We start from the raw sequence: 57671 nt of genomic DNA, 5'->3' as shown, positions 1-57671 counted from the left end.
TCATTTCCCGGCAATTTTTCAAGGAATGATTTTTTCTTTAAAAATCTGTTTTCCATCTTTTAATTCAACAACTACAACGGGTTTGATTGCATTATGATTTTCATCAATACTAAGCAATCCCGTCGTAATTTGTAATTTTTTTGTCTCTGCTAAGGCCTGACGAATTTTTTCCGGATCATCGCTGCCTGCTCTTTTTATTGCATCGATCACAACCAATGCTGCGTCATAGCCAAGCACCGCTAAGGCACTTGGTTCCTGCTGATACTCCGCTCTGTAACTCTCCACAAATTTGACTACATTAGGATCGGTGTCTTGGGGCGAATAATGATTGCTAAAGTATGCACCTTCTACCGCTTTGACTCCAGCAATTTCAATCAATTTAGGATCATCCCAGCCATCTGTTCCCAGTAACTTTGCCTTAATTCCTAACTCATTGGCTTGCTTCAAGATCTTCCCAACTTCTTCATAATAAGCCGGAATAAAAAGAACATCTGGATTCAACGCCTTAATCTTTGTAAGCGTTGCCTTAAAATCCTGATCTTTCTGTAAAAAAGCTTCCTTAACTAAAACCTTGCCACCTTGCTTCGTAAAGTTCTGCTCAAAAACCGTCGCTAACCCTTTAGAATAATCAGAACTACTATCGACATAAATTGCTGCCGTTTGTGCCTGCAATGTATTCAAAGCAAAATTGGCCATAATTTGCCCTTGAAACGGATCAATGAAACACGTTCTAAAAATATAATTTCTTACTTTACCATCATTGACCGTAATGGTCGGATTCGTAGCAGTTGCTGTAATTAAAGGAACTTTTGTATCCTCAGCAATTTGTACTGCCGCCAATACGTTCGAACTTGCAACTGAACCGAAGACCAATTTAACTCTATCTGTATTGATTAACTTTGTCACAGCATTTGCAGCTTCGGATGGTTCTGATTTATTGTCGGCAACAATAAATTTAATTTGTTTTCCCAGAACTCCGCCATTTGCATTTGCTTGTTTGATCGCTAAATTTATTCCATTTACAGTCTGTTTACCAACTGCCGCTAAACCACCTGTAAGTTCATAATTTCCCCCAAGTAAAATTTCATTCGTCGGTTCACTGCTCTCTTGTGAACCACATCCCAAAACACCCACACTTATTAAAGACAAGCAAATTAATATGTAAATCACTTTACTTATACCCTTTTTCATTTGCTTTCCTCCCACCAATAAATTGCACAAACTTAGATATCATGAGGATTCCATAATTTGTTTCATTCTATCATACTTATGTCAAAAATTCAAAAGGCTGCAAAACAAAAGGCATCGACACATTGATCGATGCCTTAGACTATCAACAAATAAAATTATATTATTTGTTGATAGAAAAAACTACACTCGTTCCACTTATAAACTAGTACGAAGATAGGTTGCCGGTTGACGAGAAGTGCCCAGATGCTAGGCACAGTAAGGGGTTGCAAAGGAGTCGTATTATGTACGTCGACGAGCAACACCTTACTGTAACGACGCAGATGGGTGCTTATCGCCAGCCCGCTACCTATCTGTCATAGATTTAATTAGGATTATTAATCACGAGAAAATTTATCTTTAAGAATAACATCATGTGAACCGCCCTCAACAATACTTGTTGAAGACACCAATGTGATTTTTGCCTTTTCTCTGAATTCAGGAAGACTTAACGCACCACAATTACACATCGTAGAACGCACTTTGCTCAACGTAACGTCAACATTATCTTTTAAACTTCCTGCATATGGAACATAAGAATCTACCCCTTCTTCAAAGGATAATTTCTTATCGCCGCCCATATCATAACGTTGCCAGTTTCTTGCACGATTAGAGCCTTCGCCCCAATACTCTTTTAAGTAATTTCCGTTAATTTTAACTTTGTTTGTAGGACTTTCGTCGAAACGGGAGAAATATCTGCCAAGCATTACAAAATCAGCACCGATTGCAAATGCTAATGTCATATGATAATCATGTACAATACCACCGTCAGAGCAAACTGGAATATATACACCAGTTTCTTTGAAATACTCATCTCGTGCAGCAATCACATCGATAAGCGAAGTTGCTTGTCCACGACCAATTCCCTTTTGTTCTCTCGTAATACAAATAGAACCGCCGCCAATACCAACTTTAATAAAATCAGCGCCTGCTTCTGCTAAGAAACGAAAACCTTCTCTATCGACTACATTGCCAGCACCAACTTTTACTTGCTCACCAAAATTTTTATGAACATATTCTAAAGTGATTTTTTGCCATTCGGAAAAACCTTCCGAAGAATCAATACAAAGTACATCTGCACCCGCTTCAATCAAAGCTGGAACACGTTCTGCATAGTCACGTGTATTAATACCTGCACCCACGATATATCTCTTTTTCGCGTCAATCAGTTCATTTTCATTTTCTTTGTTATCAGAATAATCTTTTCTAAATACCATGTATTTCAGACGTTGATCTTTATCAATCAGTGGAAGCATGTTTAATTTATGTTCCCAAATTAGATCGTTTGCTTCTTTCAATGTCGTATCGGCATCGGCATGAATCAATTTGCTAAATGGCGTCATAAATTCTTCAGCCTTAACATCTTTGCTCATTCTGCTTACACGATAATCACGACTTGTTACGATCCCCACCAATTTACCAGTAGGTGTACCATCATCGGTAACCGCCATCGTTGAATGTCCAGTTTTTTCTTTCAAATCGAGGATTTCACCTAAAGTCGTTGTAGGTTTTATATTAGAATCACTGCCAACAAATCCAGACTTATAATTTTTCACTCTCGAAACCATAGCAGCTTCACTCTCGATGGATTGAGACCCATAGATAAAGGAAACGCCGCCCTCTTTCGCAAGAGCAATCGCCATTTTATCATCAGAAACTGCTTGCATAATAGCCGAGGTCATAGGAATGTTCATTGTGATCGCAGGTTGTTCACCTTTTTTAAATTTTACAAGTGGAGTTTTTAAACTTACGTTATTTGGAAAACACTCTTTAGAAGAATACCCTGGAACTAATAAATACTCCCCAAAAGTATGCGATGGTTCACTAAAATAATATGCCAATTTATACCCCTTCTTTTCTTAAAATTTAAATTTACAGCGCATTTAATATTGTTTTGTATAATACTACTTTTCCATAAGGCTTGTCAACAATTTAAATTAGATTTTGTTCAATTAATACAAAAGTATTTTTATAATGTAATCATAATGTTAGATTTTGTTTTTCTATGTAGTTTTTTGTCGCTACGTTGTATATAAAATTTCACGCAAAAATAAAGACAACTATTTGATTTATTTTCTGCAATCAGCATCGCCTACTAAAAAACCGCCGAATCGGCGGTTTTGATAAACTGATAAATTTTTGACTCAATATGCTTTTAAATAACCAAGTGCTTTTTCTTCGGCAGGAATACGTATATATAGTAGAAGCAGTGCATTGCATATACTGGCTGCTACAGCCGTAATAACTGCACCATATAATAAAGGAACACTGATAAATTCTATCACCACAGCCAAATAATTGGGATGTCTTAAAAATTTATACGGCCCCTTAGCGACGCGTTTTCCTCCTGGCACTACTAAAATTCTTGTATTCCAATAAATTCCTAGGCTCGTAATGCACCAGTAACGAAGAACTTGTGCACCCAACAACAGCATGAACCAAATATACCAATACGGATTTAATGTCCACCCTTTTAAATAAGATTCTAAAATCCATCCAGCCAGCCAACTCACATGGAGCAAAAAAAATAAATAATAATGTTCTGCACCATATTCTTTCGCACCTAATTTTATAACAGCTCTGCGATTACGATTGGCAATATACAATTCAACAACTCTTTGCCCAATAATGAGTATGACCAAAGGAATCATCATTCATTTTTCACCATAAAAACAACACCTGTTCCGCACTAAATCCTGGGCCCAATGCCAGCATAAGTCCATACTTTCCTTTCTTTACAGAATGATGCATAAATGCTTTTAATTCAAATAAGACCGAAACACTCGACATATTGCCATAGTTATATAAGGTCTGCACCGCATATTGCAATATATCATCATTTAATTCTAAACTTTCTTTATAGGCTTGAATCACTTTTGCTCCACCTGGATGTACAATATAGTATGCTATTTTATCTGGTTCTATATACCAACTTCTACAAGAATCGCTCACCACTTGCGGTAGAGACTTCATAATGAGCTGCGGAATACTTTTAGAAAATCGGACTTTTAGACCAGTCTCAACAAGGTCCCATCCCATAATGTCTTCTGATTTAGGGAAAAGATGACTAGAGCTGTTTCTGATCTCTGGCCCATCGCCATTCGTAGAAAGCAAGACCGCCGCTGCACCATCTGCAAACAGACTCGTCCCCACTAAATTGGCTTTTGAAAAATCATTGCATTGAAAAGTTAAACTGCACAATTCTAATCCTACGATTAATACCGATTTTCCCGGCAGCATTTTCGCAAACTCTGCAGCCCTAGCCAAACCAGCGACTCCGCCGGCACACCCCAATCCCCATATAGGTACACGTTTTGTATCTGCCTTTAAGCCTAATTTCTCAATCAGCAATGCATCGAAAGTCGGTGTAGCAATACCGGTTGAAGAAACAAATAGGATCATGCCAATCTCGTCTGTCTTTATTCCTGCCTCTCGTATAGCCGCCAAGCAGGCCCGTTCTGCTAAGTCTAGTCCAACCTCTTTATATATTGCATTCGCCTCTGCAAATGAATGTTCACTTTGATACCATACTTTAGGCATAGCTAAATATCTTCGATGAATATGACTATGGTCAAATATAGTAAGCAAGCGATTTATATCTTTATAAGACTGACCAAATAGTTGACAAGCAAACTCTTTTACATCGTCCTGCGTTATAGAATACTTAGGCACCGCAGTACCTATAGCCTGTATCTTTGCATATACCATTGATTCACCGCACCACCTTGTAAAAAACGATTATGTAACAACTTATTTTATCCTGGTAGAAAAAAGACCATAAAAAAACGACTAAAATTTAGTCGTTTCTATCTTATCAATAAATTTAAATATGTATGTGAATACATTAGAAAAAATCTAAATCCGTTCCACTTATAAACTAATGCGAAGGTAGGTTAACTACAAGCTGCCACTTCAGATTGTAAAACTTGAAAATAACCGATATAATAATTTAAATAAAAAAATAAACGAATCGCTAGGTTAGATGAAATTTAATATATCTTCAATAAATTGAGGTGATGAAATGATCGGTCCAAAAGAATTGGGGTTTTGGAGTAATCTAAAAGCCGTAAACATAGGAACAGAAAGAGGCATTCTTGCAAAAGGCAAAACATATCGCGTCATAAAAGACTTTATAGATGCCGATGGCACAACGCATAAACCAGGTGAAACATGGGTGTTTCTAGCTTACTCATTTCTTTCTTATGATAATGGATTGCAGTGGTTTATCACGATTGATCATAGGCAAGAATGGGCTATTCCATTGTGGCTAGACGACCTACAGCAACAGCAGGTAGATCGCAATCTTGCAAATTATATTGAAATTTGCAACTAAAAATTTCTCACCTTGTATTACGTATCTTGCTGACTTTTTTTATTTAAGCCTATATATAATTAAATTTTAGCCTCGAATAAATTCAATCCGAAGCGAACAAAAATAAGGGAGTGGTTTCTCACCGCTCCCTTATTTTTGTTCACCAAACACTATTTAAATATAAAATTTATTAATTTTTATTAAAAACCAAATTCCAATTCAAATGGTAAGGACTATCGCTTCTTGTTTTAATCTCTTCATAAATGCTTCGGCGTTCATCACTGCTGCTTTCTGCCCAATATTCATATCCCCTGAAATAACTGTCCATCAGCGCATCCCACGATGAAAACTTCGTCTGCATTATTTGTGCCACTTCAAGAGATTTGTTCATCGCTTCACTCTCACTATAGTAACCAGCAACATAATACCAGGAGATCAAAGACATTGCCCGACAGTAGTCCCATGCATCGATTGCCTTTGGTCCATATTTTTTATAATTATAATATGCATTGGCAAGGTAATATCCTTTGGTTTCATCGCCTGTAACTTCTTGCGTGAATGCAAGCAATTCTGCCTGGGTCATTTTGTCTGCGCCGCTTTGTACCATCCTTTGCATCGTCAGAACATAATCCTTACGATGCCCCTCACGCAGAAGCCAATCCAACGTTTCATCCGCACTTGTTCGATCCGTAACGTCCCACCACTCGCTCAGCGCCTGAATCTCCCTTTGTTTATTTTCTTCATTCATTTCCACCGTGCCAAAGATCGTATAATCCGCCCCATTTAACTCCGTCAAAACAGCAAAAGTTCCATTCATCCAGAGAACACTAGGCGATGTTTCTTTCTGTTGTACATATCCAATACCAGATATCAATAAACCAGCAATTACTATAACAAATATCATAAAATATTTTTTCATTTTCAAACTTCATCTCACCTTTCCTGCAAATTCGAACGATTAAATATATCTTGATATTTCTATCAAATATCATTCTTTTTTCACTTTTTATCTTTATTTCATTTGTACGGCTAAAGCCACAGCAATTAGAAGCTGAGACTAGCCACTCCATAGAACTATCCGCTACTAGCCCAATATCTTCTTATGACTGGATAAATAGCTTTCCACATCATCATACAATCCAGCTTGATTGGCATACTTTACATAGTTTTTTATCGTTCTCAGCCACTCGATTGTAGAAGGTCTCGTGCTTTTAATCGCGTCAATCAGATCCTTCATTGAGATAGGGCGTTCTATACCTGATGACAGTATCTCCTGAATCACATTCTCCGTCGCAACTTCGACCACATTATCGATATCAGCACCAGAATATACATCTGTCGCTTTCGCCAACAACGCATAATCTATCGTCTCCACTGGTCTACCATCCAATTTCAGCTTGAATATAGAGACCCGAGCAGCTTCATCTGGTGGCGGAACGAAAACTGTTTTATCAAATCTTCCAGGTCTCTTAAAAGCAGAATCCACATCCCAGGGCATATTGGTCGCCCCAATAATCAATAATTTATCTGTACTAGAGTCAATGCCTTCAATTTCTGCCAATAGATGATCGACGATAGGACGCATATGTTCAGATGATAGTTTGGCTCTGTTATACCCTACTGTATCAATTTCATCAAAAAACAGAATACAGGGTTTTTTAGTCCTTGCATTCTCAAATATATCTTTAATATTCTGCGAGCTCATCCCCAAATAAGGATCAAGAATATCAGTAATATGTACAGGAATAAAATTCGCGTTACATTCTCCTGCAGTAGCCTTTGCAATATATGTTTTTCCACAGCCTGGAGGTCCAAAAAGTAAAATTCCGCCCCCCGTTTTTTTCCTGAATCGATCAAATAAACCAGGATTATTGAAAGGTTTTATGATTTTCATTCTGATAATCTCTTTGAGATTTTCCAATCCACCAACATCACGAAATCGAACAATAGGCGTTTCTTGATCTAGACTAAAGCCACTACGTTTTCCGCCCTCGATAACTTTTAATGATATAAGGTTATCCGCTCTGTCAGTCTCTTCTTGTGCATCATCCGACCTTTCCGTCAGCTCTGAATGCAACGCCTCCGCTTTTTCATTTTCTTGTTCCGGGCTAAGCAGTGGAGCTTCATCCTGCTTTCTATTTGCGATCTTCCCCAGTTCAGTAAAAATCTTATCTTTTAACACTTCATCCCCATATTTAAGTGCCTCTGAGAACGCTTGCAAAGCTTGACTTTCAGTTTCCTGTTCACAATATTCCACACCAAGCAGATACCATGCGTAGGCATTTGTGCAGTCTTGTTCGATCATCTTTTGAATCAGCTCAATTTTATCCATTTCTTCTCTCCGATCTGCAGACATTAGCCATTTTCACTTTCAACATTTCTTACATTTTTCAATGACCTTATACACGAAAGGAATCATCCATGAATAAACACAAATCGCAATATATATTACACTCACAGTTCCAGCTGCTTTTGGAAATCCCAACGCCCGTAAGCTCAGAACAAAAACAATCATCCCGATCCAGACAACGGCAGGTCCACCAATTTTATCAATCATACGTTGCGGAAAATAAAATATACTGGCAGCTTGCTCTAACTCCTTCAAACTGGACAGAATCTCCTCGTTAGTTGGGTCTAGAAGAAATGCCTCCCTAAAATTTTCCTGAGCAGCCTTATAATTGTCGTTGCTATATTCCATTATTCCAATCTGAATTAGCTTTCTCACTTCACTATCAGAAGTTTGCAAATATTTTCTAAGAGCTTCGACCTGATCATTGCGATTGTTTTTAGCAAGATGGTAATAAAAGTGATATTGTAGGACAACTTCATCAGAAGGGTCTATGCTTAGCGCCTCTTCTATCAGTTGACGAGATTTCTTATCATGCCCTGTTTTTATCATCAGATATCCATAGACTGCCATGATATCCGCTCTTTCTGGACTGTTTTTCAGCGCTTCAAGAAAATACGCTTCCGCTTCCACATACTGGTTTGTCTCCATGAAAATTCGCCCCAGCAAATAATAGCAATCTACCACAAAAAAACCATTGGTCAAAGCTTGTCGACAGTAATCAGTCGCCTCATCATATCGGTTAAGACAAAACAAAGAACTTGCTGTCATATACAATATCTCGCTGTCATTTGGATGCATAGACATCAATTGGTCAAGCTTGTCCAGTGACTTCTGATAACGCTCCAAAGCATAATAATGCTGCGCCTCATTCAATAAATTTCGTGTTGCAATATCATAGGGCATAAGCTACAATTTTCACCCCAGCCATGCCGAGAGCAAACTCCATCAAAATACCAACAATTCCCCAAATTATTGCATCCTTCAATATCGGCTGAACCTCTCCGTCGGTCATGATATGTTGTTTAAATTTTGCTTTCATCAGAAAATAATATCCGAAATAAAGCAGGAGACAAGCAATATTATATATCCAACGAATGGTTCTCGCTTCATATTCAACATAATGGGCATTCACCAAGCCAACAAATATTGATTTTATAAATAGAATCACTACACCCAGCGCGATCATTAAGCCAATCATTTTTTTATCAATTTGTAGCCATTTGGCATTTTTACTCCCCAGTACAACCATAGGTATGACACCACCGAAAAACGCTACATATACAAGCCGCGAAATTTCATACGTTTTTATTTCATGATAATTCTCCTTCGTTAGCGACGGCTCGAATAAATTATTTGACAACATCCATCTCCCCTATCCATACTAAACACCTCATCAGAGCATGTGAAATTTATAAAGCTACTAAATCAAAGATTTTAAATATACTAAAAAATATGTTCTTCTACAATTATTTTTTAAGCTCCGAAGAAGTAACTTGAAACAAGAAAGACTTTTCACATATTCTTCCTTTGTGTAAATAATACTTAAATTAATACAATGGTAACATAGTTTTGCTTTTTATGACATCATTTTACATATTATTTTTGTAAAAATAAATCATTTGTCCCATTATTATACTGGGGTTACAACACCATCCCAAGTCATCAGCCCAACTAACAATATAAGAATCGCTATATCTTGTTTATGCAGTTTCCAATCAAACTTTATATCCACCAAAATTTCTCCTTCGGGTCCACTCCTAGATGATTTGATTGCTTACTAGGTTAGTTTTTCCTTATTTTCAAAATAAAAGCTATCCCCATGGCTATCACTGCATATAAAATGCTTTCCATAAGCATTTTATGAGTAAATACACCCTGAAACCAATTCGTTTTATATCGTTCAGCATCAGAAATCTTAACGGAATTTACAATAGCTAAAAAATCTCCCTCATATTTATGACTTACTGATGCTAGTGATGAATAATTCATTTGAATATATCCGTGCTCTGTAGGAATAATCGCAGAAATACCTTGAATATTTTCCCCTTGCACTACAGCTGTGGTTTTGAGCCAAATAATTTGTGATTGCGAATCATATACTTGTTCATTTATGTTTATCTGCGATATCAAATGTTGGGTTTGTTTTTCTATAGTATCATTTGTTTTATTAAAATCGTAGTTTTTAATTTTTTCTAACTGCCTAATTGGAATTTTTCCGTTTTTAGTTATCTGAATAAGTATATTTGGATATTCAAATGGCTCTTTCGCATATTTCAATTTAAAAGCATGCGCATAAGCTTGTTCATGCCCCTTTGCAATCGTTTCATTCAGTGCTTTTTCATAATCTTTCACAACACTGTAAGGTATCTCTTCCCAATTCTCAGGCAGAATGAGGCTGAATCCCTCATTTACATACTGTTGTTCATTTACGCCAGCTAAAGCCCTTCCATGAATCCCCAGCATTATAAGACTGAGCACTAAACTAATGAACAGCATATAGATACTTCTAAACCTTTTATTTTCACTCATTTTTTCCTCTCCCTTTTTAAATCAAAACAATCCTACTCTTTTTTGTCAAAAGACTCAGTGCTTTGACGTTTCATTAATCTCCTCCATAGGAAGGATTTTGGGGAAGTATGACGAATTATACTCAAAATAAAATATGGAAAGAGTGGATTTTTATTGAAATCATTTATTGCCCGAACGCTTAAACTATCTATACCTTTAGCAGTAACGATTGCTATAGTTTTTTTTTCTATTAACAAATACGTTGAACAAAGCGCTCAACAATACATACTTACTGCTGATACGTCTGTAAAAACAGATGCAATCCTTGTTCTCGGTGCATACGTTTATCCAGATGGGCGGGTATCAGATATGCTCAACGATCGACTAAGTATAGCAGAAGAGCTCTATGCATGTAGCAAATCAGATAAAATCATTGTCAGTGGCGATCACGGGCAAGAAGACTACGATGAAGTAAATGCCATGAAGCTTTTCCTTAAAGACAAGAATATACTGCCCTCAAATATCTTTATGGATCATGCTGGATTCAGTACATATGAAAGCATCTATAGAGCACGCGATATCTTTAAAGTAAAAAAGATGATTATTGTAACACAAGGGTATCATCTTTCCAGAGCCATTTTTATTGCTAGAGAATTAGGAATTGAAGCGTATGGGATTGCGTCTGATCCACGCGAATATAACGCTACGCAGATGAGAAATTATAAGATACGAGAAGTTGCCGCTAGAAATAAAGATTTCTTTTTGGCCAAATTCATTCAACCAAAACCAACTTTTTTAGGCGATACAATACCAATTAACGGTGATGGTAACATTACTGATGATCATAACTAGATATAACTGAGGCAATTACATAATTGCCCCAGCATTTAAGGAAAAATTTCAACAGATGTTCCTACATCTAGATAATCCTTCAAAGTAAGTATATCCGCATCACTGACCGCTACACACCCCTTCGTCCAGTCCATCCAATTACCGCCTCCATGAATTCCCACTTCACCGCCCAAAGGAGTATTCCATAAGGGAATGCCTCCCGATTGCGAGACCGCTACAAATTGCTGATATTCCTTCTGCGAAATTAGCCCTTGCTTCAAACCTCGTTCAGCCGCTTTGCTGTCAGGATAGCTAAGACCATAAAAATATACATATGGTGTCTTATCATTGATATAACAAATAACAAAGCTTCCTTCCGGAGTTTTCCCATCTCCTTCTATTTCCTTATCTCCGACGGGGGCAAATCCAAAAGCTGTTTTAAAAATACCAATGATTTCTCCATCGCCATATAAGACGAGCTTCCGCTCAGCTTTATATATTTTCACCTCAATTTGCTTTGGCTTTACTTCCATTGTGTGCAATATCCCAGGAAAATCAGAGGTATGCAGTTTAAATGGTGGAAAGCCTCGCCATACTGCAATACCGAGGATCATAATGACAAATAAAATCATGATTATCGTTAACCAACTATAACGACGCATGTATCCGCTCGCTTTCCTTCTTACAAATTTTTCATACCTTTTAACATCAATCACGCCTTTCTGTGTTCTATACGACTATACTATACGAATGACGGCTGGTGTCGTTTTTTAGACAGTTTATCCGTCTCTAGATATGTTCGATGTAAATTTTACCATAAACTTAAAAGGAAGAATATAGGTACTGAGGATGATATCTGCTGTTAATATAACTACTAAAATAACAAAAACGATATCATGAATTATGATTTTTTAAAAATTCAGGACTATCAACCTATGGCAATCAGGACTTAAGCCTCGCGAAATAACCATAAAAATGGGATATAATAGCTGTAATTGATTTAAAGCAAGCATTACATCTTGCTTTTTTTATATTTTTTGACATTATATATTTAAGTGAGGTACAGAAAGATGAGAAATTTATTTTCAGCGGTAAACCGTTTTACTCTAATGCTGTTGGGGCTTGGCGTCATGCTTATTAGTATGAATTACGATGCATTGATTACTTCTTTTCAGCCACCAGTTAGCTTTGAAGCTTTGCTGGAGGGGCAAGAGGTAAAGTCAGGCAGTCACGTTGCCGGAAATGTAGTGAATGCCTACCCTCCGTTCGCTTCAGAAACCACCTATACAGAGTATAAAAATGGCACGCGAAGTGAAGAAAAAGCTTCAGGTAGTTTTTATGTCATTCCAACTGCCAATGGTTTTATTGGCTTGAAAACCAACGAGGATCAGGTCGCCACTATGGAGCAGTTGGTTAAAGAGACATTACAGCACTCCGAAGAAGGTGCTGCACCACCAACAACAAAGATATTCATAGAAGGACAGGTTATCTCAATGGAGCCGAAACTAGTCAAGTATTATAAAGCATACCTGAAGGATAGCGGTTTTAAGGCATCAGAAATTAAGGCTATGGGAGAACCTCTCGTCATACAATATACGGTATTCCGAAATGTCCAACTTATGGTTGCCGGCGGCGTTATTTTAATTCTGATAGGCATTGGCTTGATAGTTAGAAGATACAAACAGCTTTCCGCCGAGGAGTTTGAGGGAGATAATGTTGTCTCCTAGTTTCAAACTATTGTCGATTAGTTCATTTTTTAAGCAGGGCTTTTTGCCCTGCTTATTTTTTATGGCGCCTAAAAGGCATAAAAGAGAAAGGTCAGCGGGTTTTTACATCCGCTGACCTTTTCTAATCACTTTCTAAACGAGTCACTTGAATCATTCATTAATAATTTAAGAACTATACATTTCCTTTTAATTATCATCTTCTTCATCTTCTATTAACTGAGCAAAATATTCAGTATAACTATTCCATTCATTAGGCTTTGTTATGAATGATTTATCATTTAGTTTTCTAACTTCTACCGCATCACACCAAATTATTGGAGGTATATTTTCAGTATCCATTACAATAACACTTTCAGGCGGTTCTGCTAATACGATATACCTTAATGGCAAATTAATACTATTTCTTAATTTAATAGTTTCTTCGATTATATTAGTGCTACCATCATGATTATTCGAAAAAGAATAATTACTTATTTCACCTAAATATCCTCCACTATAAAATGTTGCAATTTCACAAAAATCATTTGGCAATTTAACATTAAGTATACTTTCAATTTCAGATAATATTGCATCATTCACACCATCACTCGGCTGCAAATTTAAATATCTTTCCTTTAATTCTTTTATTTTTCCCACATAAAACTCCCCCAACACTGCTATTCTTCATAAGTTTGTTGAGTGCCTTTAGGTCTAGTTGCAGTCCACTGTGTTTTTCCTGTTGTGAAAACTTTACTACTATCAACATTACTCGACTCCTTACCATACACCTGCTTCTCATACCCACTCGGATCAGCATACCTCACCGGATTATTCGCGCAATACGCATACAGGTTCAATCCATCTCCACGATAGGTATCTTCTTGCGTAAATCTTGCGATTACCGGGTTGTAGTATCTTGCTCTTAGGTAGTATTGCTGGGTTATTGGGTCGAGTTGCTGGCCTGTGTAGCGGTAGCGGCTTCCTATCTGTTCTTCACAGAGTACTGTCCCCATGCATCGTATTCGTAGCGATTCTTTATTTCTTTTTCTTTCGCTATGCACAGAATACTTCCTGCTCGTCTGCTGCATAGTGATACCAGGTTTTTTCCTGCGTGCATTCGCTTGCCCACAGCTCAAAGCTGCGGATTAAGCGTTTTTGCTGTCTATCTATTTCTTCTACCACGACTTCTTTATTTTCATTGAAGATAAACTGCACCAGTTTGCCGTTTTCTTCGATTTCATAACGTAATCCTTCGGCATCGTAGCGGTTAACTTGGACTTGTCCTTTTTTCGTCTCTACTTTACTGGTACGATTGAATCCGTCATAGGTATATTGATTATCTTCGTCAGTTAGCAGATTCCCTACATGATCATAACTATATTGCGTTGTTTGATCTTGTTTTTCATAACTAGTCAAACGGTTTCTCGGGTCATATGTATATTGTTCTTCTACATTATTTACTATACGCCGATTCCGATTTCCTGCTTTATCGTAGAAGAGTTCTTCGCTATAGTCCGGGTACTCCACTTTTGCCAGTTGATTCAGATTGTCGTAGCTGTATTTTGTTATTCCTCTCAGTTGTTCTTTGATTGTCCGGTTGCCGTTGCTATCGTATTGGTAATGATTTTTCGTGATGGTCTGCCCGTCAAGTTCGATCTGCAATCCTGCGATATTTTTATCTGCATCGTAGCTATAACTTGTCCGCATTCCATTTGTCTGCAAGGCTTCTCTTAGACTGCCATCTTCATTATGGATAAATTGAACAAGACTTCTTCCTTCATCGCGAATTCCATTTAGTAAATCTGTTTCTGTATAACAATACGCCGTTGTTTTCCCCGTTACATCCGTCTGCCTAATTTTATTGCCATTGAGATCATATTCGTAGGCAAGCAATGTTCTGCCGCTGGCGGTTTTGGCTTTGAGTTTTCCGTCGGGGTAGTAGCTATAGCCGTAGCGCATGCCTTGGGCAATGGCGGCTTTTAATGTGCCGTCTTTATGGTATTCGTAGCTTTCTCTGAGTCCGCTGCGATTTTCCAGTTTTTCTGTGAGGGCATCGTAGAGGTTATAGCTATAGCTGATTTGATTGCCGTTTCTGTCGGTGTGAGATTTGATTCTGCCTTCTGCGTCGTAGAGGAAGGTGTCGCTTTCGCCTACCTGATCGGTGATGGTTTTGAGTTTGTTGATGAGGTTGTATTCATAGCGGATGGTATTGCCTTCGCCGTCGGTGGTTTCGGTGAGGTTGCCGGCGTAGTCGTAGGCGTAGAGTTCTCTGGAACCGTCGGCTTTGAGGATTTCAGTGATTCTACCCCATTTATCGAGTTTATATTCTGTTTTATTTTGATTGCCGTCTACGATTCCTGTGATATTTCCTTGGGCATCATATTCGTAGCTTTGCCTAGCACCTCCGGTGGTTTGGAGGTTTTGGGGACATTAAGAGATGCTACCTTTTTTCGTCATGTCTCTTAATTCTATTATTTTGTTGTCAAAAAAGAAGCGTCCCCTTCGTCCCAGTTGTTGTCCGTTGTAGTTGAAACGATTCGAAATTGTTTCTTCTTTCTTGGTTATATTACCCCAGATATCGTATTCATATCGATTTACCACATTTCCTTTTTCATCTGTTATATACGTGATACTTCCCAGTTCATCGCTGGTGTAATGATAATACGTTCTGGCATAGTCTGCGTCTACCGCGACCAGTGCTTGACTGCGAATCAATCGGTTGATGCCTGCTTGATTGGTTTCTACTACGACTTCTTTGTTTTCATTGAAGATAAATTGCACCAGTTTGCTGTTTTCTTCTATTTCATAGCGCAGTCCTTCGGCATCATAACGGTTGATTTGTTTCCGTCTATGGGTTCTGCCTGGATCATCCGATTGAATCCGTCGTATTATATCTGGCTTAAAGAAATTAAGGAACGTGACTTTTTCGTCACGTCCCTTAATTTTATTATTTTATTATCAAAAAACGTCCCCTTTGTCCCCTTGGCAATAGCCTCTTACCATTTCTTTAATTCTATTTATAATTTAGGAATTTTTACCTCATTTCCATTTAATACTTCTAAAAGTATACTTGGTATATCGCTTCTCTTTTTTTTGAGTTTTAATATTTGTATCTTAGTTAACGGTGGATTAAAGGCAATATTCTGCTGGTTAAATTTATTATTTGTTATTTTATCGTATAAATCTATTAAGAATTCTTTCCATTTAGTCGAATTAGACGATATAACCCCCTGCTCATCTTCTAACATGCGATAACCATCAGCACTATAAAATAATAAAAGTGCCGTTCCTAAATCACAAATATCATTATTAATAATGATATTAGGAATATCAAAACCATTATTCCAATTATAATTACCAGCAAAAATATGAAGTAATATAGAATTATTCATTCTTTCAATCTCTTTTTTTACTACATCGATATCCTCCTCATATAAAATATCTTGTAACCATCTATATTCAGCATCATTCATTAAATAAACTCACCATCCTTTTTCTAAAATACGATATCTTCTTTAAAAATATGTCACCGTTATTTTACTACTATAATTTACCTAGTTGCCTTTCCCACAGTTCTACCGTTGCTCCTTGACTTGGATATAACGGCAATCCTTGTTTTTGAAGATGCTTTAGATTTTGCTGTAAATCATAAACCTGTTTTTGTAATACTCCAACGCTTTGACTGGCATCCATCGTACTTAATTGTCTTTCCACTACCTCATTATAAACAGAATGATATCCTTGGTGCCTTGACATTGTACTTATACCCTTATCTGGTATTCTTAGAAAAATACCATTTGAAGCATCATCAAGATTCATCCCTATCTTTTTAATTACAGGATTATTTGCCATCTCAGCTGGCATAACATGCTGCGCTTGATAACCACTCCATTTAGTTGAGCGACTCACTCCCATTGACTCCAGCATATTTTTACCCAGCTTAGTAGAGTTTCCTCCAGTAACCACGCCTTCCTCTCCAGGTATAATCCTAGGATTATCCGACTCCTTACCATACACCTGCTTCTCATACCCACTAGGATCAGCATACTTGACCGGATTATTCGCACAATATGCATACAGATTCAATCCATCTCCACGATAGGTATCTTCCTGTGTAAATCTTGCGATTACCGGGTTGTAGTATCTTGCTCTTAGGTAGTATTGCTGGGTTATCGGGTCAAATTGCTGGCCTGTGTAGTTGAAACGATTCGAAATTGTTTCTTCTTTCTTGGTTATATTACCCCAGACGTCGTATTCATACTGATTTATCACATTTCCTTTTTCATCTGTTATATGCGTGATACTTCCCAGTTCATCGCTGGTGTAATGATAATACGTTCTGGCATAGTCTGCGTCTACCGCGACCAGTGCTTGACTGCGAATCAGTCGGTTGATGCCTGCTTGATTGGTTTCTACTACGACTTCTTTATTTTCATTGAAGATAAACTGCACCAGTTTGCCGTTTTCTTCGATTTCATAGCGCAGTCCTTCGGCATCGTAGCGGTTAACTTGGACTTGTCCTTTTTTCGTCTCTACTTTACTGGTACGATTGAATCCGTCATAGGTATATTGATTATCTTGGTCAGTTAGCAGATTCCCTACATGATCATAACTATATTGCGTTGTTTGATCTTGTTTTTCATAACTGGTCAGATGATTTCTTGTGTCATATGTATATTGTTCTTCTACATTATTTACTATACGCCGATTCCGATTTCCTGCTTTATCGTAGAAGAGTTCTTCGCTATAGTCCGGGTACTCCACTTTTGCCAGTTGATTCAGATTGTCGTAGCTGTACTTTGTTATTCCTCGCAGTTGTTCTTTGATTGTTCGGTTGCCGTTGCTATCATATTGGTAATGATTTTTCGTGATGGTCTGGCCGTCAAGTTCGATCTGCAATCCTGTGATATTTTTATCTGCATCGTAGCTATAGCTTGTCCGCATTCCATTTGTCTGCAAGGCTTCTCTCAGGCTGCCATCTTCATTATGGATAAATTGAACAAGACTTCTTCCTTCATCGCGAATTTCACGTAGCTGATCTGTTTCTGTATAGCAATACTCCGTTGTTTTTCCCGTTACATCCGTCTGCCTAATTTTATTGCCGTTGAGATCATATTCGTAGGCGAGCAAGGTTCTGCCGCTGGCGGTTTTGGCTTTGAGTTTTCCGTCGGGGTAGTAGCTGTAGCCGTAGCGCATGCCTTGGGCAATGGCGGCTTTTAATGTGCCGTCTTGATGGTATTCGTAGCTTTCTCTGAGTCCGCTGCGATTTTCCAGTTTTTCTGTGAGAGCATCGTAGAGGTTATAGCTATAGCTGATTTGATTGCCGTTTCTATCGGTGTGAGATTTGATTCTGCCTTCTGCGTCGTAGAGGAAGGTGTCGATTTCGCCTGCCTGATCGGTGATGGTTTTGAGTTTGTTAATGAGGTTGTATTCATAGCGGATGGTATTGCCTTCGCCGTCGGTGGTTTCGGTGAGGTTGCCGGCGTAGTCGTAGGCGTAGAGTTCTCTGGAACCGTCGGCTTTGAGGATTTCGGTGATTCTACCCCATTTATCGAGTTTATATTCTGTTTTATTTTGATTGCCGTCTACGATTCCTGTGATATTTCCTTGGGCATCATATTCGTAGCTTTGCCTAGCACCTCCGGTGGTTTGGAGGTTTTGGATTCTGCCGGCGAGGTCATAGGTATAATCAATACCGCTTTGGGCTGCATCGAGCCTTTTGAGGAGTCTGCCATCTGCATCGTAGGTATTGGTTTCTATTACTGTGCCGTCCGGCGCAAGGGTAGTGATGATACGTCCTTGCTGATCGTAGGTGTAGCAATAGCCTTCGGCATTTTCGCCTTTTGACTGGTACTGATTTGGCAGGATTTTTTTATAGATGCGTCCGTTTTTGTCGTAGATGGTTCTGGTGATACCGCCGTTTTTGCCGGTGCGTTTGATTTCGCGGTTCATCAGATCGTAGGCATAGGTTTCTTCATTGCCGTTGGTATCTTTGATTTTGATGATGTTGCCGGCCTTATCGTAGGTGATTTGGGTTTTGTTTTCGATATCATTTGTTTTGTCTTTGTGGATTTCTCCAATCAGACGGTCAGCAGCATCGTATTGCCGTTCGATCTGATAACCTGCCGGGGTAGTGATTTTTACTACGTTGCCGGTTTTGTCGAGCTGATAACGGGTTCTGGCGGTGTAGTCACCACTGCCTTCGAGGTCAGCACGCTGCTCGATTTCTATCAGTCTGCCGGCTGCGTCGTAACGATAGCGCAAGCTCTGCTGGGTAGTTTCGTTGATTTTACGTTTTTCATAGATCTTTTGGTTGATACAGTTGTAGCCGTACTCAATCACGGCACCGGTATTATCGGTTACTTTTGTGCGCCGATTTTGTTTGTCATAGGTAAATGCTATACTGAGAACTCTGCCACTGGTGCTGGTTTCATCCTGTTCCTCGAGGTGTCTTCGCTCTTCGATGCAATTGCCGACGTTATCGTATTTGTATTGGGTGAGTTGATAACGAAGCTGACCAGCTTGTTTTCTGATTGGAATCCGTTTTTCCGTGAGCCAGCCGAGATGGTTATATTGATAGAGAATACCGGGATTGCTTGCTCCTGTTTCTTTGATCAGGTTTCCGGTAAGATCATAGGCAAAGTTTTTTTCTGTTTCTCCTTTAGGATTGATGATTTGCGTAAGGCGATGCATCGGGTCATAGGTATAGCTATAGCCCTGGCCATCGTCTGTTTTTGCATTGTAGTCTTCTGGTAAAATTCTTTTGATGAGGTTGCCGGCTGCATCATAGGTTAAGCGTTCTACACCACCATCGGGGTAGATGATTTTAATTTTCCGATTGTCGGTGTCAAAGATATTTTGGATGCCTCTGCCGTCTTTCAATTTTTCGTCGTAGGTGTTGGGGTTAATTTCTTTTCTAATATTTTGTTCGGCATCACGCAAGGTGGCTATGGTGTTGCCGAGAGGGTCGACAGCCGCAATGCGCTTGTCCAGGGCATCGTAGATGTAACACCAGCCGGAGCCGCTGTTACTGCTTTCCTCGAACTGATTGGGTCTGATTTCCTTCACTAGGTTACCGAGTTTGTCATAGTCGTATTTCAAGGTATTGCCAAGGGCATCTATGCTGACGATCTGATAGTCGAGATGATTGTAGCCATATTCTTTCTTGCCTAATTCGTTTTCTACTGTCATGCATCTTCCTGCAAGATCATACTGGTAGGTCGTGATGTCGCCTGTGGCTGTGGTCATCGTTTTAGGTTGTTGTTGGTTTTCAGCGTAATCGAAGGTCGTTGTATTGCCATTTCCATCGGTTTGGCTGGTTTTCCTGCCTTTGGCATCGTAGGTGTAGCGCAGGCTTTGCCAGCGTTGTCCTTCGATACGGCTTTTCGTTTCAATGAGGTTGCCTCTTTCATCGTAGCGATAAAAGACTTGCGCACCGGTATTATCTTGCTGGCTTATATTTCGTCCTACGGCATCATAGTCAAGCGTTTGGATACGACCGTCCGGATATTTTGTTTCTACGAGCTGGCTTGCTTCGTTATAGGTGTAGAACGTTTCATTTCCATTACGATCTTTTTCCCAGATAATATTTTCTTTGTCGTCATATTTCGTTTCTTTTATGCTTTCGTCTGTATAGACAATCTTTTCGACTAGATTTTGTCGGTTGTAGTGGTAACTGGTACGTTCACCATTATGTGTTTGACTCAGCGTGGTCATTCGATCCTGATTTTGGTAAAAGAAGAGCGTCTCGGCTCCGTTTAACAACGTTTGTCTGAGAACACGCCCTTGTCCATCGTATTCATTTGCCACATAGCGCTGACCATTCTGGTCGATGATGGCAGTGATATGACCTTGTTCATTGTATTCGTATTGAACGGTTCCATCATTTGGGTAGGTAACTTCGGTTAAAAGTTCTCCCTGGTAACGATAAGAGATCGTTCTGCCGAGCATATCCTGGATTTGGCTGAGTTTGTTGTTTTCATAGGTAAAGTGCAATATTTGTCCATTAGTGAGGGTCACTTTATCGATCCAGGAACCGATGTAGTCGATCTTAACTCGATTGCCGCAGCGGTCTTTGATGGCAATGAGATTGCCAAATTCGTTATAGTCCCAGATTTTTTGCTGGTCTGTGAACTTTAGACTGTAGCCATGCTTTTCTGTCGTGAGTAAAAGTGATCGATCACCGTCGCGGCGGTTTTGCCAGATTCCATCTTTTTGCTCGAAGGTTTCAATTCTAAGGTCATCCATGAGGATTCTGACCTGCTGTTTTTGGTGATCAAGATGCGTCCCGAGGTTTAAAACCCAGCGGCAACCGAGGTACTGCTGTTTATTTTCATACAGCGATTCGTAGCTGCGAGTGAGCTTGAATTCTTCGCCGATGTCACTTAAGATGAGATCTACCATGTGCAGGCTGAAGGAACCAGTGACGACGTTAACCGGATCTTTAACAGTGGTGGTTTTATTTTCTCGTCTGCCTTGGTCTTTTTTTTCATTATTTGCGTTTGGTTTATTACTTTTATTCGCATTGGGATTGCCTTGGTTCGTTAAGTTATTGGTCTTGGCATTTGGTCGCTTTGCCGCACTGCGTGCACTGGCTGCATTTTGTATTGTGCCAAAAACGAGATTGAGCGATTCCGGGTCGAGAAAGCTGAATTTTCCATCCAGGATTCTTCGTTTGAGATCGTCGATCCCATCTTTGGCTCGCATGAGGGCGTTGAAGCCCATGGCACCCATAATAAGGCGTTGGACGGTTTGGACAGTTTTTGTTGCTTTGGTCAAGGTGTTGGCCATTTTTGCACCGGCTGCTACTGCTTTGAGGCCTTTGCCTGCCACATTGGCTCCCGGGATGCACATCCCCATAACGGAGCAAGCCGCGCCGAAGTAGTCACCGCGTGCAACGGATATGAGTGCATTGAGTCCGTTTGCCACCACATTTGGACCTGGAATACATCCAGCTACATCAAGTAATATCTGTACACCGTTAAGCGCGGATTCTAAAAGGGATGGTGCACTTGCGATCTCATGCTGATTTCTGGTATAGCCTAACTGACGATAGGCCGGGGTACTAATCGCAATGGCTCCGCCGCTGAGTTTAAGTTCACTGGCACCGATGCCCAAACTGCAGTTTTCGAGGGCAAAGAGCATCAAGGATTCTGCGGGGGGTCTTTCGACTTTTTCTCCGGTAGATAACGGCATTCTTTCCATCCCGGTATTACTACCGCCGCCACTAAAAACGGTTTGAATATTTTTGACGAAGGCTGGAATCTCGGTTGTTATGGCTGCTATTCCACCGCTAAGACTGCTAGTGATGTCACTGCCTAGTTGTTTGAGAATTTCTTGCCCGGAGTTATAAGGTTTATTGCCGCCATCAGCCATGTATTTTGCGGCACCGATTTCGTGAAGCTGATCGTATTTTGCTTTGGCCTGAAGAAATTCCGCTTCGTCAACGGGCGTTTTTGCCGCCACGAGGTTGAGGCGTTTGTCCGCCTGAATATGGATGTCTTGGGTGCTTTTTATAACGATACCGCCTGCATCGGTCATCTCAATCAAGGCCTGGTTTCCACCGCCTTGATCATAAGAGCCTCTGGCAGCTACGAGTTCACAGCTACCGGGGGTGAGTTTCAGCATTTTATTGGTGGAGTTGAGCATCTTGCTGGCAGGGTCAACGTAGTCTGTATGTACAGCGCTGTTTGCGCGTCTGCTTCCGAGGGCCACAGCTTTGCCGTTATTTTCATAGTAAACAAAGACTTCGTCTCCTTCGTCGGGCATGGAGTAAAAGTAGTTGTTCATGGTGTTTTCAAAGGGCAGCCACATCGCGGTGCTTTCGTCTTGCTCAGCATCACAGTAGAAATGGACTTTGATTTGTGTCCCTTGTACTCGAATGATTTTACCTTTGATGGAATCGCCTTGATTTAGCGCACCCGCGCTGATCTGACTATCTGGTCTACAACCTTCGGGATGCGCCAGCAGCAGACGATTTTCTGCGGTTTCTCCGATACTTACGATTTCACTTCGCTGGCTAAATCGTACACGTTCTTCCTGACTTTGAATCTGGTAGCCTGCACCAATCGTCAGGTCATAGCTCGTCTTATACTCCGCCTCAAATTCGTAGACTTCGGCTTCTTGGTCAACATTTTGCTTAATTTTCATATATTTTAAAATATCTTTACTACTGTCGGCCGGTTTTTTCTGCGTTTCTGCACCTAGTTCTTTTTGGGCAAACGGGTAGGTTCCTATTGCAATTCGCAGCAACTCTGATTTGCTGTCGGTGAACAGATAGGCACCGTACTGATTTGCGATACGCCGCAGAAACTGCCAGTCCGTTTCTGCATTTTGGTAGAGCATCTGCTTGATTGAAATATCTTTTGCTACTTCAACCTGTATCCCATAGGCTGCCATGACCTGATTGGCTACTTCACTTAGCGTTTTGACTGTACTTTGAAAAGTACGATTGATTTTTTTTCGATCCGTCTGTTCACTTAAACTTTTGGCTTTGAGCACGAGTTCACTATAGTCGGCTTCATTTACAAGACCTACGTTTTGGCAAATGCCGACAAATACATGATCTCCATCCGCATCCGTGACTTTAATCGGTTCGTCTTCAAGTTCAAGGGCTTCGGTTACGGTCAGCATACGGTTGCTGATGAGTTCCAGCTTCATGTACCCGTGTTCATTGGCTTCGTCTAAAATATGAATATGCTTAATTCTTAGGTATTCTTTGGCGAATTCTACTTTCAGCCGCCCCAGTTCTATGAGTTCTTTTCCCATTTGGTGTTCCTCCTCTCGACTTGTTTACAGGTTTCACAGACTCTATTATTTTGCAATGAATATCTTTTAAAGTCATGGCTAATATTCATGTTATCCTTGCATATTCTGCATTACACCTGATACCATTCCTGAGGAATCCGCCTTACTAATTACCTTCTGTTTTGCAGTCTTCACAACAGCCTGACCAAGTTTTTCCATTACCCCTCCACCCGAACCAATAGCGTCAGCGAAATCGCCACTTGCCGGAAATCCGCCTTCTACTTGCACATCATCTACCATGTCAGCCTTTTGACGGATATTCAATGCAAACTCACCTATACCTCTACTGTCAGTATAACGCTCGTTGTAATCAATCACAAAAGCCTTACTCATTACAATTTGCCGAAAACATTTATTTTCACTGATAACCTCAATTGTTACTGTGCGATACGCTTTTTCATCTTCTGCGGGTACTTGTGCCCATTTGAATATTTTCAGTGTTTCACTATTTCCGCCCCCAGATGCATCAGCATGCAGTTTACCAATTATATTTACAGTTATATAATTTTTTGTAGATCTTGCTCTCGAGTCGTTAGGCGAAGTTAGCGACATTTGAGCAACCCTGATAATATCTTCTCCGTAAAACAATTTTTCGTCACCTTCTATCGTTAATGTAAATCCCATAAATATTCCTCCTTTTTCTCTCTTTTAAGTCAAATAATCAACAGTTATCAATAGATAACTATAGTTGCATTAAATTGCAATTATAATTTCAACATTTCAAATTATTGCCCATCATATGTATTTGTATCATTTTCCTTTAAAAAATCACTCCAAGAATCATTTGAACTCGTGGGTGTAAAGTTCGGCATTAAAATGACACCCGCACCAATCATTGCTGTCGCCATATGTATAGTAAGAAAAGCTTGCGCAGGATTGTTGCTAAGACCATAATAATATTGCAATAAAACTCCACAGGAAGTCCAACTTACTTTTGTTGAATCAACAACCCATTTTCTTAAATAATCTATTGTTGGCTTATGCTCTGTATAATAATCTTCTAATGGGCTAAGTTTTGCTTCCAGATCATCAATCATTGCATTTAATTCTTCTATACTTACATATTCACCAGTATATGAACCAAAATACTCATCATAAAAATTACTCATCTCCAGATCTCCTGCTATTTAAATTTTTATCATATACCACCCTCGTTTTCATCATTTTGTCATGCCAAGCTTGACGTTGTTTATTAAAAAAACAAACAAAATACCCCACTCCTAAAAAACTGATACTGATGCCTTTTAACAGATTTCTCATAACAATTCTGCTTATCTTTGGATGTTTTTCATCCATGCTTACTATACAAAGCCTCATTAATTTTTTGCCCGGAGATGCTTGCAAAAAAACTTCTATAATTGAAAATACGCTTATACACAATAGAAGTAATGCAAAATAATATAGAGGTTCCTCTACAACATCTGCTAATTTTGACCCTTTACTTAAAAACTCGTCATAACGAATCCCTATATCCGACAATCTTATCAATATACCTCCCACAAATCCAATGATGGAAAGACTGGAAAAAAGCAATATTATGAATACGACTACAAAAAAGATCATATCCAAAACCCCTGCTATCAACCGTCTTCCAAAACCCGCCAAATTTTTATTCGTTATCTCACATTCTTTATCTGCCATTAAAGACACCTTCTCTCAGCATTTTCCTCATCCATCACCTTTGTCTTTGTAGCTTTGTCATGCCAAGCTTGGCGATGTTCATTCTTAAAACAAACAAAATAACCCACTCCACAAAAACCGATACTGATACATTTTAAAATATTTCTAAAAAAAAGAATGCCGCACCCAATACGGTTTTCTTTTATACCGGTTATCCGTAGTTTAACTAATTTTTTCCCTGGGGAAGTTTGTAAAAAACTCTCAATAACTGAAAAAAAATATATACATAATAAAAAGAAAAGCCAATAATATGCAACAGATTCCACGATAGAATATGAAATCATGGTCAATTTCTCCAAGAAAAATTCCGGGCTAATATCATCATATAGTATTCTTATAAGCAAACCTATCAAAAATCCAATGATTGGCAAACTTATCGAAATCATTGCTATATATAAAAACACGAAAACTACTATATCAAGAATACCTGCAATAACACGTTTCCTTACATAAGCTCTTATATCACTCACCCCACTCATACACACTCCTTTTGCTTTTATGCCTTACTCTTCTTATCAGTATTTTTTAACCTATCATAAATATTTGAAATCACCAGTGGAATCAATATATAAAAACCCCAAAGCACTTCTAGAACTTTACTAGTTTCATCCATAAAATTCTGATTTCCGGAATCGGTCGATGTAATCCATAAGAACAACGATATGAAAGGATAAAAAATATATGCAAACCCAACGGCAATTTCAAAATAACCAAATAAAATTTTAGAGGAAATTACCCCTGCGAAAAACCAAGCAAGTACAATACAATTGAACTTTGTAATAATTGGCTGTTTTCTATGATTCATTTCGTCTCCTATCTATAAACCAAACCGCCCAAAGAAATCTCTGTAATTTAATCCTATTGACCACGAAATTCCTGTCTTAGAAGGTGAAACATATAGCTCATAATCTCCTTTTTTATAGGTGGATACGCGAAACCGTTTATCAGTTTCTTTATTTACATATTTTTCCACTCAACTTTGTCGAGTCAACTCTTGATAGTAATATTGTTCTATTTCTATAGCACTCATATGTTCATGCTCATATTCAGCATGAATCCATCGTTTAACAACTTTACTATTAATCTTAAAATCTAATTGCGTTGCACCTGACGGATGTTCAATTGCTTGAAAATGCGTACGCAAATTTTCCTCCCTTCTTTCTATATCTGCAGGATTCAAAATTCGGTAAACTAATGGAAATATAGCTGCTCCTAGAAGAATAAGCCAGACTACTCCAACAAATACCTTTCTAAAGATATTAAACGCCTTTTTCATTACTTCTCCTCAGCCTCTTTATATTTAACATTAAATAGATACCATGCATAAGAAATTTATAATTATATCAATATTGCTTGATAAACTCTTGCCAATTATCTGGATGAATCTTTTTAATCTGTTGCAACCTATCACTTGGAATCTTAGTATCCCAATAATTCACCCCCTGCCGAGCAAATTCCTCAACAATCTCCATTTTCAATTTATATTTTTGTGATCCTATATCACCAATCCAATCCCTTAATATGTTTACCGGAAAAAACTTTTTATTCGCTTCTTTATCATCATTAGCTTTAATACTACTGTAATAGAATTCCGATACTTCTGCTTTCTTTTCAACAATCAAATAATGAGCATATTTCATAGCTTCCAATGTCGAATTTGGACCTCCTATTCTCAATGCTTGCACTGCAGCTGTTTCCCCACTTTTCGTTTTATGGTTAATATCAGCCCCTGCTTCTACCAAAGCTTTTGTTTTCTCAATTCCACATCCAATAGATTGCATTAATATACTGGTGCCCGGCTCTATTCCATGTTCGTGACCAATATAACTCCAATTAGGGTCAGCACCATATTTCAGCAGCAGTTTTACATATTTCGGATCATCTTTGGCAACGTTGTCCACCCAGGAAAAATTCGCTGCTATTGAAAGGGGCGTTTCTTCTGAATACGTCTCATACCTTACCGATGCAATATTCGGGTCAGCGCCACATTTTAATAAGGCTTCTGCTGCATCATATTTCTCCATTCCGATCGCCCAGAGTAGCAAAGTCAATTTGTACTTAGGTTCCTGATAATTCAATAGCTCCGGTTTATCTTTTGCTAGTTTTTCTATTGTAACAGTTTTTTGTTCCTTTACCGCGACTGCTAATTCCCACACAGGCGTATCCTTGAAAATATTGATATTCGTCATTTTATATTCTCCCTTCGCGTTTTCACGCGCCTCGCTAAAACATCCGGATAATAAAGCAGAACAAAGAATCAGAGGCATGAGTAGTATAGTGAAAAACTTTTTATGCATTGTCAATTTCCTTTCTCCTCTTTTCTTAATCATATCAATTACTACAACCAGCGAAGGATTTTATATCATGACCGAGCTGCTATTTAAATCATGCATAAGAAATTTATAATTATATCAATATTGCTTGATAAACTCTTGCCAATTATCTGGGTGACGCTTTTTAATATGCTTCAGACTATCGCTTGGAATTTTGGTATCCCAATAATTCACACCTTGCCGGGCAAACTCCTCGACAATCTCCATTTTCATTTTATATCTTGGTGATCCTATATCATAAATCCAATCCCTTAATAAATCTACCGGAAAAAACTGTTCATTTGGGTCTTCATTGTCATACGTTTTAAGTCTGTAATAGGGTTCCAATATTTTTGCTTTCTTTTCAACGATCAAATAATGAGCATACACATTTCTTTCTAATGTCGAAGTTGGGCTTCCTGCCAATAAAGCTTTTATAGCAGCTGTTCTCCCGCTTTTCGTTTTATGATTAATATCAGCCCCTGCTTCTACTAAAGCTTTTGTTTTCTCAATTCCACATCCAATAGATTGCATTAATATACTGGTGCCCGGCTCTGTTCCATGTTCATGCCCAATATAACTCCAATTAGGGTCAGCACCATATTTCAGCAGTAACTTTACATATTTGGGATCCTCTTTAGCATCGTTATCAATCCATGAAAAACGTGTTGCTAATGAAAGGGGCGTTTGTTCTGAATATGTCTCATATCTTACCGATGCAATATTCGGGTCAGCACCACATTTTAATAAGGCTTCTGCTGCATCATATTTCTCCATTCCGATCGCCCATAGCAGCAAAGTCAATTTGTACTTAGGTTCCTGATAATTCAATAGCTCCGGTTTATCTTTTGCTAGTTTTTCTATTGTAGCAGTTTTTTGTTCCTTTACCGCGACTGCTAATTCCCACACAGGCGTATCCTTGAAAATATTGATATTCGAAATTTTATATTCTCCCTTCGCGTTTTCACTCTCCTCACTGAGACATCCGGATAATAAAGCAGAAACAAGAATCAATGGCATGAGTAGTATAGTGAAAAACTTTTTATGCATTGTCAATTTCCTTTCTCCCTTTCTTTAAGTGCGCTTTTTACTGCAGGCATTAGATGATCTGCAAAGGAATTTCAAAAATTCTTATTTTGCACACTACCACTATAAACCAAACCTCCCGAAGAAATCTCTGTAATTCAATCCTATTGACCACGAATTTCCTGTCTTAGAAGGTGAAACATATATCTCATAATCTCCTTTTTTATAGGTGGATACGCGAAAACGTTTATCAGTTTCTTGATTTACAGATTTTTTCACCCAACCTTGTTGAGTTAACTCTTGATAGTAATATTGTTCTATTTTTATAGCACTCATATGTTCATGTTTATATTCAGCATTAATCCATCGTTTAACAACTTTACTATGAATCTTGAAATCTAATTGCGTTGCACCTGACGGATGTTCAATTGCTTGAAAATGCGTACGCAAATTTTCTTCCCTTCTTTCTATATCTGCAGGATTCAGAATTCGGTAAACTAATGGAAATATAGCTGCTCCTAGAAGAATAAGCCAAACTACTCCAACAAATCCCTTTCTAAGTATATTAAAAGTTTTTTTCATCATTATCTTTTCATCTCATCATCTTTAACATTAAATAAATATTTAGCAAATCTAAAACCAAAGGTTTTTCCAACACCAGGTGTGGCTAAAACTTCACCGGACACGACTCCACTGGTACCCATAGATACATTTCCCTGTATACCTGCTCCAGTTGTAGTACCATAAGATATTCCTTCCAAAGCTTCTCTATATTTTTCCTCATCACTTTTATCTGCATTACCAAAAACCCCTTCACCTAAAGCTACTGGAATACCTAATCCATATCCGACACTACCATCAACAATTGCATATACATTTCCTGTTTTGTCCATCATTATACCAGCGGCACCACTAACAAATTTCCCGATTCCAAGTCCACCTTCAATAAATTTATAATCACCTTGCATGGTATCTGGATCTGATAATATACCATTTGCAATAGCATCTTTAACAATTTGCTTAAACCCATACGGATTTTCCGCCTCTGCGACGACGACGAGTCCCTCCATTTCAAATTCTACATCTTCATTGCGGTCACCGAGTTCAACACTGTCCGCATTCATGACGATGGAAATTACACCGCCTTTGACACAGGTGAGTTTACTCTGGTCGATCAGGGCGGGGGCGCCGTCTAAGATATGTTTCTTGTTGACGTTGATCCAGGCTAGCGGTGTTACCGGTGAACATAGCGAACAAGTTGCCGAGCAAAAGCCATATTTTAAAATATGTTCTCCTGGTTTATGGTCATTGGCATTGAGCAGGGGTTCTAGTCCGGGTGTATAGGCCATGCCATGATCAAGGGGCAAATTTAAATAATTTTCCGAGCTGCCCTTACTGCATTTTGATTTTGTTCCCCGCGGGATATAGGATGGCCCTGCTGCTGTATCTGACATGTTATTCCCTCACTTTCACTCGCTGCAAACCAACTGCCAGTGGTCTTCTTCTAAGGATGCTTTCGGCGGCGGTAAGCGATACGAGCCAAATTTCTTCGACGATTCCGTCCACTTTGAGAATATGTTGATCACGCACTGCGTTTTCTTTCACTACAAGTTCTTCCACGATTCCGGTATCATAAATTTTTGCCGTGCTATGGAGACATGGGGTTGGCTTTATATATGGTATCCAGTACAAAGGCACCGGCGACGTAATGCCTTCTTCGGCATTAAAATCCTGCGGATAGAGCTGCATTCCTTTAAATTGGAGTTTAGGCTCCAGAAGCAAGAACAAATCCCGCAGCCGGTCGGCAAGCATAAAACAAGGAGACGATAGCAAATCGCAGATCTCTATCCCCATACTCGGTTGATAGTAGGCAACGATCAAGTCTTCCAGCCCTTGAAAGGCAAGTTGATTCATTTTGTAGGGGTATTGTTCTCGTGTGATACCTTCAATGGCAATTGGATTCGACACACATTTGCTTTGAAAGATTCGAAAATATTCTACTGACATCTTATACCTCCCCGCCTTTCGTGATCTGTGCTGTCACAAATTCTTGAAAATCAGAATTGGTAAAGTCACCGCCATCTATTGTGAGTTTTATGAGCTGAGAATCTGTCAACAACGCACCGGGAAATTGACAATTTATCAATCGTACATTTTCCAGCGTACAATCGGAAAATTCCAGACTGCGATATGTATCATTTCTACCGTCATTTCTGCGCAAGTGCTCGGTTACCGTTTCTTGAAAACTTACTTCGCTGCAGCGGGAACCCAAAAATAAAGCACCTGACAGTCGAACCTGCGTGAATTGGCAATGGGAAAATTGACAGTGATCAAAGGTTACATCGCTTAAATCTACGTCGTCAAACGTACAATTTTCAAAAGTGCAATCACGAAATCGACTAAGGCTGAGATCTAATCCAACAAATTTTTTCTTGCTGTAACGACATTTCTCATAAACACGGAAGCGCAGCGCATCATCCGTACTGCAGTTAAATAGATCAATCGGCGGCAAATCAGCAAACACTGCACTTTGCCAGTCCTGATATTCACCAAATAAAATATAGAATGCAGCTTCACGCTGCAGCATCTTGAATGCCGGTGCCGCTGTAAAGTTTTGCAGCCAGTATTTGAGCTTTGCATGCAGGGTATAAGCAAGCAAGCGTACGGATTGCCAGCGCATACTTGCCAGATGCGTTTGCCGTATCCAAGCTCGTTGGTTCTTTCCGGCCTCTTCCATGGCAGCTTCATGTGCATGCCAATACGTGAACAGCCAATCGACATTGATATATGTACTATAAAAAGGTTCAGTCACAGGCCATTCACTGCTGTAAAAATCAAGACGCAGTTTAAATTCGTTAAAATACACTTGAGTATACATCACCGATATGCTCATATATGCGACCAACGGCGCCCCTTCTGCCTGTAGGCTTGCTACCTCTTTCATCGCATCTTCCAGTGATGCGATAAACTGCGCGGCAGTCCCATCTTTTTCAAGGTCAAGGTGTGTATCCGTGATCAACTGACGTGCCAGCACAGCATAGTCTTCTGACTGAAATATGGAGACAAAATCTTTCATCAGGTTCTCCTCCTTATATTACGTGATGACGACATCTTTGGCCGCCAATGTAATCTGGTCGGGCAGCATATTGATAAATGATTCGCCGGTTTTAAGCAGGATCTGTTCTTTGGCTGGTATGCGTTCATCCATTTCCATCTTGAATTCTCCTTATCACTCAAAAACAAAAACCCGCTATGCACGAAAGCAAGACGGGTCTTATTGTATTTATCTTATTCACCAAAATGTATTCAAAACGACATACCTCACTCGGCTTTTACATCCGTCATTTTATCCATACGTTGCCGCAGTATAAGAGAAAAATCGCCAACACCGCTCGTACTATTATATTTTTCACTATAATCCACAACAAAGGCATTTGGAAAATTTATCGTACGAAAAAGTTGGCCTTCATACTTTACTTGTACCGTAACATCACGATATGCATCTGCACTTGTTGCTGGAATCAAGGACCAATCAAAAAGTTTTACTGTATCACTACTTCCCGGTAATCCTTTCTTAGCGAACAATTTTCCAGAAATCCACATAGTCGCTGTTGCTTCTGAAGACTTCGCCCGTGAATTACTTGGCGTGTTGACCTCTGCATGTACATAGTAAATGATTTCCTTTTCAAATTTAATTGTTTCAGATCCCTTTATATTTAACAAATATGACATTATCCCATCCAAACCTCCGCATCATTTATTCTATATCCTTCGTATTCCACTTGCATCATATACGAATAATACGCCATCTCTACCAAACCTTTATTATAAGCCGGCCAATCTTCTATCGGCGTAATTTTTGCAATAAAAGGCTTGTCGATACCAGCCGCATGCATAACATCCCAAGCAAAATCTACACAAGCATTTCCAACGCCCCAGTAAGGTCCGAACGTATTCTTCTCCAATGCAAGCTGACAATAATTGCGTAAATTTTTATACATGCTCTCCCCAAGTGGAAAAGACCTCTGATAGTTAATTTCTTGGTATGCGTGTAGATCACTATCCTTAACCTTTCCAACATCAGTATGCATCTGTCCTGAAATTTTAGGATGAAATCCATAAGACTCCTTTAATCCACTGGGATGATCAACGCTTATCCACATATGACCAACTTCACTTGGATCATCCGGTTCACCATTTTCTTTGATCATAGGGCATCCGCGTACAGCAATATACACCGTAAGATAGTACCCTTCATTTACAATCATGGACATTTTGTTCCTCCTTATCAATTAGAAATATATAAACCAAATAAGCCAACTTTCTAAAATAGCGGGAATTAGTATAATTTTTAGCGGCATCGCTTTTATCGTTTTCCACTTTGATCCATCCCTTATAAATTTCTTTACATGATAAACGATGATTACAGGCGGCATCGCAAAAATTAAATATAAACTTCCACTAATAGCCGCTTCACTGATTGAATAATTTATTATAATTTCAAAAAATTTATCTAAAGAAGTATAAACTTCAGGGTATTCTAAGCCGATCAGAGACACTGTTGAAAAAATAAAATTTGATACTACAATCCATTTCCAGTAATGATTTAACCGGATAAAACATGCCTCTATAAAAACAAAAGTTGTAATCGTCAAGGCTCCCAACACACCCATATCATCTCTTAAATGAAAAATTTGATGATATGCATTATAAATAGGATTTGTAAAAAATATAAATACTGTAATACCAAGCGTCACCATAATTTCTCTTATGCATTTGCATCTTTTCACTATAGAAACCATACCTGCCTCCTTACTTTTTCATATATACTCTGTCTTACTTGGAACCCCTGTTCACTATTCTCACACTACAATATGTATTTTCCTTCTATATCAATCAAAATTTCTAACGCTAAACCCCAAAAATAAACCAAATAAGAAATAGCTCCCAAAGAATAGAAATCAATATGATTTTGTATGGCATAGCTTTTATTTCTTTCCATTTTAAGCTATATTTTATAATTTTCTTCATGTAATACACTACAAACGCAACCGGGATTGTAAATATTAAAAATAAACCTCCATTAATTAAAACCTCTGACAACTTGCTAGAAAAAGCATAGAATTCAGGAAATCCATAACTTATACTCGCCGCCGCTTCAAAAATGAACGTTGATGAGATAATCCATTTCCAGTAATGATCTAATCGAATCAAGCATGCCTCAATGACAATAAAAGCTGTAATAATCAAGCCTCCCATCACGCCCATATCATCTCTTACCGGAAAAATCTTATGATACATTTGATCAATAGGATTGCTCAAAAATATAAATATTGTAAGACCAAGCATCACCATAATTTCTCTTACGTAATTGCATCTTTTCATTATAGAAAACACAGGCTACCTCCATTATCGAATGTGATCTTAAAATGATTATGTATGACAATCTCAACGATCTACAAATTTATCATCAGATATAACTTAAGGGATAGAGATGCTCCATCCCTTAATTATTTATTTATAAATTTTCTCTTATTAAGCAATACTTAATTGATACAATCGTAACATAGTTTTACTTTTAATGTCATCATTTTACATGGTATTTTTGTAAAAATAAATCATTTGTCCCATTATATGATATTATTTCAAGTTTGCCATTTTCTTTGTAATTGAAAATTCACATGCTTTTTCACCTCGAATGGCAATGACCCCATCCTTGACCAGACATAGCGAAGACATGCTGCTGCTTGCAAAAACAGCGCACAAAAAAGACAGCCCAAAAATTAAGCTGTCTCAATTGGAAATATTAAGCTATAATATTAAAGGACGTAGCGTCAACTACGCCCTTATAACTGAATAGGAGGTGATACCATGCAGTTAGAATTCGGGAAACTACGACTAACGATTTCTAGCAAATTCATTTTAGCGGTTGCAACGCTATTTGAACTTTGCAGGTAGTCAACGCCTACTCAACCGAAACGTCCTGTTCTCATCAGGACGTTTTTGGTTTACTTAGTATATGTCTATTATATGCGATTTAATACGTATTGTAAACATATCTGTTACCTTGTCATTGTAAAACCAAATATTTTCCACATATTCAATAAATCCATCAATATATATGGTATTACTCCTGCCAGTTTTCCACATACATAATTTCCATCGTAGGCTTCTCCTACTGCCACGACTATTTCTACGATTGGGATACAGCCTACAACTGCTAGTCCAATGTCTTTCCAATCTTCGGCGGTCAGCGCACTTTCTCCTTCTTCGGCATCTTCTTCGGCATCTTCTTCGACTTCTTCCGGCTGCGGGCATGGGGCTTTGTTGATTCCTTCAAGTTTTACCAGCTTTCCGTAGATGTTGGTGATGTCTTCTTTTAGGATGATACTGGCGAGGCCTGTGTTTAGATAGAGTCCCGGGGGTGTTGCGCCTGCTGCGGGTTGGCTTACCGGGGCGCCTGCTTCTATGGAGATGGTTTTCCCTTTAATTTTGAGATCGTTTTCTGCGGAAAACACGATGTCTTTAGCACTTACGATGTCTATTCCGCTGGCATCAGTCATGACTATAGCTATTTTTACTGCCGCACTTTCGTCGGCGGTAAAGGATAACGTATCGGGCGCTATGTATTTGGTATTTTGAGTCAGGCTTGAGTTATATTACTTGATTTCAAGCTTAGCAGGTCTTTTCTATAAGTCAATTTTTATATAACTCAAGCCTGACCCCATTAATCCTAATAACACTAATTATCCGGACGAACAATTTCCACTTTTGTAGGTGAAATTTTTGTACCTCCTACGAATGGCTCTTTTCCTTTTCCTACAACTGTAGCACCAAGCCTGTAGTGGACTTTCACCACAAGTTACCGCCTCCCATTCAGGGAAAACTTAAAAACGACCAGCATTGATTTGCTAGTCATTTCTAATTATATTTCAATTGTTAGACAAGACTCTTGCCACCTTATCTGCGTATATCTTAATCCTTATAATTAAAAATACTTATCTCTAAAAAATCAAATTCTAGATATCAGTAGCTCATCTAAATTTATTACGAATTCTCTGGTTGACGATTCCACACACTATCTTTATTATCTCTCCATGCGATCCACCCTATTGGCAAATCATATAACTTCATGAGCTCACTATCCAATGTTATTATTTCTTCTAAAGATACTAGCATTGCATCATTCATATCAACATCTAAACCATCGTGAAATTGCCACATCCCATCCTCTTCATCATGAGAAACGTAGACAATAGCTGTATGATTTTTAATAATATTTTTTGTAGTCATAACCATTACGTTCTTCCCATCTTCAAATAACCACTTTTCATCTATCATTATTTTCTTCCTTTCTTTAATGCTATTCGCCACCTAAAATATTATATTTATTTATCCGACTTCGCTCGATTTTCTTCTCGTGATAGCACTTGAGCGTTACTATTACTATTACTATTAGAACCACCTTTACTCCTTGCATCGATATGATCTATTTGCCACTCATTTGAATCAGGTTTAACCCCCTTTTGACTCTTTTGAGGCCTAACTAACTCAGCTCCTGATTGATCAGACCTTACAACGCCACCATTTTTCTTCATGTTGTCTTGAATTATTTTTTCTTTTTGAGCTTTGGTAAACTTTTTGCCTGGACCTACACTTGGAGAATCAGGAATATGTGAATATGGTCTTTTCACTTTCCCCTTACCCGTTTTCCCCGCAATCTTCTTCGCCGCATTCTCTATCGCTTTACGCGCATCGGCCATCATGTGACTGCTTAGGGTCTTCATTTTGCCGCCGAGTGCTTTCGCTTTCTTGGCTAAGCGTTTTACTAAATTTTTTCCTTTGTTGATCAGGTTCAGTATCTTCCCCGCTATCTTACCTTTTTTCGCAAATTTCGCTACTTTTCCGGCAGTTCCAGCAAAGGGTATGACACCTGCCAAAGATATGCCTGCATCTACGTAATTTCCATCGTAGGCTTCTGACAATGCTTCTCCTACTGCTACAACGCTTCCTACTATTGGGATACAGCCTACAACTGCTAGTCCAATGTCTTTCCAGTCTTCGGCGGTCAACCCACTTTCTCCTTCTTCGGCGTCTTCTTCGACTTCTTCCGGCTGCGGACAGGGGGCTTTGTTGGTGCCTTCGAGTTTTACAGGCTTTCCGTAGATGTTGGTGACGTCTTCTTTTAGGATGATACTGGCGAGTCCTGTGTTTAGATAGAGTCCCGGCGGTGTTGCTCCTGCTGCGGGTTGGCTTACCGGGGCGCCTGCTTCTATGGAGATGGTTTTCCCTTTGATTTTGAGATCATTCTCTGGGTGTATTTGGGGTCAGGCTTCAGTTATATTACTTGATTTCAAGCTTAGCAGGTCTTTTACTATAGGTCAATTTTTATATAACTCAAGCCTGACCCCATTAATCTAAATGGCTGTCGATATGGATTACAATGAGATTTTTCTCATGATAGGTGACTGCTTGTCCGAGGTGCATCGTTTCGTAGCCGGTTGTTTGGTAGATTAAGATTCCATTTGTTAGACAGATTTCGATCACGTAGTCTATGGCTCAAAACCAATTACAATCCATTCGTCTACTACATCCCAAAAGTTAATTTTATAATCAGGTTGATCATCTTTCCACCATAATGTGCCATTATTATTATTACAATTCTGATAATCGGAAACTACATACCCTCCCATCCCATTGCTAAAAAAACCAAATGATGTTTTAAAATCTAATTGTAATGGTTCTTTCAATTCATCAAGAATTCCCCATTCATAGTCATTAAGATACGTCACAGATTCTAATGGTACTAACCCCATCGACTCACTAGCATAATAGAAAAATCCATTATGAACATTTTCATAGAATTTTCTAATTGAAATAGGTAACTTATTCCATGATTCTTCCAAATTTCCATTATTGAATTCTTCATTCGGATTTCTACCTTCATAATATAATGTATGACCTTTTGAATTTTTGATTGTATATAAAATAGAATATCGTTCTGCAATCTTAATTAATTCAACATCTTCTAGATAGTCATTTAAGTATGCAATAGTATTACAAAGCTCCTTTCCTACATGTTTTTTCCATATTTTTAAAAGAAACTCAATCCTACCTATTCCCTTTTCCTCTTTGAATAACTTAATCCATTCATTTGGTAAAATATTGCTATCAAGATTGTTGTTCTCATCTAGTGATATAATCTTAACGTCTCTATTATATTTTTTTAAAAACTCATATTTTTTCTCCATAAAATTCAATCACCATCACTTATTTTTTAGTAAATCATCAATTTGCTTCTGTATTTCTCCTTCGAGTTTTAATGACTTTTCCATCATTTTTTGTCTAAATTCAGAATTAACTTCAATAGCCTCTTTTTGTACGCAGTCCATTCCTCGTAAGATTTCGAACCTTTTGACGTATTTGCCGTTTTACTTAATCCAGTAAAATTTTCCGAATTATTTAAAACTTTAAGCTGTTGCTCATAAGTCAACTTATCAAAACCCTCCATACGAGTGATTTTATCCATTGACACAATATGATCTGCTTCTAGTCTTGATTTTATAATTTTACCAGGAAGTGCCGGATCTGGGATTGGTAATTCAATACCTTCATTTACTTTATTTCTTATTTCATCGTTAGGTGAATTTCTCCTCAATTTCTTATATAAATCATCTGAAATTTTTCTTTTTCCATCTCCATATCTAGCTTTCCCCGTCTTCCCCGCTATCTTTCCTTTTTTCGCAAATTTCGCTACTTTTCCGGCGGTTCCAGCAAATGGTATGACACCTGCCAAAGATATGCGCATCTACGTAATTTCCATTGTAGGCTTCTGACAATGTTTCTCCGACTGCTACGACCGATCCTACGATTGGGATGCATCCTGCAACTACTAGTCCAATGTCTTTCCAGTCTTCGACGGCCGTTTTGTCTTCTTCATTCATTAAAAATGACTAGCATTATTTGCTAGTCATTTTTAATTGTATTTCAATTATTAGATAAGTTTCCCTTCGTCCTATCCTATACTACAGACTCTCGGTCTAAATCTAATATATCGATATTAGATTTTTCTAACAAATCTAAAAAAATTTCAACCCCATTTTTTTCTACATATTGATATTCTGATTCAGAAATTGGAATAGCCTGTAACCATGCAATTATTTTATCTTCCATATTTTTTGTTTCTAATTTTTCATCCCAAAGAAAAGGACTTACAAACATAATATGTTTCATATGATAATCAGGATAATACATTTGTACTACATCCGGGTAAATTGTTCCTGGAAAACAAGAATACCCAGAGTTAATTATATTGAAGGCACATGTACTAATTACATTTCCATATTCTTTAAGATCGCTTGGTGCGGCAGCAACAATTTCCACTCTTAGTGGCCCACTTTCAACATCCAAGTCAATATTGTAATCTGATAATCCAATCGTTGAATATGATGTTTCCCCTACATTAGGCGATTCTTCTGCATGCAAAATGGCAATTTTACTTTTTTCATTATCGTCACCATATGTAAAAACTGAAGCTTTTCCATCAAATATATTCGCCACATAATTAGCAAGTTGTTTTTTTTCATTAGATACACTCATCATAAACCGATAATTTGTTTGTAAGCACAAATAACTTTATCATATTCTTCTTCGCTCACTGGATTTCCCCAGCCATTATCACTTGAATTTTCTGGTTCTCGATCAAAAACATTATTAACATCAGGTATTTGGACACCACTAGATTGAACTATTTTGATACTTTCCAGCAAAAATTTCAAGGGCTCATCTGATATTGCACCATACATATCAACAATACCAACTTCAACAACACTTTCAACAAGATGATTAAATACACCATAAATTTCACTTGGTACAATCATCTTTATATGATCAGGAAGAGGATCCCCTCTTCCTGATATCTCTAAAGAACAACCTGCACTTTCCCATTTCACTAAATTTTTCTCAATTAAGATTGAAAGAAGGTGCTCTATTAATTCCTTAATACTCTCATGAACTATTCTTTTTTCAGCACAAAAATTAGCTAAACACAATGCTGCATATGCTTGTTTTTTTCTAATTGACATACTTTGTAATAAATCTATCACTTAACTACTTCCTCCTTATGGGTTAACATTTTTTACTCCAAAATTATTTAATAACTGTTTACAAACATTACATGGGGCTTTTGATGTTCCATGCATGCCAGTAGTACTAGCTGCCCCTCTTACATTCGCTACGGTAATTTCCGCCCCATTCAAGTTAAGTTTTTTATTTAATGCCCGTGAAATAACATTAACCTCCGCACATTCTCCGTTAAATTCATTAGGCGGTATATCTTTTAACACTTGTTGTACTCTATTATTAATTACGCCTCCCTGATTTCTTCCAACTATAATTTGACCATCTCGAGTTTTTAATACTGCAACAGTATTCGGCCTTTGTCGAGCAGGTAAATTCTGTACCTTATCAGCAAGACGACTCGCTAACGATTTTTTCCCCTTCCCCGTCTTCCCCGCAATCTTTTTCGCCGCATTCTCTATCGCTTTACGCGCATCGACCATCATGTGACTGCTTAGGGTTTTCATCTTGCCGCCGAGCGCTTTCGCTTTCTTGGCTAAGCGTTTTACTAAATTTTTTCCTTTGTTGAGCAGGTTCAGTATCTTCCCCGCTATCTTACCTTTTTTCGCAAATTTCGCTACTTTTCCGGCAGTTCCAGCAAAGGGTATGACACCTGCCAAAGATATCCCTGCATCTACGTAATTTCCATTGTAGGCTTCTACTAAGGCTTCTCCGACTGCTACAACGTTTCCTACGATTGGAATACACCCTACAACGGCTAGCCCAATGTCTTTCCAGTCTTCGGCGGTCAGCCCACTTTCTCCTTCTTCGGCATCTTCCTCGACTTCTTCCGGCTGCGGACATGGGGCTTTGTTGGTGCCTTCGAGTTTTACAGGCTTTCCGTAGATGTTGGTGATGTCTTCTTTTTTCGTTAAAAATGACCAGCATTCTTTGTGCTAGTCATTTTCATTTAAATTTAAGCTATAAAACAAGCTTTCCGTCACCTGTCTTAATCACTTTGCCTTGAAATTTTTTCTTTATTCATCAAATTAATATTCCACAATTCATCAATTGAAACTGCTTTTCGTGCACGATTAGTTATTTCAGAGCCTTCAGCCCACAAAAAAGGATATATTAAAATTCCTTGATCACAGTTAATGTTTAATACTTCATTTTTCCATTCATTCCAGCGAAGCCCTTCGTAAAACTTAGCAACATCGCCTGCCATTGCCCAGTGAATGAAATCCGTGTATCCCATTTCCATGTCCTCCCATTCTAAAGTATCAGGAGCAAAATAAAATACATTTCCCATTTCTCCTTGAATACCGCCTCCATTTATAGCGAAAAATCCACCCAATACATCATCCGCAATAAGTAAGCACCCCTTCATTTTAGGACTACCTTCTAAAATATCTATTTTATTCCATGATATAATATTTCTCGAAAAGCGCTCATGTCCTGATCCAAGTATTCTCAGCCATCTATTATCAACTAGTATTCCACCCGTCTTATAAGCTACAGCTCCTAATGCAGATTTAGTTGAAACTTGTAACTTGAGAATTACTTTTTGTGCATTATCAAAATTCACAGGCAAAATTTCATTTTTATGACCAGATTTCGTAGCCCATTCTTGAATTAATTGCCACATTTCATCCTTTTTATCAATTAGTTCATCTAACTGCTTCATTATATTTTTCACCACCTAAAATTATTTATTCTTCAACTTTTATTTTAACTTTTGTTCCATCTGGATATGAACGCAATTGCTGTCCCATTGTAGAGCCTGCTCCCCTATTATCGGAACTTGAAATTGTTCTCACACTTGCGCCTTTTCCTCCCTCTTCAAACATTGCAGGAGGATATTCGTCACGGTCTTTCCCCTTTACAGTTTCTACTCCCTTTAGCGACTCCTTACGATTAGCAGCTGCACCACTACGTTTTATTGTTAACGTATCTGGGTGCCCATTTTTAATCGCGTCTTCAATATGTTGAGCAGATTCTGGATATTTACTTTTCGAAATTTTAACCTCAACTTTAGCTTTCCCCTTGCCCGTCTTCCCCGCAATCTTCTTCGCCGCATTCTCTATCGCTTTACGCGCATCGGCCATCATGTGACTGCTTAGGGTCTTCATCTTGCCACCAAGTTGTTTTGCCTTCTTAGCTATTTTTTTGAATGCACGTTTCGCTAAATTTTTTCCTTTGTTGATGAGGTGCAGTATCTTCCGCGCTATCTTACCCTTTTTCATGACCTTCGCTACTCTTACAAAGCCTCCGACTACAGGGATTCCACTTAGTACGGATACTCCTGCTCCTACATAGTCTCCTTGGTGAACTGCCAAGGCTGTTTCACCGACGGCAACTGCTGCAGTTGCACCTGGCGATGGAATAAAGCCTGCGACTGCGAGTCCGATTTCTGCCCAATCTTCGGCAGTCATTTTGTCTTCTTCAGCTTCGGCGTCTTCCTCGACTTCTTCCGGCTGCGGACATGGGGCTTTGTTGGTGCCTTCGAGTTTTACAGGCTTTCCGTAGATGTTGGTGACGTCTTCTTTTAGGATGATACTGGCGAGTCCTGTGTTTAGATAGAGTCCCGGCGGTGTTGCTCCTGCTGCGGGTTGGCTTACCGGGGCGCCTGCTTCTATGGTGTATTTGGGGTCAGGCTTGAGTTATATTACTTGATTTCAAGATTAGCAGGTCTTTTACTATAAGTCAATTTTTATATAACTCAAGCCTGACCCCATTAATCCATTAATCCCGTTGGCATCGGTCATGACTACGGCTATTTTTACTGCCGCACTTTCATCGGCGGTAAATGGTATTATACAATAAAAATGACCAGCCTTCTTTGCTAGTCATTTTTATTGTATTTCATTCGTTTAAAAGCATGTCACTCTGTCTTCAATCCAACATTCTTTCTCGCTATGTCTAGGACATCACCAATTCTATTCTGATTCAATTTTTCTAGTAAATATTCATATCCTTCTGTTAGCGCAATGTTTCTTTCTTCTTCATATATTGGCATTATTAAATAAAAATTAATAATCTTCCCTTTCGACGTTATGAACTTTTCCATCTTCTCTTCTTTAGGCTTACATACCATAATGCAAGAAAGTTTCGTTTTAGCAGCAAATGGTTCTGGTGGTTCCCCGTTTGGTAAAATAACTTCTTCTCCTAGTACGCCATCGTAAAGATGAGGAATATGCGCTGTTTTTCTTAACCATCCTAATGGCCAATAATTATTCTCATCTTTCATTTTCTTCTGCTCTAATGGCCAATCTGCTGGTAATTTTATTAGAAGCTCTGCATAAGCTGTTTCTTTAGCCTCTTCTGCTTCATCCATTGGATAATCGCTCATTCCAGTTGTAAAAATCGTTATATATTTTCGATCTTTTGATGCTGGAATAATATGAAGACTCACTGCTACTCTGCTACCTGGTACAATTTCACTGATCGTTTGCGTAACTTTCCCATAATTTTCCGCTACATATTTTAGGATTTCATCATGCTGACCTTGATTATCTTCAACAAAATCAACATTTTTTTGGGGTTCTATTTCACTTCCCCCCCATAGCATCTCGTATTAAGTCAGCAATCTCGTTTTCTCCTCTTTCAATTGCATAAGCAAGTGCGTCTCTACCATTTTCATATTTTACATGAATATCAATTCCACTATCTATCAAGAATTTCACTATCTTTATATGACCACCAGTAATAGCACTAAATAATGGATTTCTCACAGGATCACTGACATCCAATTCAGCTCCACAAGAAAGAAGATACTTAACAATTTCCAGATGCCCTTTTGAAGCTGCCTCATTAATCGGACTACCTTCAAATATACCACCATGTTGATTAATATCAATTCCTGCTTCTACAAAATATTGGACAATATCCAGTTGCCCAGCATTTGCTGCGACATGCAACCATGTCCCAAATACACTCGTAGAAAAATTTAAGCGTTCTTTATCATTAGCAATTAACCCAATGACTTTCTCCAAATTTCCTTGCTTAATAGCAGCACGAATATCTCTAGATATTTGTATATTCATTATGTACTTCCTCTCTTTGCAGCCTTTTCACCTAGCATTTTAAGTGTTTCAACTATATCTTCCCTTGTACCACCATGCGTATCAGCTTCTTTAAGTTTATCAACAACATTCTTAAGAGCTTTAATATCATGCTGACCTTTTACTCCATTTGGTGCCCAAACTAAATTTTCAACATCATAAATTGGATCGATATCATATTTTTTCAGTATCTTTTGCCCTTCTTTAACCAATTTCTTCTGAGCTTTTCCTAATCCTTCTTTAAACAAAATATGATGTGCATGCGGATTCTTCATTCCGGCAGGTGGTCCACCAATTTTACTTTTAAGATATTTTCCGAATTTAAATTTTTTAGCTTTCTCCTTAGCATCAGCAATCTTACCCGCTGCATCCTTTATTGCCTTACCCGCATCAGCCTGGACGCGTTTGCCTTTGGTCTTCATTTTTCCAAACGGCAGACGTGTTTTTTTACCTTTAAATCCTTTTTTTAGTTTTTTTCCGGCATTAAGTGCTTTAGCGATCTTCCCCGCTATCTTACCTTTTTTCGCAAATTTCGCTACTTTTCCGACAGTTCCAGCAAATGGTATGACACCTGCCAAAGATATGCCTGCATCTACGTAATTTCCATTGTAGGCTTCTACTAAGGCTTCTCCGACTGATACGACCGATCCTACGATTGGGATACAGCCTGCAACTGCTAGTCCAATGTCTTTCCAGTCTTCGGCGGTCAGCCCACTTTCTCCTTCTTCGGCATCTTCTTCGACTTCTTCCGGCTGCGGACATGGGGCTTTGTTGGTGCCTTCGAGTTTTACTGGCTTTCCGTAGATGTTGGTGATGTCTTCTTTACTCATTAAAAATGACCAGCATTATTTGCTAGCCATTTTCGATTGCGTTACATTATTGAGATAAGTTTTCTGTCAGCTTATCTCTAAAATTCTCGTAACATTACTTTTATTTTTAATCTTCCCATTGAATATTTAATTCTCCAAAAGAAGTTTTACTTTCATCAAGTGTCCCTGGATCATCGGTTCCAATCAAAGCTACCTCTTCTCTTGATAAAACTAAATTACTATTTGGTCGAGAAACTTTACGTGTATAAATAGATTCAAGTAAAGTACACTGTTGTACAGACATATCATAGTATTCTTTCCATTCCCTTACGGCCATTTCAAACCCCATTACTTGCGACTTTAATAAAAATCCTCCATTATTTATCATATCATCAAAAGAATCTACAGAAAATAGTTTATCTTCCATCTCCCAAAATGCTGTTGTAATGAGAGGAACCGTTTTCCCATCTACATTATCCAGTAAATATTGTAATGTCTCGATTTCTGCAAAATTCATTATCTCCTTAGGTGCATTTTTAAAGTATGTATTGGCCTCCTGTATTTTATTCTTTGTTACAATGCGATCACTATGATCATCCCGAAAAGCTGCAATACAATATTGAGATCCAAAGGTTACAGTACCTCTTGCACCTGTATTGTTCTGTACATTATAATTTATTCCATCCCAAGATTGCTCATTTGACAACTCAGGATAATGTGCAACCATAATTGCATGTGCAATAGATGCCAAAATGCATCCTTGCCAAAGCTGTTCTTTTGCCCATTTTAACTCATACAACTTATTATTCATTCTAACAACCTCCATTATTTATCAGATTTAATTCTATTCTGTTTACGTGACAGCACCTGAGCATTACTATAACTATTAGTTCCACCATTAGCTTTAGCTACAATATGATCTATCTGCCACTCATTTTCAGGTGGTGTCACTCCCTTTTGGCTTTTGCTAGGTTTGACAAGACTCTCACCAGCAAAGTCATTTGGATCATCAGATCTAACTTTTCCATTATTCATTTTTTTATTTTCTTCAATTATTTTTTTCTTTTGAGCTGCTGTAAAATCTTTACCTGGACCAACATTAGGTGGATCCTCTAAATGTGAATAAGGCCTAGCTTTCCCCGTCTTTCCCGCAATCTTCTTCGCTGCATTCTCTATCGCTTTACGCGCATCGGCCATCATGTGACTGCTTAGGGTTTTCATCTTGCCACCAATTGACTTGGCTTTCTTGGCGATTTTTTTGAATACACGTTTCGCTAAATTTTTTCCTTTGTTGATTAGGTGCAGTATCTTCCGCGCTATCTTACCCTTTTTCATGACCTTCGCTACTCTTACAAAGCCTCCGACTACAGGGATTCCACTTAGTACTGATACTCCTGCTCCTACATAGTCTCCTTGGTGAACTGCCAAGGCTGTTTCGCCGACGGCTACTGCTGCAGTTGCACCTGGCGATGGAATAAAGCCTGCGACTGCGAGTCCGATTTCTGCCCAATCTTCGGCAGTCATTTTGTCTTCTTCAGCTTCGGCGTCTTCCTCGACTTCTTCCGGCTGCGGACATGGGGCTTTGTTGGTGCCTTCGAGTTTTACAGGTTTGCCGTAGATGTTGGTGACGTCTTCTTTTAGGATGATACTGGCGAGTCCTGTGTTTAGATAGAGTCCCGGGGGTGTTGCGCCTGCTGCGGGTTGGCTTACCGGGGCGCCTGCTTCTATAGAGATGGTTTTCCCTTTGATCTTGAGATCGTTTTCTGCGGAAAACACGATATCTTTGGCACTTACGATGTCTATTCCGTTGGCATCGGTCATGACTACGGCTATTTTTACTGCCGCACTTTCGTCAGCGGTAAAGGATAACGTATCGGGCGCTATGTATTTGGTATTTTGAGTCAGGCTTGAGTTATATTACTTGATTTCAAGCTTAGCAGGTCTTTTCTATAAGTCAATTTTTATATAACTCAAGCCTGACCCCATTAATCTATTGGGATCTTTACATAACATTTAAACGAAAATTACCAGCATTCTTTGCTAGTCATTTTCGTTTAAATTGCATTTTTTATACAAGTTTCCGAATATTCTACTGCTATAACTTAAGCTCAGATAAAAATTTAGCTGTTTTTAGTTTAGCCTTCTGTACATCGCCATGAATGATATATGGATCCTGCTTATCTTCACGTAATCCCAATTTTTTTACTGCGATACTCTCAATCATAATGATAATCCTAGCCATAACTTCATCATCTTTTTCTTGTTCGAAACCTTGTTTAAGACTTGCCAACAGTTTGTCTTTTAGTTCAGGCAAACGCCAGTATACCTGTCGATGTGCACTAGCTGAAGTTCTCCGTAATCGTGAAGAACGCTCTTCGAGAAGATGTGATTTAATAAGGTCTAAGTCCATTTCATTTCCTACCCATCCAAGCACATATAAAGCTACCTCGCGCTGGTATTCATTATCACTATTTACAAATTGTCGAGCTAAAGGAGCAGCATGAGAACTTCTAACACCTCCTAAAATATGCAAAATATCACCTAATGTTATGGGATCAGTTTCAGTTAAGATCTGTTCAACTAAAAATTCTTCTGCTTCTGGACGTTTCTTAAATGCAGCACGTATATCATAATAAAGTTCCTTACATTCTCGCTTTTTTAATAAATCATAATGGAAACGAATAAACTCTGGAGAATTATTAGATAAAAGCAGTTTTAAAAAAGCAAAGCTACGTTTAATTTTTTCACCAGATAAATCGTCACCTTCTTTTGCAAATTCATATATTTTTTTTAATTCACTTATATCCATTAACATTACCTCCCAAGATTAACGTGGATAATCATGATATTGATCACCGCATTCTTTATGTCTACTACGATGAAATTTCTTTTCCTGCGTTTTCATATTATCCATCTTATCCAGCTCTTTCTTTTGTTCAACTGTTTTTCCTGTATAAAGTGGCTTTTCATGTGAAACTTCATATCCTTTAGGAACGTTATTCCCCTTGGTTTTCTTAATATACTCTCTCGCTTCTGGTGACAATCCACTATTTGGGTCATTCGCATCGCGTAACAAAGCTTTACGCCTTTCGCTCTTACTGCGATAGAACTTTTTAGCTTTACCTGCCTTCTTCACCTTAGCAATCTTACCCGCTGCATCCTTTATCGCTTTACCCGTATCAGTCTGGACACGTTTGCCTTTGGTCTTCATTTTTCCAAACGGCAGACGTGTTTTTTTCCCTTTGCCCTTAATTTTTTTCAGTTTACCGCCTTTTTTCCCGGCGTTAAGTACTTTGGCAATTTTTTTTGCTATTTTACCTTTACTTGCAAGCTTTTGAACTCTCCCTATTGTTCCTGCATATGGTATGGCTCCTGATAGCTTTATACCTGCATCTACGTAATTTCCTTTGTAGGCCTCTAGCAATGCTTCCCCTACTGATGTGATTGTTCCCAGACCGGGGATACATCCTGCGACTGCGAGTCCGATTTCTGCCCAATCTTCGGCGGTCATTTCGTCTTCTTCATCTTCGGCATCTTCTTCGACTTCTTCCGGCTGCGGACATGGGGCTTTGTTGGTGCCTTCGAGTTTTACCGGTTTCCCGTAGATGTTGGTGATGTCTTCTTTTAGGATGATGCTGGCGAGTCCTGTGTTTAGATAGAGTCCCGGGGGTGTTGCGCCTGATGCGGGTTGACTTCCCGGGGCGCCTGCTTCTATGGAGATGGTTTTCCCTTTGATTTTGAGATCATTCTCTGGGTGTATTTGGGGTCAGGCTTCAGTTATATTACTTGATTTCAAGCTTAGCAGGTCTTTTAATATAAATCAATTTTTATATAACTCAAGTCTGACCCCATTAATCCATTAATCCCCACCTGGTTATCGCATATTCAGAGCAAACTTAAAAATGACCAGCATTTTTTTGCTAGTCATTTTTGATTGAGTTACAATCATCTAGACAAAATTTCTTCAACTTGCCTTTATAGTTTAATATCTAACCATCCTTCGGAATTAGGTATGGCTTCTTTAACACTAAGACCATATCCACTTCGCTGAAACAAATTTGCTACTTTTTTCATAAAATCAATTCCAATATCAGGGATATTATATTGACTATAAATCCTTATATCAAATTTTCGATCTCGAGCATCTGGATAATCCACATATATTTGATCACTTTCAATAAATCCCAAATAAAAATTCAACTTATCTTGAAGTAATACCAAATGTCGATCCGGTTCTTCCCAACTCAAGTCATCACTAATTGTTAATACGACATGACCAGATGCTTTATTAACACTTATATAATCCAAAACATCAACTTGTTTTAAAGACATAGCCTAACCTCCTAATAACACTAATTATCCGGACGAACAATTCCCACTTTTGTAGGCGAAATTTTTGTGTATTTGGGGTCAGGCTTGAGTTATATTACTTGATTTCAAGCTTAGCAGGTCTTTTACTATAGGTCAATTTTTATATAACTCAAGCCTGACCCCATTAATCTAAATGGCTGTCGATATGGATTACAATGAGATTTTTCTCATGATAGGTGACTGCTTGTCCGAGGTGCATCGTTTCGTAGCCGGTTGTTTGGTAGATTAAGATTCCATTTGTTAGACAGATTTCGATCACGTAGTCTATGGCTCAAAACCAATTACAATCCATTCGTCTACTACATCCCAAAAGTTAATTTTATAATCAGGTTGATCATCTTTCCACCATAATGTGCCATTATTATTATTACAATTCTGATAATCGGAAACTACATACCCTCCCATCCCATTGCTAAAAAAACCAAATGATGTTTTAAAATCTAATTGTAATGGTTCTTTCAATTCATCAAGAATTCCCCATTCATAGTCATTAAGATACGTCACAGATTCTAATGGTACTAACCCCATCGACTCACTAGCATAATAGAAAAATCCATTATGAACATTTTCATAGAATTTTCTAATTGAAATAGGTAACTTATTCCATGATTCTTCCAAATTTCCATTATTGAATTCTTCATTCGGATTTCTACCTTCATAATATAATGTATGACCTTTTGAATTTTTGATTGTATATAAAATAGAATATCGTTCTGCAATCTTAATTAATTCAACATCTTCTAGATAGTCATTTAAGTATGCAATAGTATTAGAAAGCTCCTTTCCTACATGTTTTTTCCATATTTTTTAAAAAAACTCAATCCTACCTATTCCCTTTTTCTCTTTGAATAACTTAATCCATTCATTTGGTAAAATATTGCTATCAAGATTGTTGTTCTCATCTAGTGATATAATCTTAACGTCTCTATTATATTTTTTTAAAAACTCATATTTTTTCTCCATAAAATTCAATCACCATCACTTATTTTTTAGTACAACTCAAGCTTGACCCCATTAATCCCGTTGGCATCGGTCATGACTACGGCTATTTTTACTGCCGCACTTTCATCGGCGGTAAATGGTATTATACAATAAAAATGACCAGCCTTCTTTGCTAGTCATTTTTATTGTATTTCATTCGTTTAAAAGCATGTCACTCTGTCTTCAATCCAACATTCTTTCTCGCTATGTCTAGGACATCACCAATTCTATTCTGATTCAATTTTTCTAGTAAATATTCATATCCTTCTGTTAGCGCAATGTTTCTTTCTTCTTCATATATTGGCATTATTAAATAAAAATTAATAATCTTCCCTTTCGACGTTATGAACTTTTCCATCTTCTCTTCTTTAGGCTTACATACCATAATACAAGAAAGTTTCGTTTTAGCAGCAAATGGTTCTGGTGGTTCCCCGTTTGGTAAAATAACTTCTTCTCCTAGTACGCCATCGTAAAGATGAGGAATATGCGCTGTTTTTCTTAACCATCCTAATGGCCAATAATTATTCTCATCTTTCATTTTCTTCTGCTCTAATGGCCAATCTGCTGGTAATTTTATTAGAAGCTCTGCGTAAGCTGTTTCTTTAGCCTCTTCTGCTTCATCCATTGGATAATCGCTCATTCCAGTTGTAAAAATCGTTATATATTTTCGATCTTTTGATGCCGGAATAATATGAAGATTCACTGCTACTCTGCTACCTGGTACAATTTCACTGATCGTTTGCGTAACTTTTCCATAATTTCTCGTTACATATTTTAGGATTTCATCATGCTGTCCTTGATTCTCTTCACCAAAATCAACATTTTTTTTGGGTTCTATTTCACTTCCCCCCATAGCATCTCGTATTAAGTCAGCAATCTCGTTTTCTCCTCTTTCAATTGCATAAGCAAGTGCGTCTCTACCATTTTCATATTTTACATGAATATCAATTCCACTATCTATTAAAAATTTAGCAATTTCTACATGTCCATCAGTAATAGCATCAAACAGGGGATTTCTCACAGGATCGCCGACATCTAACTTTGCACCACAAGACAATAAATATCTTACAATCTCGATATGACCATACGTAATAGCTTGATTTATAGCATAACTATCAGAAATGCCCCCACGCTTATTTACATCCATTCCTAACTCTACAAGATATTTAACCATATTGAGTTTTCCTCTTTTTGCTGCAACATGTAACCATGTCCCAAATACACTAGTAGTAAAATCGAAATGTTCTTTATTTGAACCAATTAAATTAGAGACTTTTCCACAATCACCTGCTTCAACAGCTCCAAGTATATCCTTAGCAGTATGCATATCCATTTATGTTCCTCCTCTTTTTGCAGCTTGGTTACCTAGTTCTTTTAACGTTTCAACAATATGTTGTTTTGTTCCACCAAGCATATCAGCTTCTTTAAGTTTATCAACAACATTCTTGAGAGCTTTAATATCATGCTGACCTTTTACTCCATTTGGTGCCCAAACTAAATTTTCAACCCCATAAATTGGATCGATATCATATTTTTTCAGTATCTTTTGCCCTTCTTTAACCAATTTCTTCTGAGCTTTTCCTAATCCTTCTTTAAACAAAATATGATGTGCATGCGGATTCTTCATTCCGGCAGGTGGTCCACCAATTTTACTTTTAAGATATTTTCCGAATTTAAATTTTTTAGCTTTCTCCTTAGCATCAGCAATCTTCCCCGCTGCATCCTTTGTCACCTTATTCGTATTAGCCTGGACACGTTTGCCTTTGGTCTTCATCTTTCCAAACGGCAGACGTGTTTTTTTACCTTTAAACCCTTTTTTTAGTTTTTTCCCAACATTAAGTGCTTTAGCGATCTTTCCTGCTATCTTACCTTTTTTCGCAAATTTCGCTACTTTTCCGACAGTGCCAGCAAAGGGTATGACGCCTGCCAAAGATATGCCTGCATCTACGTAATTTCCATCGTAGGCTTCTGACAATGCTTCTCCGACTGCTACGACCGATCCTACGATTGGGATACAGCCTACAACTGCTAATCCAATGTCTTTCCAGTCTTCGGCGGTCAGCCCACTTTCTCCTTCTTCGGCATCTTCTTCGACTTCTTCCGGCTGCGGACATGGGGCTTTGTTGGTGCCTTCGAGTTTTACCGGCTTTCCGTAGATGTTGGTGATATCTTCTTTCAGGATGATGCTGGCGAGCCCTGTGTTTAGATAGAGTCCGGGAGGTGTTGCGCCTGCTGCAGGTTGACTTCCCGGGGCGCCTGCTTCTATGGAGATGGTTTTGCCTTTGATTTTGAGATCGTTTTCCGCGGAAAACACGATGTCTTTGGCGCTTACGATGTCTATTCCGTTGGCATCGGTCATGACTACGGCTATTTTTACTGCCGCACTTTCGTCGGCGGTAAAGGATAACGTATCGGGGGCTATGTACATTTCTTTGCGTTCGTGGTTGGTGAAATATCTGTGGTTGTAGTCGCCTGTTTTTTGACAGCTTTGTCCGTTGGCTCTGGCACCGCTGATTGCGATGGCTTCTTCTTCCCATTCATTTCTGAAGTAGAGGTTGATGCTTTCTCCTTCATGCGGCATACAGTACATAAAGCTGTCTCCATCGGCTGCGTAGGGAAACCATTTAGCTATTGCCTTGTCTTGTTGTTCGTCTATATCCAGATGAATTTTTACGTGGACGTCGCTTCTTTCGATTATGGTTCCGGGCAGCGCACAGCTTTTTAACCTGGTATTTCCTCCCGATTCTTTTAGGACGATATTTTCTGTTGGTGCCAGGGTGAAGGTATGGGTTAAAAGTTCTTTTTCCAGACGGCTGTCGATGTGGATTACGATGAGGTCTTTTTCATGATAGGTGACTGCTTGTCCGAGGTGCATGGTTTCGTAGCCGGTTGTTTGGTAGATCAGAAAGTCGGCTTCTTCTACTTTGGGAAATTGATTCGCCGCGAGTTCTAGGTAAGTTTTATTATCTTTTTGTATGTATTGATCGGCATTGAGCGGAAGTTCTTCGGCTATGGTCTGCGGCAGTCCCAGCCAAAACCTCGGACGGTGTTTTCCATCGGCATATTCCGGGGTCAGTATGGTTCCTTCGCGCGCCGCTATACGTTTTAGGAGGTTCCAGGGCGTTTCTTTATACTGAACGATGAATTGGTCGTATTGCCGTCCAGCTTCCAGTTCTACCAGATACATTGTTTCAGGGTATTCTTTTAGGATGTCGGCGAGCAGTGTTTCATAGCTGATGCCGAGTTGTTGGTAGGAGCGACTGTACTCGACGATATCGAGTGCATAGGTCCAGGACAGCGCTTCTAGGGTGATCGTTTTAAGTCCGCCTTCTACCTGCATTTCTATGTTTGTACATACGCCGGCAAAGTAGGGTGTGCTGCGCCCGGGCAGTTGTATTTCTATTTTGGAATTTTCGGGCACGGCTTCTATGTCTTTGATTCCTAGCGTATCCGGCGCTAACGCTGTTAGTTTCATTTTAACATGTTCATTTAAATTTTGCACGATTTCCAATGAAGCTATGCTTATGATTGGTACGGGCAGCAGATACTGGATATCAGTGTGCGTAAATGCGGGATGTTTTTCTTTTTCTTCCATTTTATTTTCCCCTTTCCGTTTTGGGGTTAGTTCATTCGTTTGGTCAGCCTTCTTGTCCATCGTCCGTAATGGTGATCATACCACCGATTGCACAGGCATTGCAGCAAGTGTTTAACAGAGCCGGCGCACCTTCAATGAGTACGTCTTCTTTGCCGCCGATCCACGGACCGGTGCCCGGGCTGCAAGGCCCTTTTAATTTTTTACAAGTGCCGAATGGCAGGATATTCGTATTGGGCTTGCAATCGTTAATATTAAGCTGTGCCTGACCTTTCAGGTATACGCCGTGCGAATTTGGAACCACGAGCAGACTCGGACCGCTGCCGTTGCTGCAACTGGTCTGAGCGCCGTGCACAACATAGCTTTTTTCAGCACCACTAGCCGGGTGCATGTGCGGTGCTCTATAAAATGACATCGTATTCCTCCTCCTCTTGCTGGGTGCGGACAGGGGTTAGAGATATCCCGTAGAAAGGACGTCTTAGCAGGCTTTCTGCTGCGTCCAAGCGTACGATCAGGTATTTTCCCAACCTTGTGCGCACTTTAAATATTGTTTTGCTTCCTATTTTTGTTTCATCTAACACGATTTCCTTGATCTGACCACCTTTGTCATAGACCGTCTGATCTGAGAGGCAGTCGATTTCATCGACGCCCATCATCCAGTAGAGATATTGCGCACCGGTTTCTTGTTCTATTATGGGTACTGCTTTAAAGACAAGACTGCGGTCATATTTTCCAAGGATCATACGGACACCGTTGCTGATTAAATACGCCGGACGGCTGATGATATCAGGGTACGGTTCTTCTGTCTGGCTGTCGACGAGAATGACATAGGTATCTTCGAGTTCCAGTGCCTGATTTTTGGTCAAAAGTTTCTGCGTTAATACTGCTTCCGGCAGTTGCTCTGTTTCCAAGGTTCTGGCATATGCACCACTATGAAACAGAAAATATTGCATAGGGAATTCCCCCTTTTCCGATTGAATATGTGCCGATTTTTGTGCATATCAGCGTGTAGACAAAATAAAGTATTTATATGCCTTCGAAAACTTCTAAAACCGTTCCACTTAGTGACTAGTACGAAGATAGGCTGCCGGTTGGTGAGAAGTGCTCAGCTGCAAGGCGCAGCAAGGGGTTGCGAAGGAGTCGTACTGCTGTACGTCGACAAGCAGCCCCTTGTTGCAACGCCGCAGATGAGTGCTTATCGCCGACCCGCGGCCTATCTGTCCACAGTTTATCAAGAGCCCGACGTACCGATTTCCTGGCATTGATCTTTATATTCACCCATATATACGGTGAGTTCATCTGCTTTTTTCAGTTCTTGGAATTCCGGTGTTAAAAACATTTCTTCAATGACCACTTTGCCAAGTTCTTCGATATATTCACTAAACCGAGGCGCCTCTGCCCGCTTTATACAGGCGATATCATAGCGTGTAATGCAGCCGGCATATTTTTTGCTTTTCTCATACAGGCGATCACATGCATCGTGCAGGAAAGAAAATGCCCAGGCAGCGTCATACGAGGCAGCACACTCTTTCGTGTCGAGAAACCAGGTTTCATCATACGCATCCAGTCGATAGGCACTTTGTCCGAGGCATAGTGAACTATAAAGAAAAGAACCATAGATATAGACGATGCTGTTTTTTTGCCCTGCGGCCTGCAGCATAGCGATCCTTTGCCAAAGTTTACGAAAGGCCGTTTTGAGATCTTCGGCCAAATTCTCTTCATTTTCTTGATAGAAAAGATCAAGTGCCGCCAAGCTTTGCTCTATTTGCGGCTCTACATCTTCTTCGTGAAAACGTTGTAGTGCTTCTTCACGTCGCATCGGTGCTTTCTCCTTTTTTAATTTGTGCGGACTTCTTTGCCTTGGATGTCGATGAGTCCGCTTTTTTCGCTTTGCAGCGTGGCCTGTCCGCAGTTTAATTTCATATTTTCTTCAGCGATGATGATCACGTCTTTGGCTGCTTTCACAACAATATTTTCAGCGGCCTCAATATTGATGTTTTTATCACTGATGATGGTGATGCCGTCAGCATCGGTCAAGTTAATGAAAACACGGCCTGACTGGTTGGTAATATAAATACCGTCCGGGGTAAACAGTACTTCTTTACCATGGACATTGCTTAGGGATTTATAATCAGGATTACTGCGTTTTTCAGGGGCTTCGCTGGTACGATTGACAGAGCTTGATGCAACAGCATCTTCCTCTTTGTTATTCAGCATTGTAATTTTTACGGTATCGCCCGGTTCAGGCATCACATACCAGCCTGAACCGCCGGGACTGGAAAACAGCGTCGAGTATGGAAAATACCAGTCTCCGCCACCATCCCATTCGGCATCAATTTCTGTGATATGTGCTTTGATCTGGTCATTGGTAATCACCTTGACTTCTCCGATTAGAGAAACGCCCGCCAGTTCTTCGTTATAAATATCAGGCTGAACAAGTCCCTGCTTACTCACCAAATCATAAGTGAAGACAAGAATATCTCCTTCCAGACAGCCTTCCACAGCGCGCACATACAGTGTGTGTTCTAAAAAGGTCACGCAATCACCAATGGCAAGACGGTCAACACTTTTCACCTGGTAATACATAAAATCAATATCCATGACCGTCGGGCTGGAATGTTTCAGTTGATTGGCTTGTGCCGTCTGATATCTTTGCAGTTCTTTTTTTACGGTGTAACTGCTGACCGTAAATTCCTTGGCTTCTCCACTTTCCGGTATGCCAAACCCGATGCGAATGCTGTCAGAATAGATGTCGGGAACTAGTCCGCTGTTTAGACGTGAACACATACGTTTTACAAATTCCCATACCGTTTCTTTATAACGGACAATCAGCTTACCCGTTGTCACATCCGGCAGGTTGTTGTAGATACAGGCATCCCCGGCCACTTTTTGAACAATATCATTATAGGTGTCGGACATGCGTTGAAAGGACTGGCTATCTTTTTCAATGTCCAGCAGGTAACTAGGGCTGGCAACTTCTGCTTCAAACTCTTTATACGTGGTGGCTTGGGTCTGCACAGCGCGAAGCAGTATACCCTGAAAAAGGCATTCCACTTCGCCTTTTGGATCGATACTAAACAGAGCTGCCGGTGTTCCCGGGGCAATTTCAGTCAGAAACCTGTCGTCAGGCGGTGTACTGCCATCTTCTCCGGCTTCAGCCGGCGCTAAGATTCCTTTGACTCTGAGCACAGCATGTTCATTAATCTCTGTTTTTATTGAGACACTTAAGATTTTTCCCTCGATTGGCTCAAAACGCAGGGTGAGACTGTTTACAGCCGGACCTTCAGCAGGTGCGAGCGGATCTATAGGTGCCTCACTTTGCTGCTCTCCCAGAGCTGCATGCATTTGGGTGTTTTGCGCCGACAAAATTCCTGTGCGCTGTGCTTTACTTAAAATGTTTGTAATACAGTCCTGATAGTTATACGGCGTTACACCCAGTGCCCTGGCATTTGCCAGCAGAGACTGTGTCTGCGCCACAACATTCCTCGCAGTTGCATCGATCAGCCCCGCTTGCGCGCCTGCGTCCAGACAAGCTTTTATCGTTGATTCATCCAGTGGTTCTGACAAACCACCTGCATTTGCCGCAGTGCCGATAAACGTCGTTAGCTTATTCGCATCTTCTTGCAGCAGCCCAAGACTTGCAGCTTCTTTGGTAAACTGCGCAATATCGCGCAAATCATGTTGTCCAAGGGCTGCCGGATGCTGCGGTATATTTCCCATCAAACCATGTTTCATCACAGTTTACGCCTCCTTTTCAGAATGATCATCTACAATTTCCAAGGTATGCATCATTGCATGGGCAACTGAACGCCAGCGTTCCTGCTGACTGTTTAAACAATTAAAGGTCATGATCAGCGCTTTTTTCTCCAACACGGTGCAAAAGACAAAATTGTAGATCAATTCATCAAACCCCGGACTGATAAAATCAAACCAGCCAACGACAATTCCACTTTCTTCTATGCTTTCACCTTGTTCGATCAACTGCACCTTCACCGCCTTGCCTGCATACATTTTCATCGCATCGATAAAAGTTTTCAT

At 39.1% G+C, this 57671-nt stretch carries 63 protein-coding genes (1 of these 63 running past the window's edge); 4 read left to right on the top strand and 59 right to left on the bottom strand.

The genetic code is table 11. The annotated features are described in order from the left end of the window. Positions 1–18 precede the first annotated feature (18 nt). The 4 genes from BN6559_RS17385 to BN6559_RS17370 form a co-directional block, all read right to left on the bottom strand. Positions 19–1191 (bottom strand): ABC transporter substrate-binding protein, encoded by a 1173-nt coding sequence (locus tag BN6559_RS17385; protein WP_110955908.1) that lies wholly within the window; start codon positions 1189–1191, stop codon positions 19–21. Between the two features lie 374 nt (positions 1192–1565). Further along, positions 1566–3068 carry an IMP dehydrogenase gene (locus BN6559_RS17380; protein WP_110955907.1) on the bottom strand — a complete coding sequence of 501 codons (1503 nt, stop codon included), beginning with the start codon at positions 3066–3068 and terminating at the stop codon, positions 1566–1568. A 303-nt stretch (positions 3069–3371) separates the two neighbouring features. Further along, positions 3372–3881: an isoprenylcysteine carboxyl methyltransferase family protein gene (locus BN6559_RS17375; RefSeq protein WP_199884118.1), complete on the bottom strand. Its 510-nt coding sequence runs from the start codon at positions 3879–3881 to the stop codon at positions 3372–3374. Between the two features lie 7 nt (positions 3882–3888). Then, a complete protein-coding gene (locus tag BN6559_RS17370) occupies positions 3889–4935 on the bottom strand; it encodes a type III polyketide synthase (RefSeq protein WP_110955906.1) in 1047 nt (348 codons plus the stop codon). Positions 4936–5248: 313 nt separating this feature from the next. Here BN6559_RS17370 and BN6559_RS17365 point away from each other — a divergent pair, with 313 nt between their 5' ends. Continuing rightward, positions 5249–5560, top strand: a complete 312-nt coding sequence (locus BN6559_RS17365) for a DUF3601 domain-containing protein (RefSeq protein ID WP_110955905.1) — start codon at positions 5249–5251, stop codon at positions 5558–5560. Between the two features lie 169 nt (positions 5561–5729). Here BN6559_RS17365 and BN6559_RS17360 read toward each other — a convergent pair whose 3' ends face one another. The 5 genes from BN6559_RS17360 to BN6559_RS17340 all read right to left on the bottom strand — a co-directional run bounded on the left by BN6559_RS17360 (position 5730) and on the right by BN6559_RS17340 (position 10418). Further along, entirely contained in the window at positions 5730–6458 is a 729-nt protein-coding gene (locus BN6559_RS17360) for a DUF1266 domain-containing protein (protein WP_234407948.1), read from the bottom strand. Positions 6459–6623: 165 nt separating this feature from the next. Beyond that, complete coding sequence (locus BN6559_RS17355; protein WP_110956452.1) at positions 6624–7871, bottom strand: ATP-binding protein; 1248 nt, start codon at positions 7869–7871, stop codon at positions 6624–6626. Positions 7872–7910: 39 nt separating this feature from the next. Then, positions 7911–8792, bottom strand: coding sequence for a tetratricopeptide repeat protein (locus BN6559_RS17350; protein WP_110955903.1), 882 nt, complete (start codon positions 8790–8792; stop codon positions 7911–7913). Continuing rightward, on the bottom strand, positions 8782–9252 hold the full coding sequence (locus tag BN6559_RS17345; RefSeq protein ID WP_110955902.1) for a hypothetical protein: 471 nt from the start codon (positions 9250–9252) through the stop codon (positions 8782–8784). The genes BN6559_RS17350 and BN6559_RS17345 overlap by 11 nt, the downstream gene beginning before the upstream one ends. A gap of 419 nt (positions 9253–9671) precedes the next feature. Next, entirely contained in the window at positions 9672–10418 is a 747-nt protein-coding gene (locus BN6559_RS17340) for a hypothetical protein (protein WP_110955901.1), read from the bottom strand. A 153-nt stretch (positions 10419–10571) separates the two neighbouring features. Between BN6559_RS17340 and BN6559_RS17335 the strand changes: the two genes are divergently transcribed. Continuing rightward, positions 10572–11249 (top strand): SanA/YdcF family protein, encoded by a 678-nt coding sequence (locus BN6559_RS17335; RefSeq protein ID WP_110955900.1) that lies wholly within the window; start codon positions 10572–10574, stop codon positions 11247–11249. A 35-nt stretch (positions 11250–11284) separates the two neighbouring features. Here BN6559_RS17335 and BN6559_RS17330 read toward each other — a convergent pair whose 3' ends face one another. Beyond that, positions 11285–11890 carry a L,D-transpeptidase family protein gene (locus BN6559_RS17330; RefSeq protein ID WP_110955899.1) on the bottom strand — a complete coding sequence of 202 codons (606 nt, stop codon included), beginning with the start codon at positions 11888–11890 and terminating at the stop codon, positions 11285–11287. A gap of 408 nt (positions 11891–12298) precedes the next feature. Here BN6559_RS17330 and BN6559_RS17325 point away from each other — a divergent pair, with 408 nt between their 5' ends. Next, positions 12299–12955 (top strand): DUF6709 family protein, encoded by a 657-nt coding sequence (locus BN6559_RS17325; RefSeq protein ID WP_110955898.1) that lies wholly within the window; start codon positions 12299–12301, stop codon positions 12953–12955. A gap of 186 nt (positions 12956–13141) precedes the next feature. Here the strand turns inward: BN6559_RS17325 and BN6559_RS17320 are convergent, their stop codons facing one another. The 3 genes from BN6559_RS17320 to BN6559_RS19420 are packed head-to-tail and all read right to left on the bottom strand — an operon-like array spanning position 13142 to position 14893. After that, entirely contained in the window at positions 13142–13591 is a 450-nt protein-coding gene (locus tag BN6559_RS17320; protein WP_199884117.1) for an SMI1/KNR4 family protein, read from the bottom strand. 20 nt (positions 13592–13611) lie between these two features. Further along, the gene (locus BN6559_RS19425) at positions 13612–13995 is read right to left on the bottom strand and encodes an RHS repeat-associated core domain-containing protein (protein ID WP_199884116.1); all 384 of its coding nucleotides are present in this window, start codon (positions 13993–13995) and stop codon (positions 13612–13614) included. Further along, positions 13988–14893 carry an RHS repeat domain-containing protein gene (locus tag BN6559_RS19420; protein WP_199884115.1) on the bottom strand — a complete coding sequence of 302 codons (906 nt, stop codon included), beginning with the start codon at positions 14891–14893 and terminating at the stop codon, positions 13988–13990. The genes BN6559_RS19425 and BN6559_RS19420 overlap by 8 nt, the downstream gene beginning before the upstream one ends. Before the next feature lie 36 nt (positions 14894–14929). Between BN6559_RS19420 and BN6559_RS19615 the strand changes: the two genes are divergently transcribed. After that, positions 14930–15400, top strand: a complete 471-nt coding sequence (locus BN6559_RS19615; protein ID WP_234407860.1) for a hypothetical protein — start codon at positions 14930–14932, stop codon at positions 15398–15400. On the opposite strand, the gene BN6559_RS19410 is transcribed toward BN6559_RS19615, so the two are convergent. From BN6559_RS19410 to BN6559_RS17100, 46 genes are all read right to left on the bottom strand, one after another. Continuing rightward, complete coding sequence (locus BN6559_RS19410; RefSeq protein ID WP_199884114.1) at positions 15365–15715, bottom strand: hypothetical protein; 351 nt, start codon at positions 15713–15715, stop codon at positions 15365–15367. The two genes, BN6559_RS19615 and BN6559_RS19410, sit on opposite strands and share 36 nt — an antisense overlap. 236 nt (positions 15716–15951) lie before the next feature. Continuing rightward, positions 15952–16407 carry a DUF4274 domain-containing protein gene (locus tag BN6559_RS17310; protein ID WP_110955897.1) on the bottom strand — a complete coding sequence of 152 codons (456 nt, stop codon included), beginning with the start codon at positions 16405–16407 and terminating at the stop codon, positions 15952–15954. Between the two features lie 70 nt (positions 16408–16477). After that, positions 16478–23701: an RHS repeat-associated core domain-containing protein gene (locus BN6559_RS17305; protein WP_110955896.1), complete on the bottom strand. Its 7224-nt coding sequence runs from the start codon at positions 23699–23701 to the stop codon at positions 16478–16480. A 90-nt stretch (positions 23702–23791) separates the two neighbouring features. After that, the gene (locus tag BN6559_RS17300) at positions 23792–24364 is read right to left on the bottom strand and encodes a hypothetical protein (RefSeq protein ID WP_110955895.1); all 573 of its coding nucleotides are present in this window, start codon (positions 24362–24364) and stop codon (positions 23792–23794) included. A 101-nt stretch (positions 24365–24465) separates the two neighbouring features. After that, positions 24466–24849: a hypothetical protein gene (locus BN6559_RS17295; RefSeq protein ID WP_110955894.1), complete on the bottom strand. Its 384-nt coding sequence runs from the start codon at positions 24847–24849 to the stop codon at positions 24466–24468. Then, positions 24842–25381 carry an RDD family protein gene (locus BN6559_RS17290; RefSeq protein WP_110955893.1) on the bottom strand — a complete coding sequence of 180 codons (540 nt, stop codon included), beginning with the start codon at positions 25379–25381 and terminating at the stop codon, positions 24842–24844. The genes BN6559_RS17295 and BN6559_RS17290 overlap by 8 nt, the downstream gene beginning before the upstream one ends. Next, positions 25381–25899 carry an RDD family protein gene (locus tag BN6559_RS17285; protein ID WP_110955892.1) on the bottom strand — a complete coding sequence of 173 codons (519 nt, stop codon included), beginning with the start codon at positions 25897–25899 and terminating at the stop codon, positions 25381–25383. Before BN6559_RS17285 ends, BN6559_RS17290 begins: the two co-directional genes overlap by 1 nt. Positions 25900–25916: 17 nt before the next feature. Next, a complete protein-coding gene (locus tag BN6559_RS17280) occupies positions 25917–26225 on the bottom strand; it encodes a hypothetical protein (protein WP_110955891.1) in 309 nt (102 codons plus the stop codon). A gap of 168 nt (positions 26226–26393) precedes the next feature. Further along, positions 26394–26696, bottom strand: a complete 303-nt coding sequence (locus tag BN6559_RS17275; protein ID WP_110955890.1) for a hypothetical protein — start codon at positions 26694–26696, stop codon at positions 26394–26396. Positions 26697–26763: 67 nt separating this feature from the next. Beyond that, positions 26764–27609 carry an ankyrin repeat domain-containing protein gene (locus BN6559_RS17270; protein ID WP_199884113.1) on the bottom strand — a complete coding sequence of 282 codons (846 nt, stop codon included), beginning with the start codon at positions 27607–27609 and terminating at the stop codon, positions 26764–26766. Positions 27610–27831: 222 nt separating this feature from the next. Beyond that, positions 27832–28782 (bottom strand): ankyrin repeat domain-containing protein, encoded by a 951-nt coding sequence (locus BN6559_RS17265; protein WP_110956449.1) that lies wholly within the window; start codon positions 28780–28782, stop codon positions 27832–27834. Between the two features lie 99 nt (positions 28783–28881). Then, positions 28882–29343 carry a hypothetical protein gene (locus BN6559_RS17260; RefSeq protein WP_110955889.1) on the bottom strand — a complete coding sequence of 154 codons (462 nt, stop codon included), beginning with the start codon at positions 29341–29343 and terminating at the stop codon, positions 28882–28884. Beyond that, a complete protein-coding gene (locus BN6559_RS19405) occupies positions 29343–30212 on the bottom strand; it encodes a DUF4280 domain-containing protein (protein WP_199884111.1) in 870 nt (289 codons plus the stop codon). Before BN6559_RS19405 ends, BN6559_RS17260 begins: the two co-directional genes overlap by 1 nt. A gap of 1 nt (position 30213) precedes the next feature. Next, positions 30214–30765: a hypothetical protein gene (locus BN6559_RS17250; protein WP_110955888.1), complete on the bottom strand. Its 552-nt coding sequence runs from the start codon at positions 30763–30765 to the stop codon at positions 30214–30216. A 1-nt stretch (position 30766) separates the two neighbouring features. Then, positions 30767–31834: a pentapeptide repeat-containing protein gene (locus BN6559_RS17245; RefSeq protein ID WP_110955887.1), complete on the bottom strand. Its 1068-nt coding sequence runs from the start codon at positions 31832–31834 to the stop codon at positions 30767–30769. Positions 31835–32079: 245 nt separating this feature from the next. Continuing rightward, positions 32080–32490 (bottom strand): membrane-associated protease 1, encoded by a 411-nt coding sequence (locus BN6559_RS17240; RefSeq protein ID WP_110955886.1) that lies wholly within the window; start codon positions 32488–32490, stop codon positions 32080–32082. Further along, positions 32490–33032 carry a hypothetical protein gene (locus BN6559_RS17235; RefSeq protein ID WP_110955885.1) on the bottom strand — a complete coding sequence of 181 codons (543 nt, stop codon included), beginning with the start codon at positions 33030–33032 and terminating at the stop codon, positions 32490–32492. Before BN6559_RS17235 ends, BN6559_RS17240 begins: the two co-directional genes overlap by 1 nt. Positions 33033–33050: 18 nt before the next feature. Beyond that, a complete protein-coding gene (locus tag BN6559_RS17230; protein WP_110955884.1) occupies positions 33051–33560 on the bottom strand; it encodes a hypothetical protein in 510 nt (169 codons plus the stop codon). A 109-nt stretch (positions 33561–33669) separates the two neighbouring features. After that, positions 33670–34155 carry a hypothetical protein gene (locus BN6559_RS17225; RefSeq protein WP_110955883.1) on the bottom strand — a complete coding sequence of 162 codons (486 nt, stop codon included), beginning with the start codon at positions 34153–34155 and terminating at the stop codon, positions 33670–33672. A 665-nt stretch (positions 34156–34820) separates the two neighbouring features. Next, a complete protein-coding gene (locus tag BN6559_RS17220) occupies positions 34821–35321 on the bottom strand; it encodes a hypothetical protein (RefSeq protein WP_110955882.1) in 501 nt (166 codons plus the stop codon). A 484-nt stretch (positions 35322–35805) separates the two neighbouring features. Beyond that, a complete protein-coding gene (locus BN6559_RS17215) occupies positions 35806–36099 on the bottom strand; it encodes a hypothetical protein (RefSeq protein WP_199884110.1) in 294 nt (97 codons plus the stop codon). Positions 36100–36146: 47 nt separating this feature from the next. Further along, positions 36147–36830 (bottom strand): hypothetical protein, encoded by a 684-nt coding sequence (locus tag BN6559_RS17210; RefSeq protein ID WP_110955881.1) that lies wholly within the window; start codon positions 36828–36830, stop codon positions 36147–36149. A gap of 480 nt (positions 36831–37310) precedes the next feature. Continuing rightward, complete coding sequence (locus tag BN6559_RS17205; protein WP_110955880.1) at positions 37311–38009, bottom strand: SMI1/KNR4 family protein; 699 nt, start codon at positions 38007–38009, stop codon at positions 37311–37313. A gap of 83 nt (positions 38010–38092) precedes the next feature. Beyond that, the gene (locus BN6559_RS17200) at positions 38093–38566 is read right to left on the bottom strand and encodes a hypothetical protein (RefSeq protein ID WP_199884109.1); all 474 of its coding nucleotides are present in this window, start codon (positions 38564–38566) and stop codon (positions 38093–38095) included. Between the two features lie 212 nt (positions 38567–38778). Next, a complete protein-coding gene (locus BN6559_RS17195) occupies positions 38779–39360 on the bottom strand; it encodes a suppressor of fused domain protein (RefSeq protein ID WP_234407857.1) in 582 nt (193 codons plus the stop codon). Beyond that, on the bottom strand, positions 39357–39863 hold the full coding sequence (locus tag BN6559_RS17190; protein ID WP_110955879.1) for a hypothetical protein: 507 nt from the start codon (positions 39861–39863) through the stop codon (positions 39357–39359). The genes BN6559_RS17195 and BN6559_RS17190 overlap by 4 nt, the downstream gene beginning before the upstream one ends. A 15-nt stretch (positions 39864–39878) precedes the next feature. Continuing rightward, positions 39879–40496 carry a YwqJ-related putative deaminase gene (locus BN6559_RS17185; RefSeq protein ID WP_110955878.1) on the bottom strand — a complete coding sequence of 206 codons (618 nt, stop codon included), beginning with the start codon at positions 40494–40496 and terminating at the stop codon, positions 39879–39881. 329 nt (positions 40497–40825) lie between these two features. Beyond that, positions 40826–41503, bottom strand: a complete 678-nt coding sequence (locus BN6559_RS17180; protein ID WP_110955877.1) for a DUF2625 family protein — start codon at positions 41501–41503, stop codon at positions 40826–40828. Between the two features lie 25 nt (positions 41504–41528). Continuing rightward, positions 41529–42251 (bottom strand): NucA/NucB deoxyribonuclease domain-containing protein, encoded by a 723-nt coding sequence (locus BN6559_RS17175; protein ID WP_110955876.1) that lies wholly within the window; start codon positions 42249–42251, stop codon positions 41529–41531. Between the two features lie 449 nt (positions 42252–42700). Next, positions 42701–43387 carry a suppressor of fused domain protein gene (locus tag BN6559_RS19400; RefSeq protein ID WP_199884108.1) on the bottom strand — a complete coding sequence of 229 codons (687 nt, stop codon included), beginning with the start codon at positions 43385–43387 and terminating at the stop codon, positions 42701–42703. Then, positions 43368–43862 (bottom strand): ankyrin repeat domain-containing protein, encoded by a 495-nt coding sequence (locus BN6559_RS19395; protein WP_199884107.1) that lies wholly within the window; start codon positions 43860–43862, stop codon positions 43368–43370. The genes BN6559_RS19400 and BN6559_RS19395 overlap by 20 nt, the downstream gene beginning before the upstream one ends. Next, positions 43862–44710 carry an AHH domain-containing protein gene (locus tag BN6559_RS19390; RefSeq protein WP_199884106.1) on the bottom strand — a complete coding sequence of 283 codons (849 nt, stop codon included), beginning with the start codon at positions 44708–44710 and terminating at the stop codon, positions 43862–43864. Before BN6559_RS19390 ends, BN6559_RS19395 begins: the two co-directional genes overlap by 1 nt. Before the next feature lie 106 nt (positions 44711–44816). Beyond that, positions 44817–45500: a hypothetical protein gene (locus BN6559_RS17160; RefSeq protein ID WP_110955875.1), complete on the bottom strand. Its 684-nt coding sequence runs from the start codon at positions 45498–45500 to the stop codon at positions 44817–44819. A gap of 14 nt (positions 45501–45514) precedes the next feature. Next, a complete protein-coding gene (locus tag BN6559_RS17155) occupies positions 45515–46510 on the bottom strand; it encodes an HNH endonuclease (protein WP_110955874.1) in 996 nt (331 codons plus the stop codon). Between the two features lie 274 nt (positions 46511–46784). Further along, complete coding sequence (locus BN6559_RS17150) at positions 46785–47498, bottom strand: HEAT repeat domain-containing protein (protein ID WP_199884105.1); 714 nt, start codon at positions 47496–47498, stop codon at positions 46785–46787. 18 nt (positions 47499–47516) lie between these two features. After that, positions 47517–48200, bottom strand: a complete 684-nt coding sequence (locus BN6559_RS17145) for a hypothetical protein (protein WP_110955872.1) — start codon at positions 48198–48200, stop codon at positions 47517–47519. 464 nt (positions 48201–48664) lie between these two features. Continuing rightward, complete coding sequence (locus BN6559_RS17140) at positions 48665–49021, bottom strand: DUF6572 domain-containing protein (protein ID WP_110955871.1); 357 nt, start codon at positions 49019–49021, stop codon at positions 48665–48667. A 303-nt stretch (positions 49022–49324) separates the two neighbouring features. Further along, a complete protein-coding gene (locus tag BN6559_RS19385) occupies positions 49325–49588 on the bottom strand; it encodes a hypothetical protein (protein ID WP_199884104.1) in 264 nt (87 codons plus the stop codon). Between the two features lie 279 nt (positions 49589–49867). Further along, positions 49868–50023, bottom strand: coding sequence for a hypothetical protein (locus BN6559_RS19380; RefSeq protein WP_199884103.1), 156 nt, complete (start codon positions 50021–50023; stop codon positions 49868–49870). A gap of 190 nt (positions 50024–50213) precedes the next feature. Beyond that, complete coding sequence (locus BN6559_RS17130; RefSeq protein WP_199884102.1) at positions 50214–51374, bottom strand: suppressor of fused domain protein; 1161 nt, start codon at positions 51372–51374, stop codon at positions 50214–50216. Further along, positions 51375–53636: a contractile injection system protein, VgrG/Pvc8 family gene (locus BN6559_RS17125; protein WP_199884101.1), complete on the bottom strand. Its 2262-nt coding sequence runs from the start codon at positions 53634–53636 to the stop codon at positions 51375–51377. Positions 53637–53679: 43 nt separating this feature from the next. After that, positions 53680–54048 carry a DUF4280 domain-containing protein gene (locus BN6559_RS17120; protein ID WP_110955869.1) on the bottom strand — a complete coding sequence of 123 codons (369 nt, stop codon included), beginning with the start codon at positions 54046–54048 and terminating at the stop codon, positions 53680–53682. Continuing rightward, positions 54035–54586, bottom strand: a complete 552-nt coding sequence (locus BN6559_RS17115; protein WP_110955868.1) for a hypothetical protein — start codon at positions 54584–54586, stop codon at positions 54035–54037. Before BN6559_RS17115 ends, BN6559_RS17120 begins: the two co-directional genes overlap by 14 nt. 278 nt (positions 54587–54864) lie before the next feature. Then, positions 54865–55452: a hypothetical protein gene (locus BN6559_RS17110; protein WP_110955867.1), complete on the bottom strand. Its 588-nt coding sequence runs from the start codon at positions 55450–55452 to the stop codon at positions 54865–54867. Positions 55453–55469: 17 nt separating this feature from the next. Beyond that, positions 55470–57371, bottom strand: coding sequence for a hypothetical protein (locus BN6559_RS17105; RefSeq protein WP_110955866.1), 1902 nt, complete (start codon positions 57369–57371; stop codon positions 55470–55472). Between the two features lie 3 nt (positions 57372–57374). Continuing rightward, positions 57375–57671, bottom strand: the end of a protein-coding gene (locus tag BN6559_RS17100) for a hypothetical protein (protein ID WP_110955865.1). Its footprint extends 345 nt past the window's final position; only the last 297 of its 642 coding nucleotides appear in the window; its start codon lies beyond the right edge, outside the window; its stop codon occupies positions 57375–57377.

The sequence above is a fragment of the Massilibacillus massiliensis genome, from assembly GCF_900086705.1.
Classification (GTDB): Bacteria; Bacillota; Negativicutes; order FLKF01; family FLKF01; genus Massilibacillus; species Massilibacillus massiliensis.
The sequence above is the reverse complement of the archived record's forward strand: the minus strand, read 5'-3'. Positions and strand labels throughout refer to the sequence as shown.

Coding starts and splice junctions, on each gene's coding strand:
- BN6559_RS17385 (WP_110955908.1), bottom strand. CDS start 1,191: ATGAAAAAGGGTATAAGTAAAGTGATTTACATATTAATTTGCTTGTCT.
- BN6559_RS17375 (WP_199884118.1), bottom strand. CDS start 3,881: ATGATGATTCCTTTGGTCATACTCATTATTGGGCAAAGAGTTGTTGAA.
- BN6559_RS17370 (WP_110955906.1), bottom strand. CDS start 4,935: ATGGTATATGCAAAGATACAGGCTATAGGTACTGCGGTGCCTAAGTAT.
- BN6559_RS17365 (WP_110955905.1), top strand. CDS start 5,249: ATGATCGGTCCAAAAGAATTGGGGTTTTGGAGTAATCTAAAAGCCGTA.
- BN6559_RS17360 (WP_234407948.1), bottom strand. CDS start 6,458: ATGAAAAAATATTTTATGATATTTGTTATAGTAATTGCTGGTTTATTG.
- BN6559_RS17355 (WP_110956452.1), bottom strand. CDS start 7,871: ATGGATAAAATTGAGCTGATTCAAAAGATGATCGAACAAGACTGCACA.
- BN6559_RS17350 (WP_110955903.1), bottom strand. CDS start 8,792: ATGCCCTATGATATTGCAACACGAAATTTATTGAATGAGGCGCAGCAT.
- BN6559_RS17345 (WP_110955902.1), bottom strand. CDS start 9,252: ATGTTGTCAAATAATTTATTCGAGCCGTCGCTAACGAAGGAGAATTAT.
- BN6559_RS17340 (WP_110955901.1), bottom strand. CDS start 10,418: ATGAGTGAAAATAAAAGGTTTAGAAGTATCTATATGCTGTTCATTAGT.
- BN6559_RS17330 (WP_110955899.1), bottom strand. CDS start 11,890: ATGCGTCGTTATAGTTGGTTAACGATAATCATGATTTTATTTGTCATT.
- BN6559_RS17325 (WP_110955898.1), top strand. CDS start 12,299: ATGAGAAATTTATTTTCAGCGGTAAACCGTTTTACTCTAATGCTGTTG.
- BN6559_RS19420 (WP_199884115.1), bottom strand. CDS start 14,893: ATGCGCTACGGCTATAGCTACTACCCCGACGGAAAACTCAAAGCCAAA.
- BN6559_RS19615 (WP_234407860.1), top strand. CDS start 14,930: ATGGTATTCGTAGCTTTCTCTGAGTCCGCTGCGATTTTCCAGTTTTTC.
- BN6559_RS17310 (WP_110955897.1), bottom strand. CDS start 16,407: ATGAATGATGCTGAATATAGATGGTTACAAGATATTTTATATGAGGAG.
- BN6559_RS17305 (WP_110955896.1), bottom strand. CDS start 23,701: ATGGGAAAAGAACTCATAGAACTGGGGCGGCTGAAAGTAGAATTCGCC.
- BN6559_RS17300 (WP_110955895.1), bottom strand. CDS start 24,364: ATGGGATTTACATTAACGATAGAAGGTGACGAAAAATTGTTTTACGGA.
- BN6559_RS17295 (WP_110955894.1), bottom strand. CDS start 24,849: ATGAGTAATTTTTATGATGAGTATTTTGGTTCATATACTGGTGAATAT.
- BN6559_RS17290 (WP_110955893.1), bottom strand. CDS start 25,381: ATGGCAGATAAAGAATGTGAGATAACGAATAAAAATTTGGCGGGTTTT.
- BN6559_RS17285 (WP_110955892.1), bottom strand. CDS start 25,899: ATGAGTGGGGTGAGTGATATAAGAGCTTATGTAAGGAAACGTGTTATT.
- BN6559_RS17280 (WP_110955891.1), bottom strand. CDS start 26,225: ATGAATCATAGAAAACAGCCAATTATTACAAAGTTCAATTGTATTGTA.
- BN6559_RS17275 (WP_110955890.1), bottom strand. CDS start 26,696: ATGAAAAAGGCGTTTAATATCTTTAGAAAGGTATTTGTTGGAGTAGTC.
- BN6559_RS17270 (WP_199884113.1), bottom strand. CDS start 27,609: ATGACGAATATCAATATTTTCAAGGATACGCCTGTGTGGGAATTAGCA.
- BN6559_RS17265 (WP_110956449.1), bottom strand. CDS start 28,782: ATGCATAAAAAGTTTTTCACTATACTACTCATGCCATTGATTCTTGTT.
- BN6559_RS17260 (WP_110955889.1), bottom strand. CDS start 29,343: ATGATGAAAAAAACTTTTAATATACTTAGAAAGGGATTTGTTGGAGTA.
- BN6559_RS19405 (WP_199884111.1), bottom strand. CDS start 30,212: ATGTCAGATACAGCAGCAGGGCCATCCTATATCCCGCGGGGAACAAAA.
- BN6559_RS17250 (WP_110955888.1), bottom strand. CDS start 30,765: ATGTCAGTAGAATATTTTCGAATCTTTCAAAGCAAATGTGTGTCGAAT.
- BN6559_RS17245 (WP_110955887.1), bottom strand. CDS start 31,834: ATGAAAGATTTTGTCTCCATATTTCAGTCAGAAGACTATGCTGTGCTG.
- BN6559_RS17240 (WP_110955886.1), bottom strand. CDS start 32,490: ATGTCATATTTGTTAAATATAAAGGGATCTGAAACAATTAAATTTGAA.
- BN6559_RS17235 (WP_110955885.1), bottom strand. CDS start 33,032: ATGTCCATGATTGTAAATGAAGGGTACTATCTTACGGTGTATATTGCT.
- BN6559_RS17230 (WP_110955884.1), bottom strand. CDS start 33,560: ATGGTTTCTATAGTGAAAAGATGCAAATGCATAAGAGAAATTATGGTG.
- BN6559_RS17220 (WP_110955882.1), bottom strand. CDS start 35,321: ATGACTGATGCCAGCGGAATAGACATCGTAAGTGCTAAAGACATCGTG.
- BN6559_RS17215 (WP_199884110.1), bottom strand. CDS start 36,099: ATGATAGATGAAAAGTGGTTATTTGAAGATGGGAAGAACGTAATGGTT.
- BN6559_RS17205 (WP_110955880.1), bottom strand. CDS start 38,009: ATGGAGAAAAAATATGAGTTTTTAAAAAAATATAATAGAGACGTTAAG.
- BN6559_RS17200 (WP_199884109.1), bottom strand. CDS start 38,566: ATGCGCATATCTTTGGCAGGTGTCATACCATTTGCTGGAACCGCCGGA.
- BN6559_RS17195 (WP_234407857.1), bottom strand. CDS start 39,360: ATGATGAGTGTATCTAATGAAAAAAAACAACTTGCTAATTATGTGGCG.
- BN6559_RS17180 (WP_110955877.1), bottom strand. CDS start 41,503: ATGAAGCAGTTAGATGAACTAATTGATAAAAAGGATGAAATGTGGCAA.
- BN6559_RS17175 (WP_110955876.1), bottom strand. CDS start 42,251: ATGACTGCCGAAGATTGGGCAGAAATCGGACTCGCAGTCGCAGGCTTT.
- BN6559_RS19400 (WP_199884108.1), bottom strand. CDS start 43,387: ATGCTATGGGGGGGAAGTGAAATAGAACCCCAAAAAAATGTTGATTTT.
- BN6559_RS19395 (WP_199884107.1), bottom strand. CDS start 43,862: ATGAATATACAAATATCTAGAGATATTCGTGCTGCTATTAAGCAAGGA.
- BN6559_RS19390 (WP_199884106.1), bottom strand. CDS start 44,710: ATGAGTAAAGAAGACATCACCAACATCTACGGAAAGCCAGTAAAACTC.
- BN6559_RS17160 (WP_110955875.1), bottom strand. CDS start 45,500: ATGAATAATAAGTTGTATGAGTTAAAATGGGCAAAAGAACAGCTTTGG.
- BN6559_RS17155 (WP_110955874.1), bottom strand. CDS start 46,510: ATGACCGATGCCAACGGAATAGACATCGTAAGTGCCAAAGATATCGTG.
- BN6559_RS17150 (WP_199884105.1), bottom strand. CDS start 47,498: ATGGATATAAGTGAATTAAAAAAAATATATGAATTTGCAAAAGAAGGT.
- BN6559_RS17145 (WP_110955872.1), bottom strand. CDS start 48,200: ATGACCGCCGAAGATTGGGCAGAAATCGGACTCGCAGTCGCAGGATGT.
- BN6559_RS17140 (WP_110955871.1), bottom strand. CDS start 49,021: ATGTCTTTAAAACAAGTTGATGTTTTGGATTATATAAGTGTTAATAAA.
- BN6559_RS19385 (WP_199884104.1), bottom strand. CDS start 49,588: ATGGGGTTAGTACCATTAGAATCTGTGACGTATCTTAATGACTATGAA.
- BN6559_RS19380 (WP_199884103.1), bottom strand. CDS start 50,023: ATGGAGAAAAAATATGAGTTTTTAAAAAAATATAATAGAGACGTTAAG.
- BN6559_RS17130 (WP_199884102.1), bottom strand. CDS start 51,374: ATGGATATGCATACTGCTAAGGATATACTTGGAGCTGTTGAAGCAGGT.
- BN6559_RS17125 (WP_199884101.1), bottom strand. CDS start 53,636: ATGGAAGAAAAAGAAAAACATCCCGCATTTACGCACACTGATATCCAG.
- BN6559_RS17120 (WP_110955869.1), bottom strand. CDS start 54,048: ATGTCATTTTATAGAGCACCGCACATGCACCCGGCTAGTGGTGCTGAA.
- BN6559_RS17115 (WP_110955868.1), bottom strand. CDS start 54,586: ATGCAATATTTTCTGTTTCATAGTGGTGCATATGCCAGAACCTTGGAA.
- BN6559_RS17110 (WP_110955867.1), bottom strand. CDS start 55,452: ATGCGACGTGAAGAAGCACTACAACGTTTTCACGAAGAAGATGTAGAG.